General features: G+C 70.3%; 57 protein-coding genes and 1 pseudogene (1 of these 58 cut by a window edge). 25 read left to right on the top strand and 33 right to left on the bottom strand.

What is annotated here, in order from left to right; genetic code table 11:
• Positions 1–2,577 carry the 5' portion of a S8 family peptidase gene (locus tag BT364_RS19895; protein ID WP_442759022.1) on the bottom strand. 774 nt of this gene lie to the left of the window's left edge, so 2,577 of the gene's 3,351 nt are visible here — the first part of the coding sequence; the start codon lies at positions 2,575–2,577; the stop codon falls past the left edge of the window.
• 330 nt (positions 2,578–2,907) lie between these two features.
• Between BT364_RS19895 and BT364_RS19890 the strand changes: the two genes are divergently transcribed.
• Positions 2,908–3,270 carry an STAS domain-containing protein gene (locus tag BT364_RS19890; RefSeq protein WP_256260083.1) on the top strand — a complete coding sequence of 121 codons (363 nt, stop codon included), beginning with the start codon at positions 2,908–2,910 and terminating at the stop codon, positions 3,268–3,270.
• 232 nt (positions 3,271–3,502) lie between these two features.
• Here BT364_RS19890 and BT364_RS19885 read toward each other — a convergent pair whose 3' ends face one another.
• The 4 genes from BT364_RS19885 to BT364_RS19870 form a co-directional block, all read right to left on the bottom strand.
• Positions 3,503–3,814: a hypothetical protein gene (locus tag BT364_RS19885; protein ID WP_143166518.1), complete on the bottom strand. Its 312-nt coding sequence runs from the start codon at positions 3,812–3,814 to the stop codon at positions 3,503–3,505.
• Positions 3,815–3,821: 7 nt separating this feature from the next.
• Positions 3,822–4,811 carry a sigma-70 family RNA polymerase sigma factor gene (locus BT364_RS19880; RefSeq protein ID WP_072486544.1) on the bottom strand — a complete coding sequence of 330 codons (990 nt, stop codon included), beginning with the start codon at positions 4,809–4,811 and terminating at the stop codon, positions 3,822–3,824.
• 105 nt (positions 4,812–4,916) lie between these two features.
• Positions 4,917–5,633, bottom strand: a complete 717-nt coding sequence (locus BT364_RS19875; RefSeq protein ID WP_072486543.1) for a L,D-transpeptidase family protein — start codon at positions 5,631–5,633, stop codon at positions 4,917–4,919.
• 85 nt (positions 5,634–5,718) lie between these two features.
• Positions 5,719–7,044 carry an MFS transporter gene (locus BT364_RS19870; protein WP_072486542.1) on the bottom strand — a complete coding sequence of 442 codons (1,326 nt, stop codon included), beginning with the start codon at positions 7,042–7,044 and terminating at the stop codon, positions 5,719–5,721.
• Between the two features lie 62 nt (positions 7,045–7,106).
• On the opposite strand from BT364_RS19870, the gene BT364_RS19865 reads away from it, so the two are divergent.
• Both BT364_RS19865 and BT364_RS19860 read left to right on the top strand, forming a co-directional pair.
• Positions 7,107–8,060, top strand: coding sequence for a LysR family transcriptional regulator (locus BT364_RS19865; protein ID WP_072486541.1), 954 nt, complete (start codon positions 7,107–7,109; stop codon positions 8,058–8,060).
• 108 nt (positions 8,061–8,168) lie between these two features.
• Positions 8,169–8,474 carry a hypothetical protein gene (locus BT364_RS19860; RefSeq protein WP_072486540.1) on the top strand — a complete coding sequence of 102 codons (306 nt, stop codon included), beginning with the start codon at positions 8,169–8,171 and terminating at the stop codon, positions 8,472–8,474.
• A 100-nt stretch (positions 8,475–8,574) separates the two neighbouring features.
• Here BT364_RS19860 and BT364_RS19855 read toward each other — a convergent pair whose 3' ends face one another.
• The gene (locus BT364_RS19855) at positions 8,575–9,336 is read right to left on the bottom strand and encodes an alpha/beta hydrolase family protein (RefSeq protein ID WP_079179549.1); all 762 of its coding nucleotides are present in this window, start codon (positions 9,334–9,336) and stop codon (positions 8,575–8,577) included.
• A 103-nt stretch (positions 9,337–9,439) separates the two neighbouring features.
• On the opposite strand from BT364_RS19855, the gene BT364_RS19850 reads away from it, so the two are divergent.
• On the top strand, positions 9,440–10,594 hold the full coding sequence (locus BT364_RS19850; protein ID WP_072486538.1) for an adenosine deaminase: 1,155 nt from the start codon (positions 9,440–9,442) through the stop codon (positions 10,592–10,594).
• Positions 10,595–10,728: 134 nt separating this feature from the next.
• Positions 10,729–11,043, top strand: coding sequence for a hypothetical protein (locus BT364_RS19845; RefSeq protein ID WP_072486537.1), 315 nt, complete (start codon positions 10,729–10,731; stop codon positions 11,041–11,043).
• A gap of 72 nt (positions 11,044–11,115) precedes the next feature.
• Here BT364_RS19845 and BT364_RS19840 read toward each other — a convergent pair whose 3' ends face one another.
• The 5 genes from BT364_RS19840 to afsQ1 form a co-directional block, all read right to left on the bottom strand.
• Complete coding sequence (locus BT364_RS19840; protein ID WP_072486536.1) at positions 11,116–11,316, bottom strand: PspC domain-containing protein; 201 nt, start codon at positions 11,314–11,316, stop codon at positions 11,116–11,118.
• Between the two features lie 94 nt (positions 11,317–11,410).
• Positions 11,411–11,959 (bottom strand): VanZ family protein, encoded by a 549-nt coding sequence (locus BT364_RS19835; protein WP_072486535.1) that lies wholly within the window; start codon positions 11,957–11,959, stop codon positions 11,411–11,413.
• 109 nt (positions 11,960–12,068) lie between these two features.
• The gene (locus BT364_RS19830; protein WP_072486534.1) at positions 12,069–12,686 is read right to left on the bottom strand and encodes a GerMN domain-containing protein; all 618 of its coding nucleotides are present in this window, start codon (positions 12,684–12,686) and stop codon (positions 12,069–12,071) included.
• A complete protein-coding gene (locus BT364_RS19825) occupies positions 12,686–14,224 on the bottom strand; it encodes a sensor histidine kinase (RefSeq protein WP_072486533.1) in 1,539 nt (512 codons plus the stop codon). The genes BT364_RS19830 and BT364_RS19825 overlap by 1 nt, the downstream gene beginning before the upstream one ends.
• Positions 14,221–14,898, bottom strand: a complete 678-nt coding sequence (afsQ1, locus tag BT364_RS19820) for a two-component system response regulator AfsQ1 (RefSeq protein WP_176729344.1) — start codon at positions 14,896–14,898, stop codon at positions 14,221–14,223. The genes BT364_RS19825 and afsQ1 overlap by 4 nt, the downstream gene beginning before the upstream one ends.
• 192 nt (positions 14,899–15,090) lie before the next feature.
• Here afsQ1 and BT364_RS19815 point away from each other — a divergent pair, with 192 nt between their 5' ends.
• Positions 15,091–15,852 (top strand): SigE family RNA polymerase sigma factor, encoded by a 762-nt coding sequence (locus BT364_RS19815; RefSeq protein ID WP_072486531.1) that lies wholly within the window; start codon positions 15,091–15,093, stop codon positions 15,850–15,852.
• Positions 15,853–15,985: 133 nt separating this feature from the next.
• On the opposite strand, the gene BT364_RS19810 is transcribed toward BT364_RS19815, so the two are convergent.
• A complete protein-coding gene (locus BT364_RS19810) occupies positions 15,986–16,693 on the bottom strand; it encodes a uridine kinase family protein (protein WP_072486530.1) in 708 nt (235 codons plus the stop codon).
• 63 nt (positions 16,694–16,756) lie between these two features.
• On the opposite strand from BT364_RS19810, the gene BT364_RS19805 reads away from it, so the two are divergent.
• A complete protein-coding gene (locus BT364_RS19805; RefSeq protein WP_072486529.1) occupies positions 16,757–17,176 on the top strand; it encodes a hypothetical protein in 420 nt (139 codons plus the stop codon).
• A gap of 66 nt (positions 17,177–17,242) precedes the next feature.
• Here BT364_RS19805 and BT364_RS19800 read toward each other — a convergent pair whose 3' ends face one another.
• From BT364_RS19800 to deoC, 3 genes are read right to left on the bottom strand one after another with little or no spacing between them, the layout of a single operon-like run.
• Entirely contained in the window at positions 17,243–18,199 is a 957-nt protein-coding gene (locus BT364_RS19800) for an aldehyde dehydrogenase family protein (protein WP_072486528.1), read from the bottom strand.
• A complete protein-coding gene (locus tag BT364_RS19795; RefSeq protein WP_072486527.1) occupies positions 18,189–19,628 on the bottom strand; it encodes an aldehyde dehydrogenase family protein in 1,440 nt (479 codons plus the stop codon). Before BT364_RS19795 ends, BT364_RS19800 begins: the two co-directional genes overlap by 11 nt.
• Before the next feature lie 5 nt (positions 19,629–19,633).
• On the bottom strand, positions 19,634–20,596 hold the full coding sequence (gene deoC / locus BT364_RS19790; RefSeq protein WP_072486710.1) for a deoxyribose-phosphate aldolase: 963 nt from the start codon (positions 20,594–20,596) through the stop codon (positions 19,634–19,636).
• A 124-nt stretch (positions 20,597–20,720) separates the two neighbouring features.
• Here deoC and BT364_RS19785 point away from each other — a divergent pair, with 124 nt between their 5' ends.
• Complete coding sequence (locus tag BT364_RS19785) at positions 20,721–21,380, top strand: PH domain-containing protein (protein WP_072486526.1); 660 nt, start codon at positions 20,721–20,723, stop codon at positions 21,378–21,380.
• Positions 21,381–21,534: 154 nt separating this feature from the next.
• Here BT364_RS19785 and BT364_RS19780 read toward each other — a convergent pair whose 3' ends face one another.
• The 3 genes from BT364_RS19780 to BT364_RS19770 form a co-directional block, all read right to left on the bottom strand.
• Positions 21,535–23,175 carry a phospho-sugar mutase gene (locus BT364_RS19780; protein ID WP_072486525.1) on the bottom strand — a complete coding sequence of 547 codons (1,641 nt, stop codon included), beginning with the start codon at positions 23,173–23,175 and terminating at the stop codon, positions 21,535–21,537.
• A 59-nt stretch (positions 23,176–23,234) separates the two neighbouring features.
• Positions 23,235–24,059 (bottom strand): purine-nucleoside phosphorylase, encoded by an 825-nt coding sequence (locus BT364_RS19775; protein ID WP_072486524.1) that lies wholly within the window; start codon positions 24,057–24,059, stop codon positions 23,235–23,237.
• Between the two features lie 101 nt (positions 24,060–24,160).
• Positions 24,161–24,598: a gamma-glutamylcyclotransferase family protein gene (locus BT364_RS19770; protein WP_072486709.1), complete on the bottom strand. Its 438-nt coding sequence runs from the start codon at positions 24,596–24,598 to the stop codon at positions 24,161–24,163.
• A gap of 249 nt (positions 24,599–24,847) precedes the next feature.
• Between BT364_RS19770 and BT364_RS19765 the strand changes: the two genes are divergently transcribed.
• Both BT364_RS19765 and BT364_RS19760 read left to right on the top strand, forming a co-directional pair.
• Positions 24,848–26,287 (top strand): NAD(P)H-quinone dehydrogenase, encoded by a 1,440-nt coding sequence (locus BT364_RS19765; RefSeq protein WP_072486523.1) that lies wholly within the window; start codon positions 24,848–24,850, stop codon positions 26,285–26,287.
• Positions 26,288–26,484: 197 nt separating this feature from the next.
• Entirely contained in the window at positions 26,485–27,465 is a 981-nt protein-coding gene (locus BT364_RS19760; RefSeq protein ID WP_072486522.1) for a DeoR/GlpR family DNA-binding transcription regulator, read from the top strand.
• Between the two features lie 146 nt (positions 27,466–27,611).
• Here BT364_RS19760 and BT364_RS19755 read toward each other — a convergent pair whose 3' ends face one another.
• Both BT364_RS19755 and BT364_RS19750 read right to left on the bottom strand, forming a co-directional pair.
• Positions 27,612–28,211 carry a TetR/AcrR family transcriptional regulator gene (locus BT364_RS19755; protein ID WP_072486521.1) on the bottom strand — a complete coding sequence of 200 codons (600 nt, stop codon included), beginning with the start codon at positions 28,209–28,211 and terminating at the stop codon, positions 27,612–27,614.
• Positions 28,212–28,358: 147 nt separating this feature from the next.
• Entirely contained in the window at positions 28,359–30,113 is a 1,755-nt protein-coding gene (locus tag BT364_RS19750) for an acetyl/propionyl/methylcrotonyl-CoA carboxylase subunit alpha (RefSeq protein WP_072486520.1), read from the bottom strand.
• A gap of 410 nt (positions 30,114–30,523) precedes the next feature.
• On the opposite strand from BT364_RS19750, the gene BT364_RS19745 reads away from it, so the two are divergent.
• The gene (locus BT364_RS19745) at positions 30,524–30,985 is read left to right on the top strand and encodes a hypothetical protein (RefSeq protein WP_072486519.1); all 462 of its coding nucleotides are present in this window, start codon (positions 30,524–30,526) and stop codon (positions 30,983–30,985) included.
• A 27-nt stretch (positions 30,986–31,012) separates the two neighbouring features.
• Here the strand turns inward: BT364_RS19745 and BT364_RS19740 are convergent, their stop codons facing one another.
• The 4 genes from BT364_RS19740 to BT364_RS19730 all read right to left on the bottom strand — a co-directional run bounded on the left by BT364_RS19740 (position 31,013) and on the right by BT364_RS19730 (position 33,770).
• Complete coding sequence (locus tag BT364_RS19740; RefSeq protein WP_072486518.1) at positions 31,013–31,624, bottom strand: nucleoside triphosphate pyrophosphatase; 612 nt, start codon at positions 31,622–31,624, stop codon at positions 31,013–31,015.
• A gap of 42 nt (positions 31,625–31,666) precedes the next feature.
• The gene (gene mmpB / locus BT364_RS43110; protein WP_256260081.1) at positions 31,667–31,795 is read right to left on the bottom strand and encodes a morphogenic membrane protein MmpB; all 129 of its coding nucleotides are present in this window, start codon (positions 31,793–31,795) and stop codon (positions 31,667–31,669) included.
• Between the two features lie 155 nt (positions 31,796–31,950).
• Positions 31,951–32,172 (bottom strand): acyl-CoA carboxylase epsilon subunit, encoded by a 222-nt coding sequence (locus BT364_RS19735; RefSeq protein WP_072486517.1) that lies wholly within the window; start codon positions 32,170–32,172, stop codon positions 31,951–31,953.
• Positions 32,173–32,186: 14 nt separating this feature from the next.
• On the bottom strand, positions 32,187–33,770 hold the full coding sequence (locus BT364_RS19730; protein ID WP_072486516.1) for an acyl-CoA carboxylase subunit beta: 1,584 nt from the start codon (positions 33,768–33,770) through the stop codon (positions 32,187–32,189).
• Positions 33,771–33,904: 134 nt separating this feature from the next.
• Between BT364_RS19730 and BT364_RS19725 the strand changes: the two genes are divergently transcribed.
• From BT364_RS19725 to hutH, 5 genes are all read left to right on the top strand, one after another.
• Positions 33,905–34,771 carry a biotin--[acetyl-CoA-carboxylase] ligase gene (locus tag BT364_RS19725; protein WP_072486515.1) on the top strand — a complete coding sequence of 289 codons (867 nt, stop codon included), beginning with the start codon at positions 33,905–33,907 and terminating at the stop codon, positions 34,769–34,771.
• A 535-nt stretch (positions 34,772–35,306) separates the two neighbouring features.
• Positions 35,307–36,479, top strand: coding sequence for an adenylate/guanylate cyclase domain-containing protein (locus BT364_RS19720; protein ID WP_072486514.1), 1,173 nt, complete (start codon positions 35,307–35,309; stop codon positions 36,477–36,479).
• A gap of 88 nt (positions 36,480–36,567) precedes the next feature.
• Positions 36,568–37,380, top strand: a complete 813-nt coding sequence (locus BT364_RS19715) for an enoyl-CoA hydratase/isomerase family protein (RefSeq protein WP_072486513.1) — start codon at positions 36,568–36,570, stop codon at positions 37,378–37,380.
• Positions 37,381–37,475: 95 nt separating this feature from the next.
• Positions 37,476–38,645: a GGDEF domain-containing protein gene (locus BT364_RS19710; protein ID WP_072486512.1), complete on the top strand. Its 1,170-nt coding sequence runs from the start codon at positions 37,476–37,478 to the stop codon at positions 38,643–38,645.
• 77 nt (positions 38,646–38,722) lie between these two features.
• The gene (gene hutH / locus BT364_RS19705) at positions 38,723–40,276 is read left to right on the top strand and encodes a histidine ammonia-lyase (protein ID WP_072486511.1); all 1,554 of its coding nucleotides are present in this window, start codon (positions 38,723–38,725) and stop codon (positions 40,274–40,276) included.
• Positions 40,277–40,294: 18 nt separating this feature from the next.
• Here the strand turns inward: hutH and BT364_RS19700 are convergent, their stop codons facing one another.
• On the bottom strand, positions 40,295–40,582 hold the full coding sequence (locus BT364_RS19700) for an LPXTG cell wall anchor domain-containing protein (protein WP_072486510.1): 288 nt from the start codon (positions 40,580–40,582) through the stop codon (positions 40,295–40,297).
• 108 nt (positions 40,583–40,690) lie between these two features.
• Here BT364_RS19700 and BT364_RS19695 point away from each other — a divergent pair, with 108 nt between their 5' ends.
• From BT364_RS19695 to gdhA, 5 genes are all read left to right on the top strand, one after another.
• Entirely contained in the window at positions 40,691–41,083 is a 393-nt protein-coding gene (locus BT364_RS19695; protein WP_256260080.1) for a hypothetical protein, read from the top strand.
• 272 nt (positions 41,084–41,355) lie between these two features.
• Positions 41,356–42,618: a L,D-transpeptidase gene (locus BT364_RS19690; protein ID WP_072486508.1), complete on the top strand. Its 1,263-nt coding sequence runs from the start codon at positions 41,356–41,358 to the stop codon at positions 42,616–42,618.
• A gap of 290 nt (positions 42,619–42,908) precedes the next feature.
• Entirely contained in the window at positions 42,909–43,421 is a 513-nt protein-coding gene (locus BT364_RS19685; protein ID WP_072486507.1) for a hypothetical protein, read from the top strand.
• Between the two features lie 140 nt (positions 43,422–43,561).
• Positions 43,562–43,729, top strand: a complete 168-nt coding sequence (locus tag BT364_RS41630; RefSeq protein WP_177328179.1) for a hypothetical protein — start codon at positions 43,562–43,564, stop codon at positions 43,727–43,729.
• Positions 43,730–43,942: 213 nt separating this feature from the next.
• Complete coding sequence (gene gdhA / locus BT364_RS19680; protein ID WP_072486708.1) at positions 43,943–45,322, top strand: NADP-specific glutamate dehydrogenase; 1,380 nt, start codon at positions 43,943–43,945, stop codon at positions 45,320–45,322.
• 100 nt (positions 45,323–45,422) lie between these two features.
• Here gdhA and BT364_RS19675 read toward each other — a convergent pair whose 3' ends face one another.
• Complete coding sequence (locus tag BT364_RS19675; RefSeq protein WP_072486506.1) at positions 45,423–45,821, bottom strand: YrdB family protein; 399 nt, start codon at positions 45,819–45,821, stop codon at positions 45,423–45,425.
• 1,427 nt (positions 45,822–47,248) lie between these two features.
• A complete protein-coding gene (locus tag BT364_RS19665) occupies positions 47,249–47,689 on the bottom strand; it encodes a peptidase inhibitor family I36 protein (RefSeq protein ID WP_072486505.1) in 441 nt (146 codons plus the stop codon).
• A gap of 369 nt (positions 47,690–48,058) precedes the next feature.
• Here BT364_RS19665 and BT364_RS19660 point away from each other — a divergent pair, with 369 nt between their 5' ends.
• Positions 48,059–49,048 carry a helix-turn-helix domain-containing protein gene (locus tag BT364_RS19660; protein ID WP_072486504.1) on the top strand — a complete coding sequence of 330 codons (990 nt, stop codon included), beginning with the start codon at positions 48,059–48,061 and terminating at the stop codon, positions 49,046–49,048.
• A gap of 3 nt (positions 49,049–49,051) precedes the next feature.
• Here BT364_RS19660 and BT364_RS19655 read toward each other — a convergent pair whose 3' ends face one another.
• From BT364_RS19655 to BT364_RS19645, 3 genes are all read right to left on the bottom strand, one after another.
• A complete protein-coding gene (locus BT364_RS19655; protein WP_256260079.1) occupies positions 49,052–49,537 on the bottom strand; it encodes a hypothetical protein in 486 nt (161 codons plus the stop codon).
• Positions 49,538–49,829: 292 nt separating this feature from the next.
• A complete protein-coding gene (locus BT364_RS19650) occupies positions 49,830–50,039 on the bottom strand; it encodes a DUF397 domain-containing protein (protein WP_072486502.1) in 210 nt (69 codons plus the stop codon).
• Positions 50,039–50,884 (bottom strand): helix-turn-helix domain-containing protein, encoded by an 846-nt coding sequence (locus tag BT364_RS19645; protein ID WP_072486501.1) that lies wholly within the window; start codon positions 50,882–50,884, stop codon positions 50,039–50,041. The genes BT364_RS19650 and BT364_RS19645 overlap by 1 nt, the downstream gene beginning before the upstream one ends.
• A 214-nt stretch (positions 50,885–51,098) precedes the next feature.
• On the opposite strand from BT364_RS19645, the gene BT364_RS19640 reads away from it, so the two are divergent.
• Positions 51,099–51,722 (top strand): ATP-binding protein, encoded by a 624-nt coding sequence (locus BT364_RS19640; RefSeq protein ID WP_072486500.1) that lies wholly within the window; start codon positions 51,099–51,101, stop codon positions 51,720–51,722.
• 49 nt (positions 51,723–51,771) lie between these two features.
• Here BT364_RS19640 and BT364_RS19635 read toward each other — a convergent pair whose 3' ends face one another.
• On the bottom strand, positions 51,772–52,506 hold the full coding sequence (locus BT364_RS19635) for an HNH endonuclease (protein ID WP_072486499.1): 735 nt from the start codon (positions 52,504–52,506) through the stop codon (positions 51,772–51,774).
• A gap of 160 nt (positions 52,507–52,666) precedes the next feature.
• Here BT364_RS19635 and BT364_RS19630 point away from each other — a divergent pair, with 160 nt between their 5' ends.
• Complete coding sequence (locus BT364_RS19630) at positions 52,667–53,878, top strand: DNA cytosine methyltransferase (protein ID WP_072486498.1); 1,212 nt, start codon at positions 52,667–52,669, stop codon at positions 53,876–53,878.
• Here the strand turns inward: BT364_RS19630 and BT364_RS19625 are convergent.
• Positions 53,813–54,268, bottom strand: a complete 456-nt coding sequence (locus tag BT364_RS19625; RefSeq protein ID WP_072486497.1) for a very short patch repair endonuclease — start codon at positions 54,266–54,268, stop codon at positions 53,813–53,815. The genes BT364_RS19630 and BT364_RS19625 overlap by 66 nt on opposite strands.
• Complete coding sequence (locus tag BT364_RS40995; RefSeq protein WP_143166517.1) at positions 54,261–54,635, bottom strand: hypothetical protein; 375 nt, start codon at positions 54,633–54,635, stop codon at positions 54,261–54,263. Before BT364_RS40995 ends, BT364_RS19625 begins: the two co-directional genes overlap by 8 nt.
• A 131-nt stretch (positions 54,636–54,766) precedes the next feature.
• On the opposite strand from BT364_RS40995, the pseudogene BT364_RS43105 reads away from it, so the two are divergent.
• A pseudogene (locus tag BT364_RS43105) lies at positions 54,767–54,991 on the top strand (IS1380 family transposase); the annotation flags it as partial.

The raw sequence follows: 54,991 nt of genomic DNA, 5'->3' as shown, positions 1-54,991 counted from the left end.
GGCGGTGGAGACATAGGCGGTGACATTGCCGGGGATCTTGTGGAGGGACCAGGCCGACCAGCCGCCGTCCGATCCGGGCAGCGAGCCCTCGGCGGCGATCTCACCGGTCTTGCCCTTGGCGGGCGAGCCGAGGGAGAGGTTCACCTTGGCCAGTTGGCCGGTGGTGTACTTCCGCTCGAAACCGGTGGCCGCCCGGGTCACCGGACCGCCGGCCGCGATGTCGTACCGGGTCGAGGTTCCCTTGCTCCAGCTGCCGATCCAACGCTGGGAGAGCGATCCGTCGGTCACCGCCGGGCCGAAGTGCGCGGTGCGGAAGTTCTTGTACGTGTCGAGGATCCAGCCGTAGCTGTAGCCGGTGTCTTCGGTCGTGAACTGGAGGTCGGGCGCGGCCAGCAGGGACTCCGTCCCGGTGGCGGGCACGGTGATGTTCACCGGCTTCGCCTTGCGCGCGTCGAGCGTCACGGTGAGGTTCTTGGTGACGTCCAGCTTCGGCTGCGCCAGCCAGTCGGTGCCCTTGGCGTAGTCCTCGGGGTCGATGGTGACAGCCGTGTTCAGCGTGTAACCGCCCCTGGGGACGCGGACCTTGGCCGTGCCGTCGGTGCTCGTCGGGGAGAGCCACTGGCCGAGCGCGGTTCCCGAGAGACCGAAGAGGTCGGTCTCGGCGAACTCGGCGGGCTTGCCGTCGCGCCCGAGGGTCTTGACCGTGAGGTCGTACGACTCGATCTCGCGCTCGACCGCGGCAGCGGTGCGGACGCTCTGGCCGCCACCCGTCGCGACGACGTACGCGGAGTAGGTGCCGTCGGCCGTACCGCCGAGCTTGGTGTTCACGGTCAGCGGCACGTCCGCGGTGCCGCCCGCGGGGACGGTCACCTTGTCGGAGCCGAGGCCGAAGAAACCGGCCGGGGCGGGCTTGCCCCCCGGGCCGGTGGCCGTGACAGCGAGGTCGAGGGTGACATCGGTCGTACCGAGGTTACGGTACGTCACCTTCTTGGTGACCGGGGTGTCGTCGGTGTGCGGCCACTGCTGCACCCCGAAGCTCAGCGACACCGGGTCCGCGACGACGGTCTGGGCGATCGCCCGGTCCACCGCGATCCGGCCCGAGCCCTGCTCGAACGGCGTGTACGCGCCCGGCTTGGTCGAGGCCGTCAGCGCGCCCTTGAGCTCGGCGTACTTCCACTCCGGGTGCTGCTGCTTGAGGAGCGCCGCAGCGCCCGCCACATGCGGGGTCGCCATCGACGTACCGGAGATCGTCAGATAGCCGGGCGGGTTCTGCCCGACCTCCTGGTCGATGGCGGAGCCGGGTGCGGCCGCCGCCGTGATGTCCACGCCGGGGGCGGTGACATCGGGCTTGATCGCCCCGTCGCCGATGCGCGGGCCACGGCTGGAGAAGTCGGCCAGCTGGTCCTTGTCATCGACGGCGCCGACGGTCAGCGCGGCGTCCGCGCTGCCCGGGGAGCCGACCGTACCGGCCGCGTCGCCCTCGTTGCCCGCCGCGATGGCGAACAGGACACCCTTGTCGGCCGACAGCTTGTTGACCGCTGCTTCCAGCGGGTCCACCTCCGGCGAGTCGCTGCCGCCGAGGCTCAGGTTGATGACATCGGCGCCCTGCGCGACCGCCCACTCCATGCCGGCCAGGATGCCGGAGTCGTCGCCGAAGCCGTCGTCGTCGAGCACCTTGCCTTCCAGCAGCTTGGCGTCCGGGGCCACGCCCTTGAACTTGCCGCCCGACTTGGCGCCCGAACCGGCCGCGATCGAGGAGACATGGGTGCCGTGGCCGACCCGGTCCTTGCTGTCGGGCGAGGAGGTGAAGTTCTTCGTGTCGAGGATCCGGCCCTGGAGATCGGGGTGGGTGGCGTCCACACCGGTGTCCAGTACGGCGATCTTGACGCCCTTTCCGGTGTAACCGGCCTTCCAGGCGGCGGGGGTACCGATCTGCGGCACGCTCTTGTCGAGGCTCGCCCGGCGCACCCCGTCCAGCCAGACCCGGTCGATCCCGGCGGCCGTGGTGCGCTGCGCACCGTGCGCCGCCTTGTCGGTGAGTGCCTGCCAGATGTCCTGGGCGTCACGCTGCGGCGTGGTCACCGACTGGGCGTTCAGCGAGTTCAGGGTCCGGCCCACCTGGGTGGAACCCGCGCCCCGGACCTCGGCCTTCGCGGCCGCCGCCCGGGTGCCCCGGTAGGAGACGATCAGCTTCAGGCCCGCCTTCTGGGCCCTGCGGATCTCCGCGCGGTTCAGCTCGGTGATGTCGAACAGCCGGCGGTCCAGCTTGCCGGAGCTGATCAGCCGATGGGCGTCGGCCGGGACGAGCAGGGTGTGCCCGTCACGTATCTGCCGCTGCACGGGTATGTGCTCGCGGCCCTCGGCGGCCCGGAAGGACACGAGCTTGCCCTTGGCGTCCACGGTGACGCGGTCGCCGGTGATGAGCGTCAGCTCGTGCCGGTCCGCGGACCCGGCGCCGGCCGGGCGGCCGCTGCCGGAGCTGGTGCTGTCGGGCTGGGCCACGGCCGGGCTGGTCATCCCGGCCGCGAGCGCCACGGCGGCGGCCGCGGCGACGGTCGAAACACACGCGTTTCTCACGTGTTTGCGCAACTCTCCCCCTGGAGAATCAGGCGGCCCCGAGGGGCCACTGGTCAGTCGGCACCGATGGGACTCCGGTGCCGGCCGGTTCACGTACCTAGAGGGGGAATTGGCGGGAGAGGTTCACAGAAAGCGTACGGATAAACGGAGTTGACGGCATTTCACCGGTCGGGTGTGCGCGGGTGCGGGGAGGTGGGGGAGGGCGCGAGCGGCGCGGGGGCGGCTGCCGGGCGGGTACGGGGCGTTCGCCCGGGCCGGGCGGCCGGAAGGCACGAGGCCCGGGCAGCGATGAGTTTCGGCCGCCGGACCGGTCTCCCTGATGTGGAACCCATGACCCCGAACGTTCTCGTCGTCACCGGCCGCGTCACCAGGGCCGCGGTGCCGGGACTCTGCGCCGAGCTGGAGGCGCTGCTGGACGACCCCGACGGCTCGGTCCGCGACCCGGACACGGGCGTGGACTGCGACGTGGGCGGGGTGGTGCACGTGGATCTGGCCCTGGTCGAGGCGATAGCGCGGCTGGGGCTCGTCTCGCGCCGGGCGGGCGGCAGGAGGCTGCGGCTGCGCAATGTGCCGTCCGAGCTGCAGAGCCTGCTGGACCTGGTCGGGCTGGCCGACGTGGTGGACGTGGGGTGCGGGACGGAGGCAGGGACGGGGACCGGGGTGGGGGCCGAGGCAGCTGAGGGCGGGGGCTGAGCGTACGAGCCGCCCCGGCCCCGCCCCGCTCAGAGCCTGTCGGGTGACCTCCGACCGGGCGGCCACGCCCTGGTGCGCACGCTTCCCGCGTTGTCGTCGGTCGCCGACGCTCCTTCCCCAAGCTCTCGGCTCCGCTCGAGCAGGGGAGACCCCATCCGACTCCCTCTTCCGCCTTGGAATCGCACGCACCAGACCGCGTCCGCTATCCGATCCGAGGTCGCCCGACAGGCTCTCAGTCCGCGGTCCTGGCCACGTCGCAGACCACCTGCCGGAACCGGACGGTCCCGCCGTCGACCGGGGCCGCCGACGCCTTGACGAGCGCGGCAGCGGTGGCGCCGGGGCGCGGCGACGAGGCGCTGATGAGGTCGTCGCAGACGGACTCGGGCTGCGGCCCCGGCTCACCGCCCGGCCCGGAGGGCCGGGCCGAACCGGGCTGGGGGCCGCCGGTGGCGGACGGCTCGCCCATCCACTGGGCCAGCCCCCAGCCACCGGCCGCCAGCACCACCCAGCCGGCCACCAGTCCGTTCCGTATGCCGCGCCTCACGCCGCCCTCACGCCGCGTCGGCGTCGAGATGGTCCGGCAGCCCGAACAGCGGGAACCAGCGCGGGGTGTCCAGGAAGCAGTGCATCCCGGTGATCGCCCCGTCCGAGATGTCGATGACCTGCACCGCCCACGGCACGAAACCGGGCCCGTCCGGATTCGGCTTGTAGTGCGCGAACGCCGGGGTGCCGTTCGCCGATGTCGCCACGAGACGGGAGCCCGCACAGCTCGCGCCGATGGAGAGCATGAAGCCGGTGATGTCGTCGTGCCCCTGGAGCCAGAGGTCGAACGGCGGCATGGTCATCACGGCGTCCTCATGGAGCAGCGCCGTCAGCGCCACCATGTCGTAGCCCTCGAAGGCCGCCACGTACCGCTCAAGGAGCTTGCGCTGCTCCTCGTCGAGCGGATTCGCGGCGTCGGCGGGCTTGCCCTCGTGTTCGGTGAGGGTGGCCCGCGCCCGCTGGAGGGCGCTGTTGACCGAGGCGACCGAGGTGTCGAGCAGCTCGGCGACCTCGCTCGCCTTCCAGGCCAGCACCTCGCGCAGGATCAGCACGGCACGCTGCTTGGGCGGCAGATGCTGGAGCGCGGCGACGAACGCCAGGCGCACCGACTCCCGCGCCACCGCGGCCTCCGCCGGGTCGGCCACCGTCGGCAGGATGCGGCCGTCAGGCATCGGCTCCAGCCAGGTGTTCTCCGGCAGGGGGTTGAGCGCCGCCTGGGCGAGTGGTGTCGGGCCCGTCAGATCGACCGGACGGGCCCGCTTGTTCCCGGCGTTCAGCATGTCCAGGCAGACATTGGTGGCGATGCGGTACAGCCAGGACCGCAACGAGGAACGCCCCTCGAACTTGTCGAAGTTGCGCCAGGCACGCACCAGCGTGTCCTGCACCGCGTCCTCCGCCTCGAAGGCCGAGCCGAGCATCCGGTAGCAGTAACCGGTCAGCTCGACCCGGTGTCCCTCCAGACGGCTGTCGATATCCGTCGTCGCTGTCAGATCACTCATCGCTCCACCCCTGTTGCGCTGTGACACCGCTCACCCGGCACTCCGGAAGCTACCGCAGGCCACTGACAACGGGGACGTGAAGTACCGAAACCGCCCGCGTTCCGGTCACGTTCCGGGCTTGCGCCCGTACACGTGGACGTCGTCGCCGTTCCTCAGCAGATTCCAGTACGACTTGGCATCGGCGGTACGCATGTTGACGCAGCCGTGCGAGCCCGGCGGGTTCCACATCTTCACGCCCACCGCGTGGAAGGCCTGACCCCCGTCGAAGAACTGGGAGTACGGCATCGACACGTGGTAGATCGACGAGACGTGGTTGATGTGCCGCCAGTAGATCTTCTTCGACCCGGTGCGGGTCTCGTACCCGTTGCGCCCGGTCCGCACCGGCACGGGGCCGAACTTCAGCTTGCTGCCGTCCTGGATCCAGCTCAGCTGCCGGGTCAGGTCCACGCACGCGATGCGCCCCTTGTTGGTGGGGCACTTCTTGTCCTTGTTCGGGTTCTTGCCGGCGGCCTTCTGGGCCGTGAGCGTCTTCATCGTCCGCCAGGTGACCGTACCCGCGTACCCGATGGTGGGGGTGACCCCGTACGTGCTCTGGAACGACCTGATCGCCTTGCAGTCGGCGGCCGACTGCCTGCCGTCGACCGGCCGCTTCAGATACTTCTCGACCTGCTTCTGGTACGGCCCGGTGGACGCCGTGCAGGACGCCGCCTGCGCCGACCCGCCGGTGGCCAGCACCAGGGCCGGCACCGCGGTCAGGCCCGCCACCGACAGCGCGAGCCCGCGCCGCAGCCGTACTCCCCGTATGTTCCCCGCGACTCCCATGTACGCCAACTCCCCTTCGCGCGCCGTGAGGTGCTTCCGCCTGCTAGACGCGCGTCGGGGAGTGGATGGTTGTGCGTCGTATGTCTCAGTTCTGTACGGAGGCCATGCCCCGGTGCTGTACGGACACCACCGGAACCGGCCGGCGCCGCTCGGCGCGGGCTGCCCGTGTCCCGTACAGCGTGATCGAGACGACGCCGAGGGCCGCGAGCAGCCCCAGCGAGACGGTCCCGGCCCAGCCGCCGGCGTGGAAGGCGATCGCGCCGAGCGTGCCGCCCACGCTGGAGCCCAGGTAGTACGCGGACTGGTAGAGCGCCGACGCCTGGGCGCGGCCCTTCGTCGCGGTGCGGCTCACGGACGAGGAGGCGACCGCGTGCCCGGCGAAGAAGCCCGCCGTGATCAGGACCAGGCCGAGGAGCACGGCGGCCAGCTGGTCGGCGAGCGAGAGCAGCAGACCGGCGGCCGTGGTGGAGACGGCCAGGTACAGCGCGCCCCGGCGGCCGAGCCTGGCGACCAGCTTGCCGGCCGCGGCGGAGGAGACCGTACCGACGAGGTAGACCAGGAAGATCGAGCCGACGACACCCTGCGGAAGGTTGAACGGCGCCTCCACCAAGCGGTAGCCGATCACCGTGTAGACCGCGCCGAACACCGTCATGAACAGCGCGCCGATCGCGTACAGCCGGCGCAGCAGCGGATCGGCGAGGTGCCCGCCGACGGTCTTGGCGAGGGCCTTCGGGTTCAGCGTCCCGGGGGTGAAGTTCCGCGCCCGGGGGATCATGAAGTGGAAGACGACCGCGCAGGCCACGGCCAGCACCCCGACCGCGCCGAGCGCCGCGCGCCAGCCCCACAGCTGGGCGATCCAGCCGGTGAGGATGCGGCCGCTCATGCCGCCGATGCTGTTGCCGGCCACGAACAGCCCGATCGCGGCGACCAGTGCCTTCGGCCGTACCTCCTCGGCCAGGTACGCCATCGCGGAGGCGGGCAGCCCGGCCAGTGCCGCGCCCTGGACGGCGCGCAGCGCGATCAGCCAGCCCAGCGAGGGGGCGAAGGGGACGAGCAGCCCGACCAGCACGGCGACCGTCAGCGAGGCGGTCATCATCTGCCGCCGTCCGAACCGCTCGGAGAGCGCGCTCATCGGCAGCACGCACAGCGCCAGTGCGCCCGTCGCCGCGGAGACCGTCCAGCTGGCCTGCCCGGCCGTGGCGCCGAGGGAGGCGGAGACGGCGGGCAGCAGGGCCTGCGTGGAGTAGAGAAGTGCGAACGTCGCGACACCTGCGGCGAAGAGCGCGAAGCTCATACGGCGGTAGCCGGGGCGGCCCGGTTCGAGACGGTCCGGCGCGGCGGTGGCGATGGGGGACGGCTGGGGCGAGGCGGCCACGGTGAGCGTGGACGCCCCGGTACTGGCAGGAGGCATGCTTCGAAAGTAGGCTCTCCGGTTTCATGCGTCCAATGCACGAAGTGGCGATAATCAATCCCATGGTGCATGAACGCAGCTCACAGCCCCGGCTGTCACCCAGTAGTTACGAAGAAGACATTCGCGCCGTGCTCGCACCGCGACTGGCCCACTTCGAGGCGGTGGCCCGCCACGAGCACGTCACACGCGCCGCACAGGAGCTCGGCGTCCCGCAGTCGACGCTGTCGCGGGCGATGGTCAGGCTGGAACAGGACCTGGGAGTCGCCCTGTTCGCCCGCAAAGGCCGTACCGTCTCGCTCACCCCGGCGGGCCGCACCTTCCTCGGCTCCGCCGAGCGGGCCCTCGCCGAGGTGGAGAAGGCCGCCGACTCGGTACGCGCCGACGCCGACCCGGCCACCGGCAAGGTCGCCTTCGGCTTCCTCCACACCATGGGCTCGGAGACCGTCCCCGCCCTCCTGCGCGCCTTCCGGGCCGACCACCCCCGGGTCCGCTTCCAGCTCGTGCAGAACTACGGCGAGGCGATGATCGAACGCCTGAGGGCCGGCGGCCTCGACCTCTGCCTCACCTCACCCGTCCCGGACGCCCCCGACCTCGTCGCCCGCCGCCTGGACGAACAGCGCCTGCGCCTGGTCGTCCCCGAGGACCACCGCCTCGCCACCCGCCGCCGCATCCGCCTCGCGGAGGCCGCCGACGAAAAGTTCGTCACCCTGGAACCGGGCTACGGCCTGCGGCGCATCACCGACGACCTGTGCGCCGAGGCGGGCTTCACCCCCCGAGTGGCCTTCGAGGGCGAGGAGGCGGAGACCCTGCGCGGCCTGGTGGCGGCCGGCCTGGGCGTGGCCCTGCTGCCGCCGCCCGCGGTGCCCCGCCCGGGAGTCGTCGAACTCACCGTCACGGCCCCGAGGGCGGCCCGCGAGATCGGCGTCGCCTGGCTGGACGGCCACCCGGACACACCGCCGGTCGCCGCCTTCAAACGCTTCCTGCTGTCGAGGCGGGGGCATCTGCTGCCGGACTGACCCGGACGCCCCGGAGCCGCACCTATGATCAACTTCGGCCGGCACAGAGCGTCTGACCTGCGCATCCCGTGCCGTCCGGTACCTGAGCATCCAAACGAGGGAGAGACCATGAAGCGCGTCATGCGCGGCCTGACGGCCGCCGCTGCCACCGCGGTCTTCGCCGGCGGCCTGATCGTCGCCCTGCCGGGCGCGGCGAGTGCCAACGACTACGGCTACACGTGCAAGAACTGGAAGACCGGCAGCTCCACCTGGTCCGCCTCCTGCGCCGTGACACGTGGCAAGGCCCGCACGGTGACGGAGTGCTCCAACAGGACGATCTACGGCGCCTGGGTCGGCAAGGGCAACTGGAAGTTCGGCGGCGACTGCGGCAAGTACGCGCTCCGGGCCTACGACGTCCAGTGGAAGAAGGCCTGACCCTTTTTCCCCGGCTCTCGCCGCGGTCCCGGGCGGACCGCGGCGAGAGCGCGCCCGGGGACGGCGGGCACCTCGCGTGCCTGCCGTCCCGCCGGCTCCCTCAGCTCCGCAGCGACTTCCCGAACCCCGCCGCCAACGGCATCCGCAGCCCCAGCGGGGGCGGTGCCGCCAGCGCGTCGGCCACCGGGCGCGCGTAGGCCCGGCCGAACAGCGATCCGCGTATGAAGTCCGCGGCCAGGGCCATCACTTCGGCCCGGTGCTGGCGCAGCCCGTGGCCGTCCGAGTGGACCTCGAAGCGGCAGGTGTCGCGGTTGGTCTTCTTGGCCCGCTCGGCCAGGCGGAAGGAGAGTTCGGGGTCGGTGCGGGCATCGTTGGTGCCGTGGACGAGCAGTACCCGGCGGCCCAGCAGATGCTTCACCGGCTCCGGTTCGTCCGACCCGCTCTCGGGCAGCCAGGGGGCCATCGCCAGAACGGAGTCGACCGCCGCGTGGCCGCCCGCCCGGAGTGCGGCCCGGCCGCCCATGCCGTGGCCGGCCAGGCAGACGGGGACGTCGCCGTAGCGTCGTACGACCTCGTCCACCGCCCACTCGGCGTCTGCCGCGAGGTGCGCGTCGGTCGCGTTCCAGCCCCGGCAGCGGTAGCGCACGATGTGCACGGCGAGCCCGTCCTCCTGGCCGGCGCGGGCCAGGGTGCGGGCCAGGGGGAGTTGGAGTGCGTAGGAGAGAGGGGAGGGGCGGCGGTGCGAGTCGGCCTCGCCGTCCGGGAGCAGCAGGACCACGCCGCTGACCGCGGTCGGAGCTCCGGCCGTCCTGACAGCCCGTCCCAGCCTTGCGGCAGACAGGGGGAGTGCGCTCTGTGCCATGACAGAACAGTGTCAGAAGGGCGGGTGTACGCCACCCGTATTCGCGGTCACTGTTACGTATCGGCGAGCGACAATCTACGCGCGTAGGGACTAGAGTGCGCAGATGATGAGCCCGACCCTTCACGTGCCCGGCCAGGATCAGATCCGGCGTGCACCCAAGGTGCTTCTGCACGACCATCTCGACGGCGGCCTGCGCCCGGGGACGATCGTCGACCTCGCTCTCGCGAGCGGATACGAAGGACTGCCCGAGACCGAGCCCGACAAGCTCGGCATCTGGTTCCGCGAGGCGGCCGACTCCGGATCGCTGGAGCGCTACCTGGAGACGTTCGCCCACACCTGCGCCGTCATGCAGACCCGCGAGGCGCTGGTCCGGGTGGCCGCCGAGTGCGCCGAGGACCTGGCCGCGGACGGTGTCGTGTACGCCGAGGTGCGGTACGCCCCCGAGCAGCACCTGGAGGCCGGGCTGACCCTCGAAGAGGTCGTCGAGGCGGTCAACGAGGGCTTCCGCGAGGGCGAGCGGCGGGCCCGCCTGGACGGGAACCGCATCCGGGTGGGTGCCCTCCTCACCGCGATGCGGCACGCCGCACGCTCCCTGGAGATCGCCGAGCTGGCCAACCGCTACCGCGACCAGGGCGTGGCCGGCTTCGACATCGCGGGCGCGGAGGCGGGCTTCCCGCCCACCCGGCACCTCGACGCCTTCGAGTACCTCAAGCGCGAGAACAACCACTTCACCATCCACGCGGGCGAGGCCTTCGGCCTGCCGTCGATCTGGCAGGCGCTCCAGTGGTGCGGTGCGGACCGGCTCGGTCACGGGGTCCGCATCATCGACGACATCGAGGTCGCCGACGACGGCGGTGTGAAGCTCGGCCGCCTCGCCTCCTACGTACGGGACAAGCGCATCCCGCTGGAGCTGTGCCCGACCTCCAACCTCCAGACCGGCGCCGCTGCTTCGTACGCCGAGCACCCCATCGGGCTGCTGCGGAAGCTGCATTTCCGGGCCACCGTGAACACGGACAACCGGCTGATGAGCGGTACGAGCATGAGCCGCGAATTCGAGAAGCTGACCGAGACCTTCGGATACACGCTCGACGACATGCAGTGGTTCACCGTCAATGCGATGAAGTCGGCATTCATTCCTTTTGATGAGCGTCTGGCGATGATCAACGATGTGATCAAGCCCGGATATGCCGAGCTGAAGTCCGAGTGGCTCTTCGAGCAGACCTCCGCGACCAGCGTTTCTTCCGCTTCCGTCGACTGATCGGCGCCCTTGCGGAGAAAGGCCGGGAAGTCGAATCCCGGCCTTTCTCCGCGTGTCGGAATGTTTGCGGGAAGGGCAGCGGGATGGCTACGTTTCGGATCCCCCACACCCCTCTCCCCAAGGATGAATTTCACATGAAGCAGTCTGCTGCCAGGACTCTCGGCGTTGCCGCTCTCGGTGCCGCTTTCGCCGCCGCCGCGGGTACCGCCTCCGCCGCCGTGCTGCCGGCCGACGCCGCGGGCACTGCCCTGCCGGTCGCGACCACGGCACTGGGGACCGCGACCCAGAGTCTGCCGGCCCAGGAGACGACCACCAAGCTCCTCGGCACCGGCCAGCAGAAGCTCGTCGGCGACGCCACCGCCCCGGTCAAGGGTCTGCTCGGCGGTCTGCCCGCGGGCGGCATGAAGACCAGCGGCCTGTCGACCAACGGGCTTCCGCTCGGCGTCTGATCCCCGTACACGCCTGTGGGGCGGACACCCGGTCCGGGTGTCCGCCCCACAGGCGTATCTGTCGCTACGAGGTCACCAGGCGGTGGCCGCCGTCTTCTCGGACGGGAACAACAGCCACAGCGCTAGGTAGAGCAGGAACTGCGGCCCCGGCAGCAGGCAGGAGACCAGGAAGATGACGCGCATGGTTCCCGCGGAGGTGCCGAAGCGCCTTGCCAGCGCTGCGCACACTCCGCCGATCATGCGTCCGTCACGGGGGCGGGCAAGTGCGGCCATGGTGGGCTCCTTCGCGAACCGTTGCTGTGGGAGCAGCTCCGTCGTGCTCCCGATGGCTCCATGGTGGCCCGGCGAACGGGGGCAAAGCGTCGCTCTACGGGGCGATCCCGACCCTGGGAATCGTCGGGGTCGCACCCTGACCGGCCTCGTCCCTGGGGTGGGGCACCGCCCCGGCCCGCCCCTGCTTCCGGCGGCGCAGCCGCGCCCGGCACATGGGGACGACGAGCAGATGGGCGAGCGCCACACCGGTGGTGTTCAGCAGCAGCGAGTCGACGTCGACGACCTGTCCGGGCACTCCGGTCTGGGCCAGTTCGATGGTCGTGGAGATCAGTGACCCCGCCGCGACGGTGCGGGCCAGCGAGGCCCAGGGCGAGACGGTGAGCCGGCCGCCGGCCATCGGCAGCAGTACGCCCAGCGGGGCGAGGAGCAGCAGCCCCTCACCGATGCGGCGGGTCGCCTCGACCGGGCCGAGGGACAGGTCGGCTCTGATGCCGGCGAGCGGCTGAAGATTCGAGGCGGTCGTCCACGGCACGTCGAGGGGGCGCAGCGTCAGCCACCCGACGAGCAACAGATGCGCGAGGAGGAGAGCTGCCCCGGCCGCGCGGAAACGGATGACGGTTTGACCGTCCGAACCTTGACGCACGCCCCCCAAGACGCGGCGAACGGCAGGATCGGTTCCGCCGGCCCGGAATCCGGCCCGTCGGGCGCCTGACCGGCGCGGGAGGGCGGGCAGCCGGACCGGCGAGGACCGGTCAGCCGCCGGTGCCCGTCACCGGCGTCGGGACCGTCTTCGGTCTCGCCTTCATCTCCGAGGTGCACAGATAGCCGCGCGGCGCGTAGTTCCCGGGCCCGCCCAGTACCACTGTGCCTTCCGGGGCGAGCGTGTCGCTCTCCGCGTACGTGCACACGATCTGCGCCAGCGCCTCGGACCGCAGGTCCTCCGGCTGCTCGCTGAGCCGCAGGGTGCCCTGCCGGTCGCCGGTGCGGGCGGCGCCGACCCGCAGGTTCTCCGGGACGGCCGTGGAGTATCCGGCCTGCCGTTCCGCGGCCGGCGGCTTGCGCCGCAGTTCGTCCAGGAGCGCCTGCGCGACCGGCACCCGGTCCGAGCCGTTCTTGCCGGCCTGCACCGTGCGGTCCACCGTGACCAGTTGCGAGGAGCAGACCAGATAGATCTGTACGGGGATGCCCTTGAGGGCCTGTGTCGTGATGTTCTCCGCGGACATCGTGCACGGCACCTGGGACGGCGCGGCCCCGGCGTCCACCGGCACCGAGGTGGACCTGATCCCGCAGCCCGCGGCCAGCACGGCGCCGGCCACGGCCCCGGCCAGTGCCAGGGCCGAACGGCGCGCCCGGCGGTTGTCGCTGCCCATCACGTCGCGTCGCCCTCCTCGTCCTGGTCCCCGGTGTCGTGCCCGTCGGCGGAACGGGTGAGCGTCTCGGCATCGCGCGGCAGCCGCAGTACGAACACCGCGCCGTCGCCGTCCGGTGAGTTCGCGGCCGTGATGTCACCGCCGTGGATGTGCGCGTTCTCCATGGCGATCGACAGGCCGAGGCCGCTGCCCTCGGAGCGCGGGCGTGAGGCGCTGGCCTTGTAGAACCGGTCGAAGACATGCGGCAGCACGTCCTCGGGGATACCGGGTCCGTGGTCGCGGACCTCGATGACGAGTTCGTCGCCCTCGGTCCGCACCGCGACCCGTACCGGCGAACCGCCGTGCTTGAGCGCGTTGCCGATCAGGTTCGCCAGGATCACATCGAGCCGGCGCGGGTCGAGGCGGACCATCATGCCGCGCTCGGCGTCCAGATCCACCGCGTCCAGCCAGGCGCGGACGTCGATGCAGGCGGTGACCTGGTCCGCGACGTCGACGGTGTCGAGGACGAGCCGGGCCGTACCCGCGTCGAAGCGGGTGACCTCCATCAGGTTCTCCACCAGGTCGTTCAGCCGCCGGGTCTCGCTCACCACCAGGCGTACCGCGGGCGCGATCATCGGGTCGAGGCTGTCCGCCTCGTCCTCCAGCACCTCGGTGACGGCGGTCAGCGCGGTGAGCGGGGTGCGCAGCTCGTGCGACATGTCGGCGACGAACCGTCGGCTCGCCTCGTCCCGCGCGCTCATGTCCGCGACCCGCTTCTCCAGCGAGCTCGCGGTCCTGTTGAACGTACGGGAGAGATCGGCCAGTTCGTCCGTGCCGGAGACCACGAGCCGGGTGTCGAGCTTGCCCTCGCCGAGCTTGCGGGCGGCGTCGCCGAGCCGCTGCACGGGCCGCAGCACGGTCGTCGCCGCGGCCTGCGCGAGCAGTGCCGAGCCGATCAGCGCGAGCCCGGTGGCGATCCCCAGGGACCATGCGAGGGAGTTGAGATCCTGCCGTTCCTGGTCGAGCGACTTCAGCATGTAGCCGGTCGGACCGCCGCCGATGATCTTCGTACCGCCCACCAGGTACGGCGTGCCGCGGATGTTGGTCCGCTGCCAGAACAGGTGGTACTCGTACTTGTTGCCCGCTCCCAGCGGCTGCTTCTTGTCGACCGCCTTCTGGAGCGACAGTGGCACGTTGTCGAGCGTGAAGGTGTCCAGGTCGGAGTTGCCGACGATCGGCTTGCCGGTGTCGCGCTCGTCGACCAGCAGCACGCTGTAGCCGGGCGAACTGCTCGCCATCTGCACGGCGGCGTTCTGCAGATCGTCCCTGGTGGGATGGAGCGGCAGCGAGGCCGCCCGGCCCTGCATCTCCTGGCGGAAGTCCCCGAGCGCGGAATCCTGGGTACGGGTCAGCACGGCCTCGCGGTTCAGCCAGTACGCGATCCCCGACGCGGACACCGCGGCGGTCAGCGCCACCAGCGCGAACACCACGACGAGACGCAGCCGCAGACTGGTCCAGCGAAGCCCGGTGAGCAGGCTCCGTTTGACGGCATTGCTCACTGAGGCGAGTCCAGCCGGTAGCCCACACCCCGGACGGTACGGATCAGTGTCGGCGAGGACGGCACGTCCTCCACCTTGGCCCGCAGCCGCTGCACGCACGCGTCGACCAGCCGGGAGTCACCGAGGTAGTCGTGTTCCCAGACCAGCCGCAGCAACTGCTGCCGCGACAGGGCCTGGCCCGGCCGGCGGCTCAGCTCCAGCAGGAGGCGCAGCTCGGTCGGCGTGAGCTGCAGATCCTCCCCGTTCTTGGTCACGGTCATCGCGGAACGGTCGATCACCACGTTCCCGAAGGACGCGGAGTCGGTGGATTCGCGTTCACCGCGGCGCAGCACCGCGCGGATGCGGGCGTCGAGCACCCGGCCCTGCACGGGTTTCACCACATAGTCGTCGGCACCGGACTCCAGCCCGACCACGACGTCGATGTCGTCGCTGCGCGCGGTCAGCAGAATGATCGGCAGCTGGTCGGTGCGCCGGATGCGCCGGCACACCTCGAAGCCGTCGATCCCGGGCAGCATCACATCCAGCACGATCAGGTCGGGCCGCTGCTCACGCAGCAGTTTCAGGCCGTCCTCTCCCGTCGCCGCAGTGGCCACACGGTGGCCCTGGCGCGACAGCGAGAGTTCGAGGGCCGTGCGGATGGCGTCGTCGTCCTCGATCAGCAACAGGAAAGGCACGCTGGTCATTCTGACTCATGGCAGAGCCCCAGTTCGACAGTTGGGGCCGACTCATACCTCCGGCACGCCCCCGGCGCACGGACGGCAGGCCCTGTGACAGGCCTGTGACAGTCGGCGGACAACGCCATGAAACTGCCCCGGCAAGCTCTTTGGCACAAGGAACGGACGGACTCCACCGATGGGGGGCGCGAGATGAACGCAACTCACAGCATCACCGCAAGCGCAGTTGTCACGCGTCTCCACGATGTCGGCCGGGGTAGCGAGAAGTCCGGCGCCGGGAGTGGACGGGGGTGCGTTCGTGGCGCCGGGCGTCAGCACCCGTCGTACATGACGGTGGTTGACGCGCCTGTGGGGGGCAACGGGGGGAACAACGGGGGCAAGGCGTACGGGGAGGGCACGGGGGAGCGGAAGTCCCCGGCGCAGGGCGAGGACGCCGAAGCGGCGTTCACGGCCTACGTCCGGGAGCGCCGCGCCTCCCTGTACGCGACCGCCTACCACCTGACCGGCGACCGGTTCGAGGCCGAGGACCTGCTGCAGAGCGCCCTCTTCTCGACGTACCGGGCGTGGGACCGGATCAGTGACAAGGCGGCGGTCGGCGGCTATCTGCGCCGCACCATGACGAACCTGCACATCAGCGCCTGGCGCAGGCGCAAGCTCAACGAGTACCCGACCGAGGAGCTGCCGGAGACGGCGGGCGACACGGACGCGATGCGCGGCACGGAACTGCGCGCCGTGCTCTGGCAGGCGCTGGCGCGGCTGCCGGAACTCCAGCGCACGATGCTGGTCCTCCGTTACTACGAGGGCCGCACCGATCCGGAGATCGCGGCCATCCTCGACATCAGTGTCGGCACGGTGAAGTCCAGCATCTGGCGGTCGCTCCGCCGGCTGCGCGAGGACGAGGTCCTCAGCTTCGGCCGTGACGAGGAGGAGTCCTTCGGCGAGCTGGTGGCCTGAGGCGAGGGGGGACACGGGGGGGGATCACGGGGCCGCTGCTTCGGGGGAGGCGGCGGAGTACGGGGGAAGTGCTGCGGGGTCGGACGGGCCGGGGGGGCCTGTCCGGCCCCGTTCGCGTGTGTACGGGGGCCTGCTATGCCGTCCCGCGTGCGGCGGGCGCCCGTCGGCAGCGGCCCGCCGCCGCCGCGGCCAGCCGGCCCAGCGCCTCTTCCTTGCCGCAGGGATGCGCACCCAGTGCCGTCTGCCGCGCCACGATCCGCCGCTCCGCCCGCATCAGCCGCCACCCGCGCCGCAGCAGGAACGGCACCGACTTGCGTCCCTCGCGCAGGTCCCGCAGCAGCCGGCGGCGGAACGTCGTCGTCGGACGGCCGCGAAGGCACAGTGCGTCCGCCAGTACGCCCAGCTCCTGGCACCGCTCGACTATGTCCGCCGCGAAGATCCCCTCGGCCACGAACAGCGGCGTGCGCTCGATGTGGAGGGCCTCCCGGTCGACCCGGGAGCTGGTGGAGATGTCGTAGACCGGGACGTGGGTGCGCCCCGTGCGGCAGAGCTCCTCGATCGCGGCGACCGCGGCGTCGGCGTCCCAGGACTGTGCGGAGTCCCAGTCGATGTCCGTACCGCCGGGAACGAGCGGCAGCGTGGGGTCGTCGCCCTCCTTGTAGAAGTCGTCCAGGCGCAGCACCGGCAGGTCGGTGCGGGCGGCGAGGGAGGACTTGCCGGAGCCGGAAGGGCCCGCGAGCAGCACCACGCGGGTCGGGATCGGTTGGGAATTCACAGAACACGAGTGTGAGGCATTGACCCGCGCAGGGGATCCCCCGGTGCCCGTGTTGGTATCGAGCATCACACCTCAACTACTCTACGTACTCAGCTGATTACTCGATCGTCTCGATCAGGTGGGAACTTCATGGCACGTCATGCACTTTCCAGGTCCCGGCGCCGCGCTCTGCTCAGGGCAGGTCTGACCGTCACCGCGGTGGGTGCCGCGCTCGGTGCGGGGGGTGCGGCGGCCCAGGCGGCGCCGCTGCCCCACGTGCCGGTCGTGGGCGCCGACACCGGCCTCGGCGAGGCCGGGGAGGCCGCCGGGGGCGCGGTGACCGGGGCGCTCGGCCACTCGCTCAGCAACGGCACCGCCCCGGTGACGCATCTGCGGCTCGACCCGCTGGCCGGTACCGGCGCGGATCCGCTGGACAACGCGGTGGGTACGCAGCTCGCCGACTTCGAGCCGGTGTCCACGGCCGCCGTCACCGACCCGCTGACCAGCGGCGGTGCGCTGAAGGACCTGCCGCTGGTCGGGCCGGTGGCGCAGGCGGTGCACGGCGGTTGAGCAGCCGGGAGCGGCCTGTTCCTCCGGGGTGCCGGAGGAACAGGCCGTTGCCGTGCGGGGATCCGGTCAGTACGAGGAGCCCGAGACGCCCAGGGCGCCCGTCGGGTGCCAGACCGTCTTGGTCTCCAGGAAGGCCGTCAGGCGGTGGGTGCCCGGATCGGCCGTCCAGTCCGCGGTGCCATCGCTGTCCACAGCGGAGGAAGGTGCAGCGCTCTGCGCTCCCTTCTCGGGGTGGTGGCGGGAGACGGGTGGGCGGAGGACCCGCTTCAGGTTGTCCGCTGCTGCGATCTCCAGCTCCTTCGCCAGTGCGGCGTCGGCGCCCGTGAGGTCGATGGCGTTGACGTCCTGGTGGGAGGCGAGCGGCGTCGCGATCTCCGAGGTCTTCCCCGACAGGATGTTCACCACTCCGCCCGGCAGGTCGGAGGTGGCCAGCACCTCGCCCAGCGAGAGCGCGGGCAGCGGGGAGTCCGCCGAAGCGATGACGACGGCCGTGTTGCCGGTCGCGATCACCGGGGCGATCACCGAGACCAGGCCCAGGAACGACGACTCCTGGGGTGCCAGGACCGTGACCACACCGGTCGGCTCGGGGGTGGACAGGTTGAAGAACGGGCCCGCGACCGGGTTCGCCCCGCCCACGACCTGGCCGATCTTGTCGGTCCAACCCGCGTACCAGACCCAGCGGTCGATCGCCGCGTCGACGACGGCCGCCGCCTTGGACTTCGACAGGCCCTCCGCGTCCGCCACTTCCCGTACGAACTGGTCCTTGCGGCCCTCCAGCATCTCCGCGACGCGGTAGAGGATCTGGCCGCGGTTGTACGCGGTCGCCCCCGACCAGCCGCCGAACGCCTTGCGGGCGGCCACGACCGCGTCGCGCGCGTCCTTGCGGGAGGACTGGGGGGCGTTCGCCAGCCACTTGCCCTTCGAGTCCGTCACCTCGTACACCCGGCCGCTCTCGGAGCGGGGGAACTTGCCCCCGACGTACAGCTTGTAGGTCTTGAAGACGCTCAGACGGTTATCGGACATCGAGGTACGCCTCCAGACCGTGACGGCCGCCTTCGCGGCCGAAGCCCGACTCCTTGTAGCCGCCGAAGGGCGAGGTCGGGTCGAACTTGTTGAACGTGTTGGCCCAGACGACGCCCGCCCGGAGCTTGTTCGCCACCGCGAGGATGCGGGAGCCCTTCTCCGTCCAGATGCCGGCCGAGAGGCCGTACTGGCTGTTGTTGGCCTTGGCGACCGCCTCGTCGGGCGTGCGGAACGACAGCACCGACAGCACCGGGCCGAAGATCTCGTCGCGGGCGATGGTGTGCGCCTGGGTGACGTCGGTGAACAGCGTCGGGGCGAACCAGTAACCGGCGGAGGGGAGTTCGCAGGGGGCGGTCCAGCGTTCGGCGCCCTCCGCCTCGCCCGTCTCGGCGAGTGCGGTGATCCGGGCGAGCTGCTCCGCGGAGTTGATCGCGCCGATGTCGGTGTTCTTGTCCAGCGGGTCGCCGAGCCGGAGCGTGGACAGCCGGCGCTTCAGCGCGTCCAGCACCTCGTCCTGGACCGACTCCTGGACCAGGAGCCGCGAGCCCGCGCAGCAGACCTGGCCCTGGTTGAAGAAGATCCCGGTGACGATGCCCTCGACGGCCTGGTCGACCGGGGCGTCGTCGAAGACGATGTTGGCGCCCTTGCCGCCGAGTTCGAGGGTGACCTTCTTGTCCGTACCGGCGACCTGGCGGGCGATGGCCTTGCCGACCGCGGTCGAGCCGGTGAACGCGACCTTGTTCACGTCCTCGTGCGCGACGAGGGCGGCGCCCGCGTCGCCGTACCCGGTGAGGATGTTCACGACACCCTTGGGCAGGCCCGCCTGGCGGCAGATGTCCGCGAAGAACAGCGCGGAGAGCGGGGTCGTCTCGGCGGGCTTGAGGACCACCGTGTTGCCGGTGGCGAGCGCCGGGGCGATCTTCCACGCGAGCATGAGCAGCGGGAAGTTCCACGGGATGACCTGGCCCGCGACACCGAGCGGGCGCGGGTTCGCGCCGTAGCCGGCGTGGTCCAGCTTGTCGGCCCAGCCCGCGTAGTAGAAGAAGTGTGCCGCGACCAGCGGGAGGTCCGCGTCGCGGGTCTCCTTGATCGGCTTGCCGTTGTCGAGGGTTTCGAGGACGGCGAGCTCGCGGCTGCGCTCCTGGATGATCCGGGCGATCCGGAAGAGGTACTTGGCGCGCTCGGAGCCGGGCAGTGCCGACCACTTCTCGAAAGCCTTGCGGGCCGCCTTCACGGCCCGGTCGACGTCGGCCGCGCCGGCCTGCGCGACCTCGGAGAGCACCTCTTCGCTGCTCGGCGAGACGGTCTTGAAGACCTTGCCGTCGGCCGCCTCGGTGAACTCGCCGTCGATGAACAGCCCGTACGAGGGGGCGATGTCGACGACCGAGCGCGACTCGGGGGCGGGGGCGTACTCGAATGCAGATGCCATGGGGATCAGTCCACCGTCACGTAATCGGGGCCGGAGTAACGGCCGGTGCTGAGCTTCTGGCGCTGCATCAGCAGATCGTTCAGCAGGCTGGAGGCGCCGAAGCGGAACCAGTGGTTGTCCAGCCAGTCCTCGCCCGCGGTCTCGTTCACCAGCACCAGGAACTTGACCGCGTCCTTGGACGTACGGATGCCGCCGGCCGGCTTCACGCCGATCTGCACACCGGTCTGCGCGCGGAAGTCGCGCACGGCCTCCAGCATCAGCAGGGTGTTCGCGGGCGTGGCGTTCGTGGCGACCTTGCCGGTCGAGGTCTTGATGAAGTCGGCGCCGGCCAGCATGCCGAGCCAGGAGGCGCGGCGGATGTTGTCGTACGTGGACAGCTCGCCCGTCTCGAAGATCACCTTCAGGCGGGCGTCGGTGCCGTCGGCCCGCGCACACTGGGCCTTCACGGCGAGGATCTCCTCGTACACCTTCAGATAGCGGCCGGAGAGGAAGGCTCCCCGGTCGATCACCATGTCGATCTCGTCGGCCCCGGCGGCCACGGCGTCGCGGACGTCCGCGAGCTTCACGTCGAGTGCGGCGCGGCCGGCGGGGAAGGCCGTCGCCACCGACGCCACCTTCACGCCGGAACCGGCCAGCGCGGCGACGGCGGTCGCCGCCATGTCGGGGTAGACGCAGACCGCCGCGGTGCGCGGGGTCGTGCGGTCGGTCGGGTCGGGATGGACGGCCTTGGCGGCGAGGGCCCGGACCTTGCCCGGGGTGTCCGCGCCTTCCAGCGTCGTCAGGTCGATCATCGAGATGGCCAGGTCGATGGCGTAGGCCTTGGCCGTCGTCTTGATCGAACGGGTGCCGAGGGACGCGGCGCGCGCTTCGAGGCCGACGGCGTCGACGCCGGGCAGCCCGTGCAGGAAGCGGCGCAGCGCACTGTCGGACGCGGTCGCGTCGGAGAATGCAGGAGCTGTGGTGGGCATGGTCACCAGAGGAGCATATCTACGCGCGTAGCGACCTGTACAGGGGGCCCACCTCTCCGCGCGGGATGCGGTCCCGGGGCGGCCGCCCCGGCGTCCCTTGCGCCCGTCAGGCAGAATCGGGCCCATGACGAGCCCCACACCACCCGCCGAGCCGGTCTACGCCGACCGGACCTTCCGCTCGCCCGCCGGGATCGTCGGGGGCGTCCTGCTGCTTCTGCTCATCTTCTGGATCGGCGGGGACGCCGCGATCCGCGGGGACAGCCGGGTGCGGTGGCTGGCGGTGGCGGGGATGCTGACCGCGGTGCCGCTGGTCGTCGCGTTCACGCTGCGGCCCGTCGTGCTCGCCAACGACCGGCGCATCCGGATCCGTAACCCGTTCCGGACGATCACCATGCCGTGGACCGAGGTCTCCGATCTGCGGGCCGGGTATTCGAGCGAGCTGTTCACCGAGGGCGGCGCCAAGTACCAGCTGTGGGCGGTGCCGGTCTCGCTGCGGCAGCGGAAGAAGGCGGCCCGGCAGCAGTCCCGGCGGTCGCTGGACGACCCGTACGACCGCACGTCCGTGCAGGCCGATGTCCGTGACACCAAGGCCCGGATGGCGTCGGCCGACCAGACCATGGCCGATCTGCGCGAGCTGGTGGAGCGGGCGAAGGCGGGCGCGGGTGCCTCCTCGGCGGCCGCGGACTCCACGGAGCCGTCCGTCTCGGTGCGCTGGGCGTACGAGGTGATCGCACCGGCGGTGGCGGGCGCGGTGCTGCTCGTGGTGCTGTTCGCGACCGGCTGAGGCCGGAGTCGATGCGGGGCACGCCCGGCGTCGTCGTCGAACACGGCCGACCGGCGAGATGCTCGACTCCCCGCAGGACCCCCGGACCGCCGACTACGTGAACGGCCGCTTCGGATGACGCCCCGGGGTCCCGCGCCGACTGCCCCGCTCCCGCTCAGATCCCGGCCGCGGCCGCCAGATCGCGCTTGATCCCGGCGAGCAGCTCCGCACCCTTCGCACGGGCCGCCGGCAGCTCGTCCGCCGAACCGACCGGCACCACGGCCTCCAGATAGCACTTGAGCTTCGGCTCGGTGCCGCTCGGGCGGACGATCACCCGGGCGCCCCGGAGGTGGTAGCGGAGCCCGTCGGTGGGCGGCAGCTGCTCCGTGCCCCGCGCCAGGTCCTCGGCGGAGGTGACGGCGAGGCCCGCGAGCGCGGTCGGCGGCTGCTCGCGCAGCCGCGCCATGGCGTCGGAGATGACCGACAGGTCCTTCACCCGGACCGACAGCTGGTCGGTGGCGTGCAGCCCGTGGGCGACCGCGAGGTCGTCGAGGAGATCGAGGAGCGTGCGCCCCTGCTCCTTGAGCACGGAGGCGAGCTCGGCGACGAGCAGCGCGGCCGTGATCCCGTCCTTGTCGCGTACGCCCTCGGGGTCGACGCAGTAGCCGAGCGCCTCCTCGTACCCGTACCGCAGCCCGTCCACCCGGGCGATCCACTTGAAGCCGGTCAGCGTCTCCTCGTAGCCGTTGCCCGCCTTCTCGGCGATCCGGCCGAGCAGCGAGGACGAGACGATCGACTCGGCGAAGACACCGGTGGCACCCCGGTCCACCAGATGGGCGGCGAGCAGCGCCCCCACCTCGTCGCCGCGCAGCATCCGCCAGCCGCCGTCGGCACCGGGGTCCGGGACGGCGACGGCGCAGCGGTCGGCGTCCGGGTCGTTGGCGATGACGAGGTCGGGGTCCGCGCGGCGCGCGGTCGCGAAGGCGAGGTCCATCGCGCCGGGCTCTTCCGGGTTGGGGAAGGCGACGGTCGGGAACGCCGGGTCGGGCTCGGCCTGTTCGGCGACGAGCACCGGCGCGGGGAACCCGGCCCGGTCGAAGGCGGCGGTCAGCACGGACGTGCCGACCCCGTGCATGGCGGTGTACACGACCCGGGCGGTACGCGGCGACCCGGCGGCGAGCACGGCGTCCGTGCGGGCCAGATAGGCCGCCAGGACCTCCTCGCCGAGGACCTCCCAGCCGTCGTCGGGGCGGGGCACGCCGTCGAGCGGGCCGACCGCGGCGATCGCGTCGGCGATCTCGCCGTCCGCCGGGGGAACGATCTGCGAGCCGTCGCCGAGATAGACCTTGTAGCCGTTGTCCCGCGGCGGATTGTGGCTGGCGGTCACCTCGACGCCCGCGACGGCACCCAGGTGCCTTATGGCGTACGCGAGCACGGGGGTGGGCAGCGGGCGGGGGAGCACCGCCGCCCGCAGGCCCGCACCCCTCATCACGGCGGCGGTGTCGCGGGCGAAGTCGGCGGACTTGTACCGGGCGTCGTACCCGATGACGACGAGCCCGCCGCCCTGCCCCTGCGTCTTCAGGTACGCGGCGAGCCCGGCCGCCGCCCGGATGACGACGGAGCGGTTCATCCGCATCGGCCCGGCCCCCAGCTCACCGCGGAGCCCGGCGGTGCCGAACTGCAGGGTGCCGGAGAACCGTGCGGCGAGCTCGTCGAGATCCTCGGACTCGATGAGCCCGGCGAGCTCCTCGCGGGTCTCGGGGTCGGGGTCCTCCGCGAGCCATGTCCTGGCCTGCGCGATGAGGTCCTGCTGCACGGTGTCCGCCTTTCTGCGGTGTGGGAGTTCGGCCTCGCCGGCGTGCGGGGCGCGGGGGCTCAGATCCGGTCGAGCACCCGGGCCAGCAGCGAACCCATCCGGGTCGCCGAGTCCCGCCCCGCCTGCAGCACCTCTTCGTGGTTGAGCGGCTCCCCGCTCAGCCCGGCCGCGAGGTTGGTGACCAGCGAGATGCCCAGCACCTCGGCACCGGCCTCGCGCGCGGCGATGGCTTCGAGCACGGTGGACATGCCGACCAGGTCGCCGCCCATCACGCGGACCATGTTGATCTCGGCCGGCGTCTCGTAGTGCGGGCCGGTGAACTGCACGTACACGCCCTCTTCGAGCGTCTCGTCGACCTCCTTGCACAGCGCGCGCAGCCGCGGCGAGTACAGATCGGTCAGGTCGACGAAGTTGGCGCCGACGATCGGGGAGGCCGCCGTCAGGTTGATGTGGTCGCTGATCAGCACCGGCTGACCGGGGCGCATGCCCTCGCGCAGACCGCCGCAGCCGTTCGTCAGGACGACGGTCCCGCACCCGGCCGCGACGGCGGTACGGACCCCGTGCGCGACGGCGGCGACGCCCCGGCCCTCGTAGAAGTGCGTGCGGCCGAGGAAGACCAGGACACGCTTCTCGCCGATCCGGTACGAGCGGATCGAGCCGCCGTGCCCCTGCACGGCGGGTGCCGGGAACCCGGGCAGCTCGGTCACCGGGAACTCGGCCTCCGGAGCGCCGAGCGCATCGCCCGCGGGTGCCCAGCCGGAACCCATCACGAGCGCGACGTCGTGGGTCTCGGCACCGGTCAGCTCGCGCAGGCGGGCGGCGGCGTCGGCGGCGGCGGCGTACGGGTCGCCCTGGATGTGGTCCGGAATAACTGATGCGTTCACGCGGATGAGGGTAACCGGTGATTCCCTACGCGCGTAGATGCCCTTGTGCAGAGCGTGCGCCCACTTGCTCGTACTTTCACACAAAAGCGCTGGTCGGCAGGTCAGCAGGGACGCTTGCGCAGTTCCATCACATAGTCGTGCGGCGCGCCCGCGGACTCCGCCGCGTCGGCGATCTCACCCAGATAGCGGGCGGACGGCAGCCCGCCCTCGTAGCCGTTCAGCACGTACATCCAGGCCGGCTCCTCGCCGTCCAGGGTGTGCACCCGCACCCGCATCCGGCGGTAGATGTCGAGCCCGACACCCTCCCACCGGTCCATGGAGTCCTCGTCCATCGGCGCCAGGTCGTACAGCGCCACGAAGACCTGGGAACGGGGGGCCTCCACCACCGTGGCGAGCGCGCCCTCCCAGCCCATCTGCTCCCCGCCGAAGGTCAGCCGCCAGCCGTTGAGCCAGCCGGTGCCGCGCAGCGGGGAATGCGGTGCGCGGCGCGTCATCAGCCGCGCGTCGAGGTTGCCGGCGTACGCGGCGTAGAGCGACATGGGTTCGAGGGTACGGGAGGTGAAGGGGGGAACGTCGACTCCGATGCGGAAGACCACCCACAGGGTTTCGCTTCCCGCCCCCGGGCCCCGGCGCGCACGCCCCGGCGCACGTATGGAGGGCCCCGGGGCGAAGCACCTTGGCGCGTGCGGGACAATGAAGTACGTACTGCATTCCCCCGGGGCGCTCCCCCGGACCCCCGGCCGGGGCAGCAGACGGCCGCGGGATGACATACGCGAGGCGGACTTTTCGTGACCCGGATCGTGATCATCGGTGGCGGACCCGGCGGCTACGAGGCGGCACTGGTGGGCGCCCAGCTCGGCGCGGAGGTGACCGTCGTCGACTGCGACGGACTCGGCGGCGCGTCCGTGCTCACCGACTGCGTGCCCTCGAAGACCCTGATCGCGACGGCGGAGGTGATGACCACCTTCGACTCCTCGTACGAGGAACTGGGCATCATCGTCGCGGACGACACCCCGCACATCGAGCAGGCCGCCCGCGTGGTCGGCGTCGACCTGGGCAAGGTCAACCGACGGGTGAAGCGCCTGGCGCTCGCCCAGTCCCACGACATCACCGCCTCCGTCACCCGCGCCGGCGCCCGCGTGATGCGCGGCCGCGGCCGTCTGGAGGGCCTCCAGGCCGCCGACGGCTCCCGCAAGGTCGTCGTGACCGCCGCCGACGGCACGGAGGAGACGCTCACCGCCGACGCCGTACTGATCGCGACCGGCGGCCACCCCCGCGAGATACCGGACGCGCTCCCCGACGGCGAGCGCATCCTGAACTGGACCCAGGTCTACGACCTCGACGAGCTGCCCGAGGAGCTCATCGTGGTCGGCTCCGGCGTGACCGGCGCCGAGTTCGCGGGCGCCTACCAGGCGCTCGGCTCGCGCGTCACCCTCGTCTCGTCCCGCGACCGGGTGCTGCCGGGCGAGGACCCGGACGCCGCCGCCGTGCTGGAGGACGTCTTCCGGCGCCGCGGCATGAACGTCATGGCCCGCTCCCGCGCCCAGGCCGCCAAGCGCGTCGGCGACCGGGTCGAGGTCACCCTCGCCGACGGCCGGGTCATCTCCGGTTCGCACTGCCTCATGGCGGTCGGCGCGATCCCGAACAGCGCGGGCATGGGCCTGGAGGAGGCCGGGGTCCGGCTCAAGGAGTCCGGCCACATCTGGACCGACAAGGTCTCCCGCACCAGCGCCCCGGGTGTGTACGCGGCCGGTGACGTCACCGGGATCTTCGCCCTCGCCTCGGTCGCCGCCATGCAGGGCCGGATCGCGATGTACCACTTCCTCGGCGACGCGGTGGCCCCGCTGGACCTGAAGACGGTCTCCTCGAACGTCTTCACCGACCCCGAGATCGCCACCGTCGGCTACACCCAGGCCGACGTCGACGCCGGCAAGATCGACGCCCGGGTCGTCAAGCTGCCGCTCCTGCGCAACCCGCGCGCCAAGATGCAGGGCATCCGCGACGGCTTCGTCAAGATCTTCTGCCGCCCCGGCACCGGCATCGTGGTCGGCGGCTGTGTCGTCGCGCCGCGCGCCAGCGAACTCATCCACCCCATCTCGATCGCGGTCGACAACAATTTGACGGTAGAACAGATCGCAAACGCCTTCACCGTCTATCCGTCCCTGTCGGGTTCGATCGCGGAAGTGGCCCGGCAGTTGCACACCCGTAAGCGCGCGGGCGAGGCGTAAACGCCTTCGGAAACTCGGAAGACCCCGGCAACTTCCGGCAAGTCCCGTCAACTCGGGCGGTCCGGTGACCGCCGTCCGGTCAGTACAGAACAACAACGGGGCCGCCCATACCACTTGGCGGCCCCTTGTAAGTACAACTTCCGTTATTCGGAGCAAACCGCTGAAAACACTCGGGCGGTCACGTTACTGTCAGTTTCGTGTTCGCTGCAGAACGTCGTCAGTTGATCCTCGAAATGGTGCGTGCCAACGGGGCGGTATCGCTCCGTGAGCTCGCCCGCGTCGTCCAGACCTCCGAAGTGACCGTACGGCGGGACGTGCGGGCACTGGAGGCAGAAGGACTCCTCGACCGCCGGCACGGCGGTGCGGTACTGCCGGGCGGTTTCACGCGGGAGTCCGGCATTCCGCAGAAATCCCATCTCGCCACCGCGGAGAAGACGGCCATCGCCGACCTGGCCGCCGGTCTCGTCGAAGAGGGCGAGGCCATCGTCGTCGGTGCCGGTACGACCACGCAGGAGCTGGCCCGCCGGCTCGCGCGGATCCCCGGCCTGACCGTCGTCACCAACTCCCTCCTGGTCGCCCAGGCGTTGGCCCATGCCAACCGGGTGGAGGTGGTGATGACCGGCGGCACACTGCGCGGTTCCAACTACGCCCTGGTGGGCAGCGGCGCCGAGCAGTCCCTCCAGGGCCTGCGGGTCTCGCGCGCGTTCCTCTCCGGGAGCGGGCTCACCGCGGAGCGCGGCCTCTCCACGTCCAACATGCTCTCCGCGAGCGTGGACCGGGCGCTGGTGCAGGCCGCCGCGGAGGTGGTGGTCCTGGCCGACCACACCAAGCTCGGCTCCGACACCATGTTCCAGACGGTGCCGACCGACCTCATCACCCGCCTGGTGACGGACGAACCCCCCGGCCACGACGACCGCGCCGCCACCGAACTGCAGGCCCTGGCGGACCAGGGCGTACAGATCGCGGTGGCCGGTTCGGGCGGCGGTCCCGCAGAGGCCGAGCCCCTCCCGCGCGGCCGCCAGGGCCGCCGCGACATGCCCCTGCCCGGACAACGCCGCACCCATGGGGGCGGCCCCGGGACCCCGGGCCCGCAGCAGCTACGGAGCGCCGCATCCCTGACGGAGCAGGGCCAGGGCCCGGGAGACCGGGCAAGGGTCGCGGACCTGCGACGCAGGTAGAAAGCGGGTCCTCGAATCGCCGGGGGCGAGATTCCGGCCTCGCCGGCGTTTGAGGCGCGGGGTCCGGGGCGGAGCCCCGGATACGGGAAGGGGCGGGTCGGGGAACAGCCCCGCGCAGCGGACCGCGACGTACCGCCCCCAACCCCTCAACACCCCTCAGCGCTCGGCCCCTTCAGCCCCTGCAAGGTCAGCATCAGCAGCCGCTCCGCCAACTCCGGGTCGTCCGGCGACTGTTCGGCAGCCAGCGCGATCGCGTTCGTCAGCTGCATCAGGTCGTCGATCGACACATCCGACCGCACGGCCCCGCTCGCCTGCGCTCGCGCCAGCAACGCCGCCCCCGCCTCGCGCAACGGCACATTGCACTGCGCCAGGGCCGAAGTCTCGTCCCGCGACGTCGACATGAGCGCCTGCGCGAGCCCGCGGTACTCACCCGCGTGGGTGATGATCGCGCCCAGCCACTCCACCAGGCCCCGGCACGGCTGCTCCGCCCCCGCGAGCTCACGGGAACGGGTGATCAGGGACGTCAGGGCCTCCTGGAAGACCGCGTTCATCAGCGCGTGCCGGTTCGGGAAGTGCCGGTACAGCGTGCCGATCCCCACGCCCGCGCGCCGCGCGATGTCCTCCAGGGACGCGTCGGTGCCGTGCTCCGCGAAGGCGGTCCGGGCCTCGCTCAGCAGCCGGCCGTAGTTCCGGCGCGCGTCGGCGCGCATCGGCCGGGCCGGTGTCGGTGCCGCACTGATCGCCATGGCACAGTCCTCCCTTTCTTCCGCCCCGGGGTCCAGGATGCCATCGCCTCCGCAGGAGTGAGGCCGCGCGGAGTGGCGCACGACAGAGGCCCCTGCCGAGTCGCACGACTCGGCAGGGGCCCCGGTGGAACGTCGGATACCGCCCGATCAGTCCTTGATCTCGCAGATGACGGCGCCGGAGGAGACCGAGCTGCCGACCTCGGCGGCAAGACCCTTGACGGTGCCGGAGCGGTGCGCGTTCAGCGGCTGCTCCATCTTCATGGCCTCCAGGACGACGATCAGGTCGCCCTCCTGGACCTGCTGGCCCTCTTCGACCGCGATCTTGACGATGGTGCCCTGCATCGGGGATGCCAGGGTGTCGCCGGAGACCGCCGAACCGCTCTTCTTCGCGGCGCGGCGCTTGGGCTTGGCGCCCGCGGCGAGCCCGGTACGGGCCAGGCTCATGCCGAGCGAGGAGGGCAGGGAGACCTCAAGGCGCTTGCCGCCGACCTCGACGACGACCGTCTCGCGGCCGGCCTCCTCCTCGGCCTCCGCGTCGGCGGTGGCGGTGAAGGGCTTGATCTCGTTGACGAACTCGGTCTCGATCCAGCGGGTGTGGACCTGGAACGGTTCGCTGGTGAACGCCGGGTCGGTGACGACCGCGCGGTGGAACGGGATGGCGGTGGCCATGCCCTCGACGTTGAACTCGGCCAGCGCACGGGCGGCACGCTGGAGCGCCTGCTCGCGGGTCGCACCGGTCACGATCAGCTTCGCCAGCAGCGAGTCCCAGGCGGGGCCGATGACGGAGCCGGACTCCACACCCGCGTCGAGGCGGATGCCGGGGCCGGTCGGCGGGGCGAACGTGGTGACGGTGCCCGGGGCGGGCAGGAAGCCGCGGCCCGGGTCCTCGCCGTTGATCCGGAACTCGAAGGAGTGCCCGCGCACGGCCGGGTCGTCGTAGCCCAGCGCCTCGCCGTCGGCGATGCGGAACATCTCGCGTACGAGGTCGAGGCCGCTGACCTCCTCGGTCACCGGGTGCTCGACCTGGAGGCGGGTGTTGACCTCCAGGAACGAGATGGTGCCGTCCGTGCCGACCAGGAACTCCACCGTGCCGGCGCCGACGTAGCCGGCCTCCTTCAGGATGGCCTTGGACGCCGCGTACAGCTCCGCGTTCTGCTCGTCCGACAGGAACGGGGCCGGGGCCTCCTCGACCAGCTTCTGGTGGCGGCGCTGGAGCGAGCAGTCACGGGTGGAGACCACGACCACGTTGCCGTGGGTGTCGGCCAGGCACTGCGTCTCGACGTGACGCGGCCGGTCGAGGTAACGCTCCACGAAGCACTCGCCCCGGCCGAACGCCGCGACGGCCTCACGGACCGCGGAGTCGTACAGCTCCGGGATCTCCTCCAGCGTGCGCGCCACCTTCAGCCCGCGACCGCCTCCACCGAAGGCGGCCTTGATCGCGATCGGCAGCCCGTGCTGCTCGGCGAAGGCCACGACCTCGGCGGAGCCCTCGACCGGGTCGGGCGTGCCGGCCACCAGCGGGGCCCCGGCACGCTGCGCGATGTGCCGCGCCGCGACCTTGTCGCCGAGGTCCCGGATCGCCTGCGGCGGCGGGCCGATCCAGGTCAGACCCGCGTCGAGCACGGCCTGGGCGAACTCGGCGTTCTCCGACAGGAAGCCGTAGCCCGGGTGGATCGCGTCGGCCCCGGAGTCCTTGGCAGCCTGGAGCACCTTGGCCATGTCCAGATAACTGGCGGCCGGGGTGTCACCGCCCAGAGCGAATGCCTCGTCGGCCGCGCGCACATGCAGAGCGTCGCGGTCCGGGTCTGCGTAGACGGCCACGCTCCCGATCCCGGCATCCCGGCATGCCCGAGCAACACGGACAGCAATTTCGCCACGGTTGGCGATGAGCACCTTGCGCACGATGGCTCCCTCCTTGAAACAAGCTGAGTTTAGGGACTACCGACACGGCCCTACGACCCGTCCCCAATGGTGAGCTTGCCCACACGGAGTGTGATTGGAGGCTTGCTCAAGTCGCGAAATCCCTTGTGGCACCACGGTACGCCGGGTTTCATGACCGCACAGTAGCCACGAGGTGTGGTCCAGGTCTCTGTTCGGACGAGCTGCGACTTTTCGCGTTTCTTTGTCGAGTCCCCACTAATGGGCGAACGATTCTTTGCGCGACGCACGAGAGCCGCGACAAGGGGTACGCGACGAGTGCGCCCGCGCACGCGCCGCGCGCGGGGCGGAGGTGGAGATCGCCCGGACCCTTGTCCGGAGCATTACCCGTTAGTAGGGTCCGCGCTATCGCAACGTACTGCAGGTAACAGGGGGTGAGCACCGTGGTGCGCAGACCGGTGGCGTTCGTGACCGCGCTCGTGCTGTTCGCGGAAGCCGTGGGCATCGTGCTCATCAACGGCATCCTGGCGACGGTGGTCAAGAACCAGGACATGTCGCTGGCCGGGATGGACCCCGCCGTCATGGCCAACGGCACCTGGGCGATGGGCGGCGTCTTCGGCCTGTACCTGCTGCTGTGCGGCCTGCTCCTGCTGCTGGCCGGCATCCGCGACCGGGCCCCCGGCCGCTTCGCCCGCATCGTCCTGATCCTCTGCGCCGTGGTGCACGGGGTGCTGGGCGCGCTGACGGTCGGCCTGGTCGGCTGGACCGCGTTCGCGATCCTGATGGTGGTGCTCGGGCTGATAGTGCTGACGCTGGTGGCGTACGGCACCCGATCGGACGAACCCGCCGGCGAACCCGCCGCTGGCGCCGGAGCGAGCGCTCCGGCGCCGGTCTGAGCCGGGCCGGGTCGGCCCCGTCGGCTCTCAGACCCAGAGTTCGGTGACGGAGATCCCCAGCTCGCCCAGCAGCCGGCGCAGCAGTGGCAGCGAGAGCCCGACGACATTGCCGTGGTCGCCGTCGATGGAGTCGACGAACGGTGCCGAACGGCCGTCCAGGGTGAAGGCGCCCGCGACGTGGAGCGGCTCGCCGGTGGCCACGTAGGCGGCGATCTCGGCGTCCGTCGGTTCGCCGAAGCGGACGGTCGTGGAGGCGGTCGCCGAGGCGGTGCGTCCGGTCGCGGTGTCGATCACGCTGTGGCCCGTCTGCAGCACCCCGGCCCGGCCGCGCATGGACTTCCAGCGGGCGATGGCCTCCTCGCCGTCGGCCGGCTTGCCGAGCGCCTCGCCGTCGAGTTCGAGCACCGAGTCGCAGCCGATGACCAGAGCACCCGCCGCCTCCGCCCGGCCGGCCACCGCCGCGGCCTTGGCCTCGGCGAGCACGAGCGCCAGCTCGGCCGGTGTCGGGGCGCTCAGCGCGTCCTCGTCCACTCCGCTGACGATCACCTCGGGCGCGAAGCCGGCCTGCCGCAGCAGACCGAGACGGGCGGGGGAGGCGGAGGCGAGCACGAGACGGCGCTGATCAGTCATACGCGCCATCGTAGAAGAGGCGGACCGGCCCCGGCCCGGCCCCGGCCCCGCTCAGCGCATGCCGGCCACGAACATCGCGACCACCATCGCGAGAGCGAGCACCAGCCCCGCACGACGCATCATGTCCTGGGCGTCGCGCAGTTCCTTCGGCGGCTTGTTCTCGGGGTCGGACCACAGCATGGAAACGATCCTGCTGCCGCGGCGGACGGCGCGCCTGAGTACGGGTACTCAACCACCGTGGTGCGTACGGGCCAGATCGCGCCCGGACGCACCGGAGGCCCGGACCCGAAGAGGCCCGGACCTCCGGAAACGTGTGCGAAGGGATGTTCCCGCGCCTACCCGGGCCAGTACGTCCGGGCCCAGGCCCGCGGCCCCGGCAGATGACGTGTGCGCCGGGCGATGCGTCCCGGGTCGGACCACTGGCCGGGCAGCGCCGGCCCGCCGGCCGGCGTGCCGGACGGCTCGTCGGACATCGTCGCCGCGGCGCGCGCCCGCACCACCGCCAGGGCGGCGGCCAGTTCCTCAGGGGTCGGGTTGCCCCGTACGACCTTGATCATGGCCAGGGCCCTTTCTAGAGGGGGATGTTGCCGTGCTTCTTCGGGGGCAGCGATTCCCGCTTGGTACGCAGCTGGCGCAGCCCCTTCACGATGTGGGCGCGGGTGTCGGACGGCATGATCACCGCGTCGACGTAACCGCGTTCGGCCGCCACGTACGGGTTGAGCAGCGTGTCCTCGTAGTCGGCGATCAGCTCGGCACGGGTCGCGTCCTGGTCCTCGGCGGCGGCGATCGTCCGGCGGTGCAGGATGTTCACCGCTCCCTGCGCGCCCATCACCGCGATCTGCGCGGTCGGCCAGGCGAGGTTGATGTCGGCGCCCAGGTGCTTGGATCCCATGACGTCGTACGCGCCGCCGAACGCCTTGCGGGTGATCACGGTGATCAGCGGGACGGTCGCCTCGGCGTAGGCGTAGATCAGCTTGGCGCCGCGGCGGATGATGCCGCCGTACTCCTGGTCGACGCCGGGCAGGAAGCCGGGGACGTCCACGAAGGTCAGCACGGGCACGTTGAAGGCGTCGCAGGTGCGGACGAAGCGCGCGGCCTTCTCGCTCGCGTTGATGTCGAGGCAGCCCGCGAACTGCATCGGCTGGTTGGCGACGATGCCGACCGGGTAGCCCTCGACGCGCCCGAAGCCGGTGATGATGTTCGGCGCGAACAGGGCCTGGGTCTCCAGGAACTCGCCGTCGTCCAGCACGTGTTCGATGGCGGTGTGCATGTCGTACGGCTGGTTCGCCGAGTCCGGGATGAGGGTGTCGAGCTCGCGGTCCTCGTCCGTGGTGGCGAGGTCGGCCGCCTCGGGGAAGGCGGGCGCCTCGGACAGGTTGTTCGAAGGGAGGTACGACAGCAGCGACTTGACGTACTCGATGGCGTCCTTCTCGTCGCCCGCCATGTGGTGCGCCACACCGGAGGTGGTGTTGTGGGTGCGGGCGCCGCCGAGCTCCTCGAAGCCGACGTCCTCGCCGGTGACCGTCTTGATGACGTCGGGGCCGGTGATGAACATGTGCGAGGTCTGGTCGACCATGACCGTGAAGTCGGTGATCGCGGGGGAGTAGACCGCGCCGCCCGCGCACGGTCCGACGATCAGCGAGATCTGCGGCACGACACCCGAGGCGTGCACATTGCGGCGGAAGATCTCCGCGAACAGACCGAGCGCGGCCACGCCTTCCTGGATCCGGGCGCCGCCGCCGTCGTTGATGCCGATGACCGGGCAGCCGGTCTTCAGCGCGAAGTCCATCACCTTGACGATTTTCTCACCGTAGACCTCGCCGAGCGAGCCGCCGAAGATGGTGAAGTCCTGCGAATAGACGCAGACGGGGCGGCCGTCGACCGTCCCGTAGCCGGTCACGACGCCGTCTCCGTACGGGCGGTTCTTCTCGATGCCGAAGTTGGTGGAGCGGTGCCGGGCGAATTCGTCGAGCTCCACGAAGGAACCCTCGTCGAGCAGCAGGTCGACCCGTTCGCGCGCGGTCAACTTGCCCTTGGCGTGCTGCTTCTCGACCGCGCGCGCGGAGCCCGCGTGCGTCGCCTCGTCGATTCGGCGCTGCAGGTCCGCGATCTTGCCCGCGGTCGTGTGGATGTCGGTCTCTTCCGGCTCGGACATCGGGTGGCGGCTCCCTGCCTGGTCACGGGGACGACTGTGCTGCTGATCAGGTACTGAAACACCTACTGATCCGTAGGGTATCGGCGCGGATACGGTTCGGCAGTGCGTCGTTTGCCACACCTAGTCTGGCTTGCATGACACCTTCGGATGCGTTTCAGAACCGTTGGTCGGACCTGGACCGGCCGCCCCTGAACGTCGCCGCGCTGCGCCGCGGACTGCTGCGGCCGGGCGGCCTGTGGACCTCGCTCGACGTCGTGGAGACCATCGGGTCCACCAACACCGAGCTCGCCCGGCGGGCGGCGGCAGGGCTCGACGAGGGCACCGTGCTGGTCGCCGAGGAGCAGACCGCGGGCCGGGGCCGCCTCGACCGCACCTGGACGGCTCCGGCCCGTTCGGGCCTGTTCTTCTCCGTCTACCTGGAGCCGGGCGACGTCCCCGCCGAACGGTGGGGCTGGCTGCCGCTGCTCACGGGCGTCGCCGCCGCGACCGGCCTGGCGCGTGCCGCGGGCGTCGACACGGCCCTGAAGTGGCCCAACGACCTCCTGGTCACGGTGGAGGGCATGGAGCGCAAGGCGGGCGGCATCCTGGCCGAGCGCGCCGGGGACGGCGTCGTCGTCGGCATGGGCCTCAACGTCTCCCTGCGCGCCGATGAGCTGCCCGTCCCCACGGCCGGCTCGCTGGCCCTGGCCGGGGCCGTCTCCACCGACCGCGACACCCTGCTGCGGGGCGTGCTGCGCTCGCTGGAGCACTGGTACGGCCAGTGGCGCGCGGCGGACGGCGACGCGGCGGCGAGCGGCCTCCAGGAGGCGTACGCGGCGGGCTGCGCGACGCTCGGCCGGACGGTACGGGCCCAGTTGCCCGGCGACCGCACGCTCACCGCCGAAGCGGTGGCGATCGACAGCGACGGCCGCCTGATCCTGTCCACCGACGACGGCCTCCAGGAACCGGTGTCGGCCGCCGACATCGTCCACCTGCGGGGCGCGGGGGGCGGCCTGGCCTGAGGGCCGGGCTGCCGCGACGCGGACCGGCTCGCCGGGGCTGTCCGGCTGCCTTTTTGTCCTCAATCGCCGGACGGGCTGAAATCGCCTCGCCCGGCATTCGAAGGGCCTGCGCGCGGGGGTCTCGTGGCGTCTGTCGGCCACTCACTGGTGCCTGCCCTGCCGAGCCTCCCGGCCCACCCGAACACGTACCCGGGGCATGAAGACCGTGCCCTCCTGGAAACCACCCACCGACCGAAACCACCCACGCCCCCTGGCTCACCCAGGAACATTCCGGGACGACTTAGAAACCACCCGCCGGCCGAAACCACCCACGCCCCCCGGCCCACCCAGGCATCGTTCCGGGAGGCCTCGGGGCATGAAGACCGTGCCCTCCTGGAAACCACCCACTGACCGAAACCACCCACGCCCCCCGGCCCACCCAGGAACATTCCGGGACGCCATAGGGGCGTGAGCCACGGCACACCTGCCGTATCGTTGAGGCGATCCACCGACAGATCGGCAGGGCAGTGCGCAGGGAACGGGCAGGAGGCGGCTGGTGACCGTCGACGACACGACCTCCGGTGCGGGCGCACAGCCCCCGTCGGAACCCTCGGTCCACGCGACACCGCATCACGAAGTCGACCATACGGCGGAACCGACCGACGACCCCCTCGCGATCCGGCTGGAACAGCTGATCCTGGGCGCCGACCGTCGCTACACGCCGTTCCAGGCGGCCCGTACCGCCGGTGTCTCGATGGATCTGGCCTCCCGGTTCTGGCGGGCCATGGGCTTCGCCGACATCGGGCAGGCCAAGGCGCTCACCGAGGCCGATGTGCTGGCGCTGCGCCGGCTCGCCGGTCTCGTCGAGGCGGGGCTGCTCAGCGAACCGATGGCGATCCAGGTGGCCCGGTCCACCGGGCAGACCACCGCCCGGCTGGCGGAGTGGCAGATCGACTCCTTCCTGGAAGGGCTGACCGAGCCGCCCGAGCCCGGAATGACCCGTACCGAGGTCACGTACCCGCTGATCGAGCTGCTGCTCCCGGAGCTCCAGGAGTTCCTGGTCTATGTGTGGCGGCGCCAGCTGGCCGCCGCCACCGGGCGGGTCGTGCAGGCCGCCGACGACGAGGAGATGGTCGACCGCCGCCTGGCCGTCGGCTTCGCCGACCTCGTCGGGTTCACCCGGCTGACCCGGCGGCTGGAGGAGGAGGAGCTCGGCGAGCTGGTCGAGGCCTTCGAGACCACCTCGGCCGACCTGGTGGCCGCCCACGGCGGCCGTCTCATCAAGACCCTCGGCGACGAGGTCCTCTTCGCCGCCGACGACGCGGGCACCGCGGCCGAGATCGCGCTGCGCCTGATCGAGGCGATGACCCAGGACGAGATCATGCCGGCGCTGCGCGTGGGCATCGCGTTCGGCACGGTCACCACCCGGATGGGCGATGTCTTCGGTACGACGGTGAACCTCGCCAGCCGGCTGACGTCGATAGCGCCGAAGGACGCCGTGCTGGTGGACGGGGCCTTCGCCGAGGAGCTGACCCGTACCGGCGACGCCCCGGCCTCCGAGGCGCAGGCGGCGGAGGAGGCCGCGGTGGCCGAGAAGGAGCGCCAGGAAGGCGTGGAGCCGGTCGCCCTGCCCAAGTACCGCTACGGGCTGCAGCCGATGTGGCAGCGCCCGGTGCGCGGCCTCGGCGTGGTGGAGCCCTGGCTGCTGGCCCGCCGCACCACCTCCTGAATCCCGGGCCCGGACACTCCCGGGGCCGCTGTCGGGGCCGCGCCATAGGATCCCTCCGGTAACGATCGTTAACCGGAGGGGTGAAGCCATGACCGTCACGTCCGAGCAGCGGTTCGGGGAATTCGTCGTCGTACGGGTCCACGAGGGGCAGGAACACGTCGCCGAGCTGGTCCTGGACCGGCCCGGAGCGATGAACGCCGTGTCCACGGACATGGCCCGTTCGATCGCCGCCGCCTGCGCCGCGCTCGCCGCCGACCCCGGCCTACGGGTCACCGTCCTCACTTCCAGCCATGAGCGGGCCTTCTGCGTGGGCGCGGACCTGAAGGAGCGCAACTCCTTCACCGACGCCGACCTGCTGCGCCAGCGCCCCACCGCCCGGTCCGCGTACACCGGCGTGCTCGAACTGCCGATGCCGACGATCGCCGCCGTGCACGGCTTCGCGCTCGGCGGCGGATTCGAGCTGGCGCTGTCCTGCGACCTGATCGTCGCCGACCGCACCGCCGTGGTCGGTCTGCCCGAGGTGTCGGTCGGTGTCATCCCGGGCGGCGGCGGTACGCAGCTGCTGCCGCGGCGGATCGGTGCGGCGCGCGCCGCCGAGCTGGTCTTCACGGCCCGGCGGGTGGAGGCGGCCGAGGCGCTCGACAGCGGGCTGGTCGACGAACTGGTGGAGGCCGGACAGGACCGCGCGGCCGCGCTGGCGCTCGCCGGCCGGATCGCCGCCAACTCCCCGGTGGGGCTGCGGGCCGCCAAGCGGGCGCTGCGGCTGGGCCATGGCCTCGATCTGCGGGCCGGTCTCGAAGTCGAGGACGCCGCCTGGCGCTCGGTGGCCTTCTCCGGGGACCGGGCCGAGGGCGTGGCCGCGTTCAACGAGAAGAGGAAGCCGAACTGGCCCGGTGAGTGACGCGACGTGACCTTTGGTAACTGATGAGACACGAAGCGCACGCAACGAAAGCCCCAAACTGATCAAATCACCACAAATCTACTTAAGCTGTAGCGATGGGTGGTGATGATGCACGGCTGCGGGCCGTGGTTTCGCTTGCGCAGGCGATGGCGGCGGCACACACCCCGCGGGGGTCGTGGCGAGCGGCCGCGCTGGGGGCGTGCGAGGCGCTGGGCGGCAGCTTCGCCGCGCTCTCCGTATGGGAGCGCGGCCGCGGGGAGCTGCGGGTGCTGGTGAACGCGGGCGAACGGGCCGAAGGGGAGGAGGAGTTCCCCGAGGCGGAGACGTATCCGGTGCACCAGTTCCCGGAGATCACCGAGTTCCTGCATGAACGGTGGGCCGGGGGCGGTGAGCCGGACGCCTGGGTCGAGACCGCCGACGGTTCGGCCGGCGTGGCGCCGGGCGGGGACGCGGGGCTGCGGGAGTACGGCAGCGGATACGGCCGGGAGCGGGTGGCCGCGCTGCGCCGGCGCGGGCGCAGCTGCTGCGTGGTCGCCCCGATCGTGCTGCACGGGCGGGCCTGGGGCGAGCTGTATGTGGCCCGCCCGGTGGGGGCGCCGGTGTTCGGGCGGTCGGACGCGGACTTCGCGACCGTGCTGGCCGCGGTCGTCGCCGCCGGGATCTCCCAGAGCGAACGGCTCGAAGAGGTCCGCAAGCTCGCCTTCACCGATCCGCTCACCGGTCTGGCCAACCGCCGCGCCGTCGACGTGCGGCTGGACGAGGCGGTGGAGCGGCACCGGGTGGACGGGGCGGTGGTCAGCCTGGTCGTCTGCGATCTCAACGGTCTGAAGCAGGTCAACGACACCCAGGGCCACGCGGTCGGCGACCGGCTGCTGGAACGTTTCGGCTCGGTGCTGTCCCGCTGCGGCGCCATGCTGCCCGGCGCGCTCGCGGCCCGGCTCGGCGGTGATGAGTTCTGCCTGCTCACGGTGGGGCCCGAGGTGGACGACGTGGTCCGGGTGGCCACCGAACTCTGCGAGCGGGCGGCCGAGTTGGAGCAGGGGGACGGGGTGGCGTGCGGGATCGCGTCGACCGGTGATCCGATCGGCCCGGTGGTGTCGGCGCGGCGGCTGTTCCGGCTGGCGGACGCGGCCCAGTACCGGGCGAAGGCGGCCCGCTCGGTCGAACCGGTGGTGGCGGGACGCGACGGCGAGGTGCTCCGGCTGGCCGATTCGCCGCCCAAGCCCGCGCACGACCGCCGTCGCCTGCGCGGCAGCCGCCCCTGAGCGCCGCACCGGCCGGTAAGGGGTCAACCGTACGACCACTAGTGACATGAAGGGATTCAGTCCGTACGCTTCTGAATATGGATATGCACACAGTCGTGGTGGGGACGTCCGGCACCACCGCTCAGGACGTCATCGCCGTGGCCCGCGGCAACGCCCGCGTCGAGCTCTCCGCAGCCGCCGTCGACGCGCTTGCCGCCGCCCGCGAGATCGTGGACGCACTCGCCGCCAAGCCCGAGCCGGTCTACGGCGTCTCCACCGGATTCGGGGCGCTGGCCAGCCGGCACATCAGCCAGGATCTCCGCGCACAGCTCCAGCGCAACATCGTCCGCTCGCACGCCGCCGGCATGGGGCCGCGCGTCGAGCGCGAGGTCGTCCGCGCGCTGATGTTCCTGCGGCTGAAGACGGTCGCCTCCGGACACACCGGCGTACGCCCCGAGGTCGCGCAGACCATGGCCGACATCCTCAACGCGGGCATCACGCCCGTCGTCCACGAGTACGGCTCGCTCGGCTGCTCCGGCGACCTGGCCCCGCTCTCCCACTGCGCCCTGACGCTGATGGGCGAGGGCGACGCGGAGGGCCCCGACGGCACCGTGCGCCCCGCCGGTGAGCTGCTCGCCGCCCATGGCATCACCCCGGTCGAGCTGCGCGAGAAGGAGGGCCTCGCCCTTCTCAACGGCACCGACGGCATGCTCGGCATGCTCGTGATGGCCCTGGCCGACCTGAAGAACCTCTACACCTCCGCCGACATCACCGCCGCCCTCTCCCTGGAGGCGCTGCTCGGCACGGACAAGGTGCTCGCCCCGGAGCTGCACGCCATCCGCCCGCACCCGGGCCAGGGCGTCAGCGCCGACAACATGCTGCGGGTCCTCGCCGGGTCCGGCCTCACCGGCCACTTCCAGCAGGACGAGGCGCCGCGCGTGCAGGACGCCTACTCCGTACGCTGCGCCCCCCAGGTCAACGGCGCCGGACGCGACACCCTCGACCACGCCGCCGTCGTCGCGGCCCGCGAGCTGGCCTCCGCCGTCGACAACCCCGTCGTGCTGCCCGACGGCCGGGTCGAGTCCAACGGCAACTTCCACGGCGCCCCCGTCGCGTACGTACTCGACTTCCTGGCGATCGTCGCGGCGGACCTCGGCTCCATCACCGAGCGTCGCACCGACCGGCTGCTGGACAAGAACCGCTCGCACGGGCTGCCGCCGTTCCTCGCCGACGACGCCGGGGTGGACTCGGGCCTGATGATCGCCCAGTACACCCAGGCCGCCCTGGTCAGCGAGATGAAGCGGCTCGCGGTACCCGCCTCGGCCGACTCGATCCCGTCCTCCGCGATGCAGGAGGACCACGTCTCCATGGGCTGGTCGGCGGCGCGCAAGCTCCGTACCGCCGTCGACAACCTCGCCCGGATCGTCGCCGTCGAGCTCTACGCGGCGACCCGCGCCATCGAGCTGCGCGCCGCCGGGGGCCTCACCCCCGCGCCCGCCTCGCAGGCCGCCATCGAGGCGCTGCGCGCGGCGGGGGTCCAGGGGCCGGGGCCGGACCGCTTCCTGTCGCCGGACCTGGCCGCGGCGGACGCGTTCGTGCGCGCGGGCAAGCTGGTCGCGGCGGTCGAGCCGGTGACCGGCCCGCTGGCCTAGGCGCGTTCCAGAGGTGTTCTAGACGGACAGGGCGTCGGTGCGGCGGGCCGAGCGGGAGACCAACGCCGCGCCGATGCCCAGGAACGCCACTCCGCCGATCAGATACGGGGTGGTGTCGGTCCCGGTCCCGGTGTCGGCCAGCCTCGGACCGGCCGCGGTGTCCCCGGCAGCGGTGGCCGGTCCGCTCCGTGCGCCCGGTGCGCCGGCCGGATCGTCCGTCGCGTTGGCGGACGGGACGAACCACAGGGCGGCCAGCAAAGTGGCCGCGGCGGTGGCGGTCAGAAGCGGGCGGCGAGCGACGGTCACGGAATCGATCCCCCTTGTCACAGCCGTGAGTCAGGCATGTGCGTCGATGCTAGTGAAAGCAGTGGGTCGTGGGAAAGCCGGGAGTGCGGGGAGCTTACGCTCCGGCGCATGAGTACTTCTGAGACATCACGCTTTGTTCGGCTTCGAGTTGAAATGGTGCTGGAGATCACGGACCCCGACGCCCTCAGCGGCACCGCGCTGGAGTCGATCGCCGTCGAGTACGGGGAACCGGGCGGCGAGTCCGCCGAGCAGCGCATGCTCGCCGAGGACGCCGTACGGGAGGACGGTGCGGAGGCCCTCGCCTCCCTCGTCGACCCGTTCGACCTGGTCGGCGAGGTGCCCGGGGTCGAGCTCACCCAGGCGTCCTGGAGCAGCGAGATCGTCGACTACGACCCGGACGACCCGGATGCCTGGGACCTCGACGACGAGGACGGCGAGGAGGACGAGGAGGGCGAGGAGGACGACGAAGAGGGCGGTGGCGGCGTCCCGCACAATGGGTGAGGACGACGGTCACGTCGCCGCGAGCGGCGGGACCAGCAGCTGGTGAACACCGGCCCCGGACCGCTTCGCACGCGGACCGGGGCCGTGTCGTTCGCCGGTCACCTTTACGTGATCGGCGTCGGGAACCACCGCAACCGCGGACGCGTCGATGAGTGTTGTTCCCCACATCTTTCTTGGATGTGGAACGGAGGACCCTATCCATGGGTTCTAGGACCATTGACGGGTTTCGCCGGTCGGCGGCTCTGCTCGGGGTTTTTGGGGATTCGGCAACGATGGAGAAGCGTGTGATGACGGACAGCAAGCGGCGCAAGGGCCTGATGGCCGCGTCCGCACTGCTCGGCGGCGTACTGGTGCTCACCGGCTGCAACGACAGCGGGGAGAGCAGTGCCGAGGGCTCGAAGAAGTCGCAGACTGCCGAGGTCGACAAGGCAGCAGCCCAGGACGCGTCGGAAGCTCAGATAGCGATCTCGCCGAAGAACGGCGCGACCAACGCGAGCATCAACAAAGACGCCAAGGTCACCGTCGCCAAGGGCACGCTGTCCGAGGTCACCATGACCACGGCGGCCGGAGCCGCCGTCAAGGGCACGCTCTCCGCCGACGGCAAGAGCTGGAAGCCGGACGGCCAGCTGGAGCGCTCGACCACGTACAAGATCAGCGCGACGGCGAAGGACTCCAAGGGCCGCGAGGCGCACGAGAACTCCTCCTTCACCACCGTCTCGCCCGCCAACAGCTTCATCGGGAACTTCACCCCCGAGGACGGCTCCACGGTCGGCGTCGGCATGCCCGTCTCGATCAACTTCAACAAGGCGATCACGGACAAGAAGGCCGTCGAGGCCGGTGTCACCGTGACGTCCAGCAGCGGTCAGCAGGTCGTCGGCCACTGGTTCAACTCCCAGCGTCTCGACCTGCGTCCCGAGCAGTACTGGCAGAGCGGCTCCACCGTCACGCTGAAGCTCGCGCTGGACGGCGTCGAGGGCGCGGACGGCGTCTTCGGCGTGCAGCAGAAGACGGTCACCTTCAAGGTCGGCCGCAACCAGGTCTCGACGGTCGACGCCAAGACCAAGATGATGACCGTCACCCAGGACGGCAAGACGATCAGGACCATCCCGATCTCTGCCGGCTCCCCCGACAACCCCACGTACAACGGGCAGATGGTGATCTCCGAGAAGTTCAAGGAGACCCGGATGAACGGTGCGACAGTCGGCTTCACCGACTCCGACGGCAAGGGCGAGTACGACATCAAGGACGTGCCGCACGCCATGCGGCTGTCCACCTCGGGCACCTTCCTCCACGGCAACTACTGGGGCGCGCGGTCGATCTTCGGCAGCGCCAACACCAGCCACGGCTGCGTCGGCCTCGCCGATGTGAAGGGCGCGGGCGACGCCGGCCAGCCCGCCGCGTGGTTCTACAACAACTCCATGGTCGGCGACGTGGTCATCGTCAAGAACTCGCCGGACCGGACCATCACCCCCGACAACGGCCTCAACGGCTGGAACATGAGCTGGGCGGAGTGGACGGCGGGCTCCCAGGCCTGACCCCACCCACGCGTCGTCCCCGACGCGAGCCGCCGGTGGTCGCCCTCGGCGACGGCCGGTCCCCGAGTCCCGTACGGAGGCGGCGGCACCCGGATCCCCTCGGATCCGCGGTGCCGCCGCCTCCGGCGTTCACAGGGCTTCTCCTCCGGCTCTCACGCGGCGGCCTGGCAAGGGACCTGCGGGGTGCGGCAGTTGCGGGGTGCGGCAGGTGCGGCGGGGCCGGGCGGGTGGGCCGGGGCCTGCCCGGTCCCAGCTCACACCGCCTCGCGCCCCGCACTACTCTCACAGCCATGACCACCGCCATCACCGCCATGATCACCGCAGTAGTCGGAGTGCTCGGCACCCTCCTCGCCCCGGTGTTCGTGCAACGGCTGGCCGTGCGCCAGCGCGCCGAGGAGGCCCGACTGGCGGACGAGCAGCGGAAGTTCGAGGAGCGGCGCGCCCAGTACACGGCCATGAACCGGGCCTCCCGGCAGTTCCACACCCTCCTCAAGGACGCCCTGCACCGCATCCGTGACGACGTCTACACGGAGCAGGAACGCACCCAGCTCGAAGAGGCCCGTCTCGACCACCGCGACCGCTACGCCGAGGCGCAGATGATCGTCCCGGAACGGATACTGCAGGCGTCCCGCGACCTCAACCGGGTGCTCGCCGCCGGTGACGCCACCGTCAAACGCCTCGACCGGGGCGTCGCCCGCGAGGGCGAGGGCGTCGAACAGGCCATGGAGGACCTGAAGGCGGCCGACCCCTGCCTCGACACGATGCGGGAGCTGATGCGCCGGGACCTGGGCGTCACGGACTGAGTCCCACCCGGCAAACCCTGGAGCCACCGGCACCGTGGTACAGCTGGCTACACCATGGATCAGGGGGACCGGCCCCTCGTGGCGGCCGTCCCGCGCCAGCAGGATGGAGACATCACCCGGCCAGGCCACGGAGGAATCCCATGAAAGCACTGCTCTGGATCGTGCTCTGCGCGGCGATCGTCGCGAACGTCTCGCTCAACCTGATGGAGGACAACGGTCTGCACATCGCGCTGAGCGTGGTATCCGGAGTGGTCGTCCTCGCGTCCGGAGCGGGGCTGTGGATGCTGCGCCGCGAGGCCCGGCCGTAGCGATCGGGCCCCATTGCACGGGTCCACTTGAAAGAACCTCCGGAGCGACTGGGAGAATACATATGCCACAACGGTTCTGTACGTCGCTTCCGTGAGCCGCAGAGCGTGCGATGTCTGGGCGACGCCCTCAATGGGGAGGGGGGACCGCTGGCGCCCCCTGGGACGGGGGGCGCCTTCGCGCGCGATGCCCATCGACGGAAGGTCTTGACCCTGATGCAGGCCACCCCTGATTCCGTAACCCCGCACGCCACCGAGAGCCGCGTCATCGAGCCGCTGTACGCCGAGATCCTCCGGCGCAACCAGGGCGAGAAGGAGTTCCACCAGGCGGTCCGGGAGGTCCTGGAGACCCTCGGCCCGGTCCTCGCGAAGCGTCCCGAGTTCGTGGACGCCAAGATCATCGAGCGCGTCTGTGAGCCCGAGCGCCAGCTCATCTTCCGGGTGCCGTGGTCCGACGACTCCGGCGACATCCATGTGAACCGCGGCTTCCGCGTCGAGTTCAGCAGCTCGCTCGGACCGTACAAGGGCGGGCTGCGCTTCCACCCCTCGGTCAACCTCGGCATCGTGAAGTTCCTCGGCTTCGAGCAGATCTTCAAGAACGCGCTCACCGGCATGCCCATCGGCGGCGGCAAGGGCGGCGCGGACTTCGACCCCAAGGGCCGCTCGGACGCCGAGATCATGCGGTTCTGCCAGTCGTTCATGACCGAACTCCACCGCCACCTCGGCGAGTACACCGACGTCCCCGCCGGTGACATCGGCGTCGGCGGCCGGGAGATCGGCTACCTGTTCGGCCAGTACAAGCGGATCACCAACCGCTACGAGTCCGGCGTACTCACCGGAAAGGGCCTCGGCTGGGGCGGCGCCCAGGCACGCACCGAGGCGACCGGCTACGGCTGCGTCCTGTTCACCGCCGAGATGCTCCGCAGCCGGGGCGAGTCCCTCGACGGCCAGCGCATCGTCGTCTCGGGCTCGGGCAATGTCGCGATCTACGCGATCGAGAAGGCCCAGCAGCTCGGCGCGACCGTGGTGACCTGCTCCGACTCCAACGGCTACGTCGTGGACGAGAAGGGCATCGACCTCGCCCTCCTCAAGGAGATCAAGGAGGCCGGCCGCGGCCGTGTCTCCGAGTACGCGGAACGCCGCGGCGAGCACGTCAAGTACGTCCCCGGCACCGGCGTCTGGAACGTCCCCTGCGACGTGGCCCTGCCCTGCGCCACCCAGAACGAACTCCATGAGGCCGACGCCGTCGCCCTGGTGCGCAACGGCGTGAAGGCGGTCGCCGAGGGCGCCAACATGCCCACCACACCGGAGGCCGTACGTGTCCTCCAGGAGGCGGGCGTCGCCTTCGCCCCCGGCAAGGCGGCCAACGCGGGCGGCGTGGCCACCAGCGCCCTGGAGATGCAGCAGAACGCCTCCCGCGACTCCTGGACCTTCGCCCACACCGAGGAGCGCCTCGCGGAGATCATGCGCCACATCCACGACTCCTGCTACACCACCGCGGAGCGCTACGGCAGCCCCGGCAACTACGTGGTCGGCGCCAACATCGCCGGCTTCGAACTGGTCGCGGACGCGATGCTGGCACAGGGCCTGATCTGACCCGGCACCCCTGACGCCACCGTGGCCCGGCCGCCCCGAGCGGCCGGGCCGCTGTCATGCCAGGCGGGCAACGAAGTCGGTGGGAGTTCACATGGTCACGTCAGCCGGCCGCCACCGGACCGCGCCGCCGGAAGGTCTCCGCCAGCCCCGTGTTCACGACCACCACCACCCCGAAGACCACCGCCGCCCCCGAATGCCCCACCGCGTGCACCGCGTACGCACCACAACCGAGCACCACCGCCTTGACCAGCAGGACCCCCACGAGCGGCGGCCGGAAGCGGGCCCGAGGCGCGGCGAACATCCCCCACACCACGGCGGCGACCGCGGGCGCCCCGACCCCCAGCAGCACCCGGGCGACCACACCGCCCCCAGTGGCGAACCCCCACCAGGCCAGAGCCCCCAGCGCCGCCAACTCGACGACGAACGCAAGCAGTTCATTGGCCATGAACCAGGCCGGACCGGCCGGGGTGGCGGGAGTGCTACGGCCTTCGCCGGTCATCGATGGGAGCTCCTTCTCGTACGGCGGCCGGTCCTGCCGGAATCGGCGACCGACCAACGGACCGGCAGACCGATCGACCGCGCTCGACGCACGCAACCCCACTGCCCATACCCCCCCGGCACGCTCACTCACTGGGCGAAACCGTCAGACAGCCATCCTGCCAGCCGCCGCACAGGCGGCCGAACCCCGGTCAACTCCTCCGCCCGGACCAGGAGACGCGGGGCGAGCCCGGAGTAGAAGCCGCGCGCACGGCCTGCAGCATTTCGGCGAGCGCGGCCAACTCGGGGAGGCCAGAGCCTTTGAGGCATCGTCCCAACTGCGAGCAGGTGGGCAGACGGTGGTGGTGCGACAGACGGCGCAGTTCGGCCGTGAGACGTCTTCGCGGCGTGGCTCGTATCGCGTCGAACGCCCCTGCGGTGGGGGACGCGTGGTCGGGGCCCGGGGTGAGGAAGTCCGGAGCCCAGCCAGAGACCGGCACCAGGGAACCGAGCAGCGACGCCCGCGCAGGCAGCTGCTTTCCGACGGCGTGCCGCCACACGGAGAACCGCGGGCCCGAACGATGACGGAGCGCTTGCAGACTCATCACGGCCTCACTCACCGGCAACGAGCTGTTGTAGCCGAGTGTCACCCGCGCCAGATCTGCCGAGGTGAAGTGGATTCGCAACATAAAGCCCCCGCTGTCCGAATTTTTGAGCGCGGCGCGTGCTGACCAGGGACATTCGGCTACAACCGACGGTCTTTGTCGAGCACGCACCCGGCCAAAGATGATGTGTTCACGCCGAAGCCGAAGCCGAGACCGGGCATCGAGCAAGCGCTCGTCAGGAGACGGCAGCTACGCAGCAGGAGAAGGCAAGCCCCGCTCGGGGCGTATCCAGAACCCGACCGCGCCCGCATCGGGCGAAAAGGTCCGCAGAAAAGGAGAATCTATGCGTGCACGAATATGGCTCACCGGCGCCGTACTGGGAGCCGCCCTGCTGACGAGTGGTGCAGCCGCCGCACAGGCAGCCCCTGCCCCCTCCGACACCAGCGTGACAGTGGTGACCGAGTACTGGAAAAAGATGAAGATGGGCTCCCTGCGGCAGTGTGAAGCCATGCGGGACTCCTACGCCGGCAGCGCTTTCTGCGCCCAAGAAGGCAGCACATGGTATCTCTGGATACTTGTCCCGTAATTGAGTCGCTGTAGTAACGCAGAAGGGCCCGTCCCCTTGGGCGCTGTTGGTTGATCCGGGCCTCGCGTGGCGTCGGTCTTCACGATCCGGTTGTGGTCGTGGAGACCGACGTTGTTGTGTGGTGTGGGTGTCGATGTCGATGCAGCCGAAGGGGCCGGGGGAGATTCCGGCGGAGACGATGGGGAGTGCCGGCTGTCGCTTCGGTCCCCGACCCTGCTCAGTCATCCAGAACGCGGATCCGGCCGGTCGCGGCCGGTGTTACGCCCAGGCGATGAAGTCGACCGAGTCGTTCGTCGCCGGGGGCTCCTGGAGGGACTGGTGCGGGAACAGCGGGCGGAACTGGTCGTTGTCCCTGTCGATGAGAATGGCGAGGTGGCTGGCGTTGTTCACCCAGGAGGAGGCTTCGTCGGCCGCGGAGGGTCCGTTGACGCCACCGCTCATGGGCAGGTCGTACAGGTTGACGTCGTAGCCGGCGCCGACGCCGTAGGCGGGACCCCGGTTGTTGTAGTCGCGGTACAGGCACAGGGTGGCCGACGGGCACGGCTCGCTGTCCTGGAGCTTGATCACGCCGGGCGGCAGGTGGGAGGCGTCGGCCTTGGCCGTGGTGGCGGTGCCGGGGAGCAGTGCGATGGCCACGGCCGCGGCTGCCGTAGCGGCCGCGCGGGCCAGTCCGCAGGGTCGCTGGAAGCTGGTCTTCATCTCTTCGTCTCTCCAAGGGGCTGACCGCCCGGCCGTACCGGGCGCGCAGGGGAACGGTTCGGCCCTCGGGTGTTCTGCATCGGCCCGGGGCTGACCGAGAGCCGTGGATTCCACGGTGGGGTGGGAGATCTCCACTCCGAAGAGAAGTTACGCCCTGTATGTGAAATATGACTATATGTGGTCGTGGTGGCGTGTCACTCACCCTCGATCGGACCACCGTCTTCCCGGCGGGCGTATCAAGTGAAGAGGATGCGGTACGGTGACGAGGTCATCACGCTCTGTGTGTTCACGCGCACATGGGGCGGCCCCCGGCGGTGCTCCAACACCATCCCGAGGGCCTACACCACCAGTGGAAGAGACCCACCGGAAATGTTGCGTCATGCTATCGCGCCCTCTGTGCGCTACACGAAGGCATCGAACGATGTCATCCGCCACCCGCGTCTGAACAGCGACGCGAAGATCCTCCTCCTGTACGTGCAGAGCCTCCCCGGCGACGCCACCTTCAAGCCCTTGGGCGAACTGGCCCAGAAGCTGGGCATCAAGGGCCGCGCGTACCAGAAGGCGAAGCGGCAACTGGTCGAGCACGGCTACGTACACGAGTGGCGCAGCCAGGCCGACGGCGGCCGCTGGATCACCGAGCAACTCGTCGCGAACACCTCCCTGTCGAGTGAGCAGGCGGCCCATGTGAGAGGAACCCCACCGGCCCCCTCGCCCGTCGCCGTGTCACCGAGTAGGCACTTACCGACGGTCGGCGTACCGGCTGCCCGGACGGCCGGTGGCTATGAACCGGTAGAAGATCACAGTGATAAGACCACTCCCCACCCACCCTCCGAACCCTCAGCAGCCCCCGAACCGGACAGCCCGGCCCCAACGGCGGACCCCACCCTGCTGGCCCGCGCCGAACGCGTCCTGCTCTCCCTGCGCCACTCCCGCCGCGAACTGCACCTGGGCGTAAAGGAGGCCGCCACGCTGGCCGTCGAGGCGGTCAAGTGGCTGGAGCGCGGCCTGAGCGAGTCCGACCTGCGTCAGGCCCTGCTCGCCGAACGCCCGAGAGAGGGTGTGCGCTCGGCCGTCGGCTTCCTCCGCTACCGCCTGGCCCAGAAACTCCCCGAACCCCGGACGGCCCACCGGTCCTACGACCCCACACGCCCCCGCGAGTTGATCGAGTGCCAGGGCCCAGGCGATGCACACACCTTCCGCCCCTTGCTGGACGAGACGGAATGCACCCCGTGCCGCCTGATCGCAGCGAACGCCATGTACTCCGCACCGCCCGCCCCGGAGCCCGACCACCTGCCGTGGCGAGAACGCTTCGCAAGGATCAACACAACACCGACGACCGCGCTGCCGGGCGAGGCCTGACGGCTACCGTGCCTTCTCCAGGTAGTACGTGTTGCGGCTGTCGGGATCACTGAAGAAGAAGTACAGGGCCAGCCCCTTCTTGCGGCGCTCCAGCTCCAGGGTCCAGGTGTACGACCCCGGAGCGGGCGCCCTGGACTCGTCGCCGCCGCCGCCGACCGTCTCGTCCGACGCCGCATCCGCCGGCTTGCGCCATGCCGACGACGTACGCCGGATGACACGCAAGGACACGTGCTGACCGTCGCTCCAGCCCATGGGCCGGTCGGTCAACTCCCACGTACCGGTGCCGGACATCCGCCACTGATCGTCGAAGTCGAATTCCTGCCCGTCGAGTTGCTTCACGACGGCGGAACCGTCCGCCCGCATGGTGACTTCCGTGCCATCGACGCACCGCCAGGTCCCGACGATCTCCGCAGCCGAGACCCCGGTGACGGCCGGCGCGTCCGCGTACTGCCCGGGCCCGCACCCGAACAGCGGCAGAGCGAGCAACACGGCTCCCAGGCCGGCCAATACGCCACGACGACCGCTGCCTACGCCCACGCCTGCACCTGTGCCGAACCCTGCCCTCATGCCCACCCCATCCATCTGCCGCTGCGTTCGCGGGCGGACGGCGATCATCCTCCTGCGGGGGCAGTGTTTCTGCAGCGGGGTGAGATCCCCAGGCACACCGGAGTCTCGTCGCTCGTCGGCGGCGGGTGCCACACTCGCCCGGGCGCCTACGAGGTACAGAGAGACGCGACGAACAGATCCCAGGTGCTGTGGAATACGGAAGTGCGGGGCTCTGTCACGCGCTGAGCTGCTGGTGCTGTACGGCGGCAAGGAACCCCTTCCACGATGCGTTGCCGAACACCAGCATCGGGCCGTCAGGGGCCTTCGAATCGCGGACCGCGGTGGACTGGGGGAGGCGGGCAGCCTCGACGCACTCAGTCGTATTCGCTCCGCTGTAAGACGACTTGAACCAGCGGAGAGGCTCGGGGGAGTGGGGTACCGGCATTACATCTCCTTGCGGACGCGCTCGATCAAGGCCGACGACGCGGCCATGTCCAACGCTTGTGCACGCAGGTAGTCGAACGCAAGTCTGTATCGGTCGAGTTCCTCGTCCTTCTCCATGAAGAGCGGGCCGACATGCAGGTCGACATACACAACGTCCAGGCTCGCTTCGGCCCCGCCGAGGATCACGAAACTGCCCAGGGCCGCGCCGTGAGCACCCTTGGAAAAGGGCAGGACTTGCAGGGTGATGTGCTGGGAGTTGTTGGCTTCGAGCAGGTGGCTCAGCTGATCGCGCATACTCTCGGCGGATCCGACCACGCGCCGGATCACCGACTCGTCGAGGATCGCCCACAGGTGGGGCGGCTTCGGACGGCTCAGGATCTCCTGGCGCTTCATGCGGATATCCACCAGACGCTGGATCTCCTCGGGCGCCAGCCGCATCTCGCTGGCGCCTTGAATCGCTGTGCTGTAGTTCCGCGTCTGCAGCAGCCCGGGTACGTAGGTACTGGAGAAGTGATCCTCGCGCACGGCCTCGTCTTCGAGCGTCAGCAGGAGATTCATGTCAGCGGGGATGGAATCTGTGTACGGACCCCACCAGCCCTGTTGCTTCGCGTCCTTCGCCAGGGCGACCACAGCATTCCGCTCCGCGTCGCTCGCGTCGTACTGACGGCAGAGCGCGTCGGCGATGGGCCACTTGACGGGCCCTTCCTGGGTCTCGTAGCGGCTGACAGTGGCCTTCGAGATGCCGACGAGCCGACCGGCCTCCTCCAGCGTCATGCCTTTCCGCGCGCGCAACTTGCGCATCATCGCGCCGAGCTGTCGACGTCGTGTTGTGGTTCTGACGGACATGGAGGGTGGCCTTCCGTTCCGTGTGCGCTGAGGCTCTTCGGCGCCAACAAGGCTATGTCTGGCACCCGTTGCCGCTATCTGGATTCACCCGATCGATTCTCGTGAGAAGTTTCATGAAGAGACTTCTTGCTGCCATACTCGCAAACCTGGCCACTCAGCGCAGTCGTTTGGATACGGCAGGTGCAGGGCTGATGTGGCGCCGGAAGGAGAGTGCATGTCCGGACACGACAGCAGTTCGCAACTCCGCAGTGTTCTGCCGTTTGAGGCTGAGCCGGCAGCGGTCCGGGGGCTGCGAAGAGTCGTCAGAAAGCAGCTCGTGGAGTGGAGCTTGTCGGCATTGGCCGAAGAAGCCGAGCTTGTGGTGAGTGAGCTGGCCGCCAACGTGATCAAGCACGTGGGAAGGGGTGTTGCTGCGACCCTGGTGATGGAGGCGGCAGGGGACCGACTGCGGATCGAACTCCATGACAAGAGTTACCAAGTGCCAGTGCTTAGCTCAGTGACCTGCGACGATGAGCGTGGCCGGGGCCTGCATCTGCTGGCCGGTATGGCCACAGACTGGGGAACGCTGCTGACAGCGACGGGCAAGTCCGTCTGGTGCGAGCTGACTGCCGGCCTGGAGACATGCTCCCGCCGGGTGCGACGCGCTGAGGCAGCCCTGATGGAATACCGACGCGATGCTGGTGCGCCACCATTGCTGCGGAGCCGCTCTGTCCAGATTCTTGAGGAATCTGCCACCGATCTCATCGCTGATCTCCTGCACTGGGCCACCGCCCAAGGCGGCGATCCGGACGGGTTGCTGGATCGAGCACAGATGCACTTCGAGGCGGACACAGCGTGACCGGCGCAGCACCTGAACGGAACGCTGCTAGCTGCGTGATCTTGCCTGCTCAGGCGCCATTCTCAATCTCAGCTCGCAGGGCCGCCGGAGTGCGCCACGTGGCGCCACCGTGGCTTCTGTGGCACATGCGGTGGCAGTTCGCACAGAGGAAGGCAAGGTCTTCCAGCCTGGTCTCGCGCGGGCCCGAGAGATGGAGGGGAAGGACATGGTGCACTTCGACGTAGCCCTCGCCGAGGGGCCCGTACCGATGACCGAAGTCAAACGCGCACACGGAACACTGAAGGGGCTGACCGAGTCTGCGTGCTTGGGCGATCTTCCGTTTACGCAGCGCAGGATTCCGCTCGCGATACGTCGCCCAGCGGGTCAGGAGGCGTCCTTCGGCAGCCGGGACTCCGTCCTCATCGACTTCGTTGGGCTGCTCAGGGATGCGGACGAGCTCGCCAGACGAGATTCCGTCCTCGATTGCCTGCGCGGCGAGCAGCATCTCTGCCTCACGTTCCATGAAGGCTTCAGCAACGAGTCTGGTCAGCCGACCACCCCTGGTGGCGGGGCCCGCGTAGTCGCGGCGGCCTGTGATCAAGTCCGCACTCTTGCGGCTGATGCTGGCGGCCGAGCGGAACTCGGGCACATCGTGTGCCGCGTTCCCGTGAAGGGGCAGAGAGCGGAGAAGGTCGGCGAGATCGCGTGTGGGCTGCTGGTACGCCCTGAGCTGGCCCCAGTCGTTGTTCACAACGCGCGAGCAGATCAGCAGCAACTCGTCCCAGGTCCAGTCAGGGCTGCGCATGGGCAATATCGTATGCGTGTTCGCTGCGGTGCGGGGGTGTCTGAGGAAGGTCAGCACGTGCCGCACACTGGAGGACGGTCGCGATGTCAGTGGGGTCTGTCACCCTCTGTAAGGGCGGAACACAAAACGTGTCCGTTATGCAAGTTTGTAAGGAGGGTGCATGACCAGCACTGAGAGGCATTTCACCTCGGTGGAGATCTGCGCTGGGGCGGGTGGACAGGCGCTAGGCCTGCACAATGCGCTGTTCAAGCATCTTGCGTTGATCGAGATGGACCCCAATGCGGTCACCACACTTGTGGAGAACGTGCAGGGCAACGCGGACTGGGAGGGTTGCGAGGTCATCCCGGCTGATCTCACGAAGCTCAACCCGAAGGAGTTGAGAGAGCGCCTGAGGCTGGAGCCAGGTGACCTGGATCTACTGGCCGGTGGCGTCCCCTGCCCGCCGTTCTCTGTCGCAGGGAAGCAGCTGGGGCCTGACGATGAGAGGGATCTCTTTCCGACAATGCTTGAGCTCGTTGGCGAGCTTGAGCCCAAGGCCGTGATGATCGAGAACGTCCGAGGGCTGTTGGAGCCCGCGGAGAAGTTCCGGGACTACCGCCGCTGGATCTTGGGAGAACTCGAGACCATGGGTTACGGGAAGTGCTACTGGGAAGTTTTGGAAGCCAAAGACTACGGAGTTCCGCAGCTCCGCCCGCGTGCAATTCTGGTAGCGATGAAGCGGGACTACGTGCCCTTCTTTCCGACGAAGAAGCCGACGGCTCTCCCTCTGGTAACGGTTAGGGAGGCCCTTGAGGACTCCATGCGCAAGCGCTTCGAAGCAGTCGACGACCCTCGGGCTGACGAAGCTTTCAAGGCTTGGCTCGAAGATGCCTCGAAGGGCGTTGCGCCCACACTGGTCGGCGGCTCGAAGAAGCATGGCGGAGCTGACCTCGGGCCGACCCGAGCCAAGAAGGCGTGGGCAGCCTTGGGCGTGTGCGGCCTCGGCGTCGCGAACAGGCCGGAGGACGTGGAGCGCATGGACAGCGTGGAGCGTGACCTCTTTGCTGATGCGGGTCCCAAACTCACAGTGAGCCAAGCAGCGCTCATCCAGGGCTTCCCTCAGGAGTGGAAGTTCACCGGCAAGAAGACCGCTGCGTACCGGCAGGTAGGGAACGCCTTCCCGCCGCCGGTCGCACAGGCCGTGGGAGAGCAGATCAGGGCGGCGCTCGAAGCGGCCTTGCAAGCTGGGGTCAGGGTGACGGTGCGGCAGAACCGGGTCAGAGCCAGGGTCCAGGACAGTGAAGAGTTGTTCAGCATGGGCGATCTCTCAGTCCCGGTTCTCCCGGAGCCGACCGACCGTCGCGGCGATCTTGAGGGCGCAATCGTCGGGTGACTCGTGCTCCCAGAACCGGAGTACAGTCCACCCTGCTTCGCGGAGGCGTTCATCTGTGTCCCGGTCGCGGGTCACGTTCCGCGTGACCTTCTCCGACCAGTAGCCAGGGTTGGTCTTTGGCGAGATGTAGTGCTCTGGGCAGCCGTGCCAGTAACAGCCGTCGATGAACACAGCGAGCTTCGCCGGACGGAAGACAATGTCTGCTGTCCGGCGAAGCTCGGGTAGTGGCTTGGCCGCTACCCGATATCGCAATCCCTGTGCATGCAGAAGCCGCCGGATCAACAGTTCCGGTTTGGTGTCCCGGCTCCGGATCGCCTGCATGTTCCGGCGCCGAGCGGCGGATGAAGCCCATGAGCCTTCCGGAGGCTCCCAGCTGCTTTCGCTAGCCATTTTCGGGTATTCCTGCGTTCCTGAGAATGTGCTGCTTCTCATCTTGAGTGAGCATGCTTGTTCGCCGCGCATTGTTTCTCACGATGGCAGGAATCATATCGAAATCCAGCTTGAGTGAGCGGAGCTCGCGCACCCTCCGCCCGGTATGCGTGTTATCCCCGGCTACGATACGCGGCGCCGCTGCCGGAACCGGCTGTGCCAGATTCTCCTGAAGCAGAGAGAAATGACCTCCGTGGGCCTTGCCGCTATAAGGGGTGCTGACGAGTTTTTCTGGGACTGCTTCCTGGTAGCGGGAGTGCATCTCTTGCCGGATCTTCACGTGCAGCAATCTGAACTGCTGATTCTCGACAGGGAGATCCTTCAGCATTCGAGACTGACTGGCCCGCGCCGCAATAGTAGTGCTACTAACCTCGCCGTTTCGGTTGAGATGAGGCCGGAAGCGGGGAGGAAATACGAAAGTGCCTTCTGAGCTGGGACGATGAACCTTGTCGAGGGGTTCTGTCGGTCCAAGCGGAAGGCACTTTCTGCGTGCAGGGTATCGGTTCTCGTCCCAAGCTCCACGTCTCCACTGACGGTTCGGGGGTGGTCGGGCACGCGGGCGCACGTTTGCTGGCGGATCTCGCCGAGGCCACCGGCCTGACAGGCGCGTACTCCACTGCGCTCGGGCCGCTACGACCGCGTGGCACCGGGCACGATCCGGGTCGGACCGCCACCGATCTCGCG

It is taken from the genome of Streptomyces atratus, from assembly GCF_900119365.1.
GTDB lineage: Bacteria > Actinomycetota > Actinomycetes > Streptomycetales > Streptomycetaceae > Streptomyces > Streptomyces atratus_B.
Note: the sequence above shows the minus strand (reverse complement) of the source record. Positions and strands in the feature narration are given on the sequence as shown.

What these genes read in the sequence shown, in the direction of transcription:
- BT364_RS19890 (WP_256260083.1), top strand. Translation starts at nt 2,908, where the DNA reads ATGACCCCGAACGTTCTCGTCGTCACCGGCCGCGTCACCAGGGCCGCG.
- BT364_RS19880 (WP_072486544.1), bottom strand. Translation starts at nt 4,811, where the DNA reads ATGAGTGATCTGACAGCGACGACGGATATCGACAGCCGTCTGGAGGGA.
- BT364_RS19875 (WP_072486543.1), bottom strand. Translation starts at nt 5,633, where the DNA reads ATGGGAGTCGCGGGGAACATACGGGGAGTACGGCTGCGGCGCGGGCTC.
- BT364_RS19870 (WP_072486542.1), bottom strand. Translation starts at nt 7,044, where the DNA reads ATGCCTCCTGCCAGTACCGGGGCGTCCACGCTCACCGTGGCCGCCTCG.
- BT364_RS19865 (WP_072486541.1), top strand. Translation starts at nt 7,107, where the DNA reads ATGGTGCATGAACGCAGCTCACAGCCCCGGCTGTCACCCAGTAGTTAC.
- BT364_RS19860 (WP_072486540.1), top strand. Translation starts at nt 8,169, where the DNA reads ATGAAGCGCGTCATGCGCGGCCTGACGGCCGCCGCTGCCACCGCGGTC.
- BT364_RS19855 (WP_079179549.1), bottom strand. Translation starts at nt 9,336, where the DNA reads ATGGCACAGAGCGCACTCCCCCTGTCTGCCGCAAGGCTGGGACGGGCT.
- BT364_RS19850 (WP_072486538.1), top strand. Translation starts at nt 9,440, where the DNA reads ATGATGAGCCCGACCCTTCACGTGCCCGGCCAGGATCAGATCCGGCGT.
- BT364_RS19845 (WP_072486537.1), top strand. Translation starts at nt 10,729, where the DNA reads ATGAAGCAGTCTGCTGCCAGGACTCTCGGCGTTGCCGCTCTCGGTGCC.
- BT364_RS19840 (WP_072486536.1), bottom strand. Translation starts at nt 11,316, where the DNA reads ATGGCCGCACTTGCCCGCCCCCGTGACGGACGCATGATCGGCGGAGTG.
- BT364_RS19830 (WP_072486534.1), bottom strand. Translation starts at nt 12,686, where the DNA reads ATGGGCAGCGACAACCGCCGGGCGCGCCGTTCGGCCCTGGCACTGGCC.
- BT364_RS19815 (WP_072486531.1), top strand. Translation starts at nt 15,091, where the DNA reads ATGAACGCAACTCACAGCATCACCGCAAGCGCAGTTGTCACGCGTCTC.
- BT364_RS19810 (WP_072486530.1), bottom strand. Translation starts at nt 16,693, where the DNA reads ATGCTCGATACCAACACGGGCACCGGGGGATCCCCTGCGCGGGTCAAT.
- BT364_RS19805 (WP_072486529.1), top strand. Translation starts at nt 16,757, where the DNA reads ATGGCACGTCATGCACTTTCCAGGTCCCGGCGCCGCGCTCTGCTCAGG.
- BT364_RS19800 (WP_072486528.1), bottom strand. Translation starts at nt 18,199, where the DNA reads ATGTCCGATAACCGTCTGAGCGTCTTCAAGACCTACAAGCTGTACGTC.
- BT364_RS19795 (WP_072486527.1), bottom strand. Translation starts at nt 19,628, where the DNA reads ATGGCATCTGCATTCGAGTACGCCCCCGCCCCCGAGTCGCGCTCGGTC.
- deoC (WP_072486710.1), bottom strand. Translation starts at nt 20,596, where the DNA reads ATGCCCACCACAGCTCCTGCATTCTCCGACGCGACCGCGTCCGACAGT.
- BT364_RS19785 (WP_072486526.1), top strand. Translation starts at nt 20,721, where the DNA reads ATGACGAGCCCCACACCACCCGCCGAGCCGGTCTACGCCGACCGGACC.
- BT364_RS19770 (WP_072486709.1), bottom strand. Translation starts at nt 24,598, where the DNA reads ATGTCGCTCTACGCCGCGTACGCCGGCAACCTCGACGCGCGGCTGATG.
- BT364_RS19755 (WP_072486521.1), bottom strand. Translation starts at nt 28,211, where the DNA reads ATGGCGATCAGTGCGGCACCGACACCGGCCCGGCCGATGCGCGCCGAC.
- BT364_RS19740 (WP_072486518.1), bottom strand. Translation starts at nt 31,624, where the DNA reads ATGGCGCGTATGACTGATCAGCGCCGTCTCGTGCTCGCCTCCGCCTCC.
- mmpB (WP_256260081.1), bottom strand. Translation starts at nt 31,795, where the DNA reads ATGCTGTGGTCCGACCCCGAGAACAAGCCGCCGAAGGAACTGCGCGAC.
- BT364_RS19735 (WP_072486517.1), bottom strand. Translation starts at nt 32,172, where the DNA reads ATGATCAAGGTCGTACGGGGCAACCCGACCCCTGAGGAACTGGCCGCC.
- BT364_RS19730 (WP_072486516.1), bottom strand. Translation starts at nt 33,770, where the DNA reads ATGTCCGAGCCGGAAGAGACCGACATCCACACGACCGCGGGCAAGATC.
- BT364_RS19725 (WP_072486515.1), top strand. Translation starts at nt 33,905, where the DNA reads ATGACACCTTCGGATGCGTTTCAGAACCGTTGGTCGGACCTGGACCGG.
- BT364_RS19715 (WP_072486513.1), top strand. Translation starts at nt 36,568, where the DNA reads ATGACCGTCACGTCCGAGCAGCGGTTCGGGGAATTCGTCGTCGTACGG.
- BT364_RS19710 (WP_072486512.1), top strand. Translation starts at nt 37,476, where the DNA reads ATGGGTGGTGATGATGCACGGCTGCGGGCCGTGGTTTCGCTTGCGCAG.
- hutH (WP_072486511.1), top strand. Translation starts at nt 38,723, where the DNA reads ATGGATATGCACACAGTCGTGGTGGGGACGTCCGGCACCACCGCTCAG.
- BT364_RS19695 (WP_256260080.1), top strand. Translation starts at nt 40,691, where the DNA reads ATGAGTACTTCTGAGACATCACGCTTTGTTCGGCTTCGAGTTGAAATG.
- BT364_RS19690 (WP_072486508.1), top strand. Translation starts at nt 41,356, where the DNA reads ATGGAGAAGCGTGTGATGACGGACAGCAAGCGGCGCAAGGGCCTGATG.
- BT364_RS19685 (WP_072486507.1), top strand. Translation starts at nt 42,909, where the DNA reads ATGACCACCGCCATCACCGCCATGATCACCGCAGTAGTCGGAGTGCTC.
- BT364_RS41630 (WP_177328179.1), top strand. Translation starts at nt 43,562, where the DNA reads ATGAAAGCACTGCTCTGGATCGTGCTCTGCGCGGCGATCGTCGCGAAC.
- gdhA (WP_072486708.1), top strand. Translation starts at nt 43,943, where the DNA reads ATGCAGGCCACCCCTGATTCCGTAACCCCGCACGCCACCGAGAGCCGC.
- BT364_RS19675 (WP_072486506.1), bottom strand. Translation starts at nt 45,821, where the DNA reads ATGACCGGCGAAGGCCGTAGCACTCCCGCCACCCCGGCCGGTCCGGCC.
- BT364_RS19665 (WP_072486505.1), bottom strand. Translation starts at nt 47,689, where the DNA reads ATGAAGACCAGCTTCCAGCGACCCTGCGGACTGGCCCGCGCGGCCGCT.
- BT364_RS19660 (WP_072486504.1), top strand. Translation starts at nt 48,059, where the DNA reads ATGTTGCGTCATGCTATCGCGCCCTCTGTGCGCTACACGAAGGCATCG.
- BT364_RS19650 (WP_072486502.1), bottom strand. Translation starts at nt 50,039, where the DNA reads ATGCCGGTACCCCACTCCCCCGAGCCTCTCCGCTGGTTCAAGTCGTCT.
- BT364_RS19645 (WP_072486501.1), bottom strand. Translation starts at nt 50,884, where the DNA reads ATGTCCGTCAGAACCACAACACGACGTCGACAGCTCGGCGCGATGATG.
- BT364_RS19640 (WP_072486500.1), top strand. Translation starts at nt 51,099, where the DNA reads ATGTCCGGACACGACAGCAGTTCGCAACTCCGCAGTGTTCTGCCGTTT.
- BT364_RS19635 (WP_072486499.1), bottom strand. Translation starts at nt 52,506, where the DNA reads ATGCGCAGCCCTGACTGGACCTGGGACGAGTTGCTGCTGATCTGCTCG.
- BT364_RS19630 (WP_072486498.1), top strand. Translation starts at nt 52,667, where the DNA reads ATGACCAGCACTGAGAGGCATTTCACCTCGGTGGAGATCTGCGCTGGG.
- BT364_RS19625 (WP_072486497.1), bottom strand. Translation starts at nt 54,268, where the DNA reads ATGGCTAGCGAAAGCAGCTGGGAGCCTCCGGAAGGCTCATGGGCTTCA.
- BT364_RS40995 (WP_143166517.1), bottom strand. Translation starts at nt 54,635, where the DNA reads ATGCTGAAGGATCTCCCTGTCGAGAATCAGCAGTTCAGATTGCTGCAC.